Source organism: Terriglobia bacterium, from assembly GCA_020072785.1.
GTDB lineage: Bacteria > Acidobacteriota > Terriglobia > Acidiferrales > UBA7541 > Acidiferrum.
The window spans coordinates 1-57,671 of record JAIQGG010000006.1; the positions used below are offsets into that span (position 1 = coordinate 1).

The 57,671-nt window shown below is 63.9% G+C and carries 48 protein-coding genes (1 of these 48 running past the window's edge); 22 read left to right on the forward strand and 26 right to left on the reverse strand.

Annotation, left to right across the window (positions count from 1 at the left end; all coding sequences use genetic code 11):
- Window positions 1-206: 206 nt before the first annotated feature.
- A complete protein-coding gene (locus LAN61_13615; protein ID MBZ5541549.1) occupies window positions 207-620 on the reverse strand; it encodes a hypothetical protein in 414 nt (137 codons plus the stop codon).
- Between the two features lie 438 nt (window positions 621-1,058).
- Here LAN61_13615 and LAN61_13620 point away from each other — a divergent pair, with 438 nt between their 5' ends.
- The 3 genes from LAN61_13620 to LAN61_13630 are packed head-to-tail and all read left to right on the forward strand — an operon-like array spanning window position 1,059 to window position 3,995.
- A complete protein-coding gene (locus LAN61_13620) occupies window positions 1,059-2,237 on the forward strand; it encodes an NAD(P) transhydrogenase subunit alpha (GenBank protein ID MBZ5541550.1) in 1,179 nt (392 codons plus the stop codon).
- Between the two features lie 53 nt (window positions 2,238-2,290).
- A complete protein-coding gene (locus tag LAN61_13625) occupies window positions 2,291-2,587 on the forward strand; it encodes an NAD(P) transhydrogenase subunit alpha (GenBank protein ID MBZ5541551.1) in 297 nt (98 codons plus the stop codon).
- A 7-nt stretch (window positions 2,588-2,594) separates the two neighbouring features.
- On the forward strand, window positions 2,595-3,995 hold the full coding sequence (locus LAN61_13630; GenBank protein MBZ5541552.1) for an NAD(P)(+) transhydrogenase (Re/Si-specific) subunit beta: 1,401 nt from the start codon (window positions 2,595-2,597) through the stop codon (window positions 3,993-3,995).
- Window positions 3,996-4,164: 169 nt separating this feature from the next.
- Here the strand turns inward: LAN61_13630 and hypB are convergent, their stop codons facing one another.
- Genes hypB through LAN61_13675 form a run of 9 tightly spaced genes read right to left on the reverse strand, consistent with a single transcriptional unit; the run spans window position 4,165 to window position 11,892 of the window.
- The gene (gene hypB, locus LAN61_13635; protein MBZ5541553.1) at window positions 4,165-4,839 is read right to left on the reverse strand and encodes a hydrogenase nickel incorporation protein HypB; all 675 of its coding nucleotides are present in this window, start codon (window positions 4,837-4,839) and stop codon (window positions 4,165-4,167) included.
- Complete coding sequence (locus tag LAN61_13640; protein MBZ5541554.1) at window positions 4,836-5,183, reverse strand: hydrogenase maturation nickel metallochaperone HypA; 348 nt, start codon at window positions 5,181-5,183, stop codon at window positions 4,836-4,838. The genes hypB and LAN61_13640 overlap by 4 nt, the downstream gene beginning before the upstream one ends.
- Before the next feature lie 4 nt (window positions 5,184-5,187).
- Window positions 5,188-6,249: a hydrogenase expression/formation protein HypE gene (gene hypE / locus LAN61_13645; protein MBZ5541555.1), complete on the reverse strand. Its 1,062-nt coding sequence runs from the start codon at window positions 6,247-6,249 to the stop codon at window positions 5,188-5,190.
- A gap of 9 nt (window positions 6,250-6,258) precedes the next feature.
- Window positions 6,259-7,356, reverse strand: coding sequence for a hydrogenase formation protein HypD (gene hypD / locus LAN61_13650; protein ID MBZ5541556.1), 1,098 nt, complete (start codon window positions 7,354-7,356; stop codon window positions 6,259-6,261).
- Entirely contained in the window at window positions 7,353-7,622 is a 270-nt protein-coding gene (locus LAN61_13655; GenBank protein MBZ5541557.1) for a HypC/HybG/HupF family hydrogenase formation chaperone, read from the reverse strand. Before LAN61_13655 ends, hypD begins: the two co-directional genes overlap by 4 nt.
- A gap of 59 nt (window positions 7,623-7,681) precedes the next feature.
- The gene (locus LAN61_13660) at window positions 7,682-8,251 is read right to left on the reverse strand and encodes a hydrogenase maturation protease (GenBank protein MBZ5541558.1); all 570 of its coding nucleotides are present in this window, start codon (window positions 8,249-8,251) and stop codon (window positions 7,682-7,684) included.
- A gap of 11 nt (window positions 8,252-8,262) precedes the next feature.
- A complete protein-coding gene (cybH, locus tag LAN61_13665) occupies window positions 8,263-8,997 on the reverse strand; it encodes a Ni/Fe-hydrogenase, b-type cytochrome subunit (GenBank protein MBZ5541559.1) in 735 nt (244 codons plus the stop codon).
- 45 nt (window positions 8,998-9,042) lie between these two features.
- A complete protein-coding gene (locus LAN61_13670) occupies window positions 9,043-10,755 on the reverse strand; it encodes a nickel-dependent hydrogenase large subunit (protein ID MBZ5541560.1) in 1,713 nt (570 codons plus the stop codon).
- A gap of 9 nt (window positions 10,756-10,764) precedes the next feature.
- Complete coding sequence (locus LAN61_13675; protein ID MBZ5541561.1) at window positions 10,765-11,892, reverse strand: hydrogenase small subunit; 1,128 nt, start codon at window positions 11,890-11,892, stop codon at window positions 10,765-10,767.
- Between the two features lie 218 nt (window positions 11,893-12,110).
- On the opposite strand from LAN61_13675, the gene LAN61_13680 reads away from it, so the two are divergent.
- Window positions 12,111-12,821 carry a Crp/Fnr family transcriptional regulator gene (locus LAN61_13680; GenBank protein MBZ5541562.1) on the forward strand — a complete coding sequence of 237 codons (711 nt, stop codon included), beginning with the start codon at window positions 12,111-12,113 and terminating at the stop codon, window positions 12,819-12,821.
- A 245-nt stretch (window positions 12,822-13,066) separates the two neighbouring features.
- Here LAN61_13680 and glgP (LAN61_13685) read toward each other — a convergent pair whose 3' ends face one another.
- The 7 genes from glgP (LAN61_13685) to LAN61_13715 all read right to left on the reverse strand — a co-directional run bounded on the left by glgP (LAN61_13685) (window position 13,067) and on the right by LAN61_13715 (window position 22,473).
- On the reverse strand, window positions 13,067-14,812 hold the full coding sequence (gene glgP / locus LAN61_13685) for an alpha-glucan family phosphorylase (protein MBZ5541563.1): 1,746 nt from the start codon (window positions 14,810-14,812) through the stop codon (window positions 13,067-13,069).
- A gap of 43 nt (window positions 14,813-14,855) precedes the next feature.
- Window positions 14,856-15,380, reverse strand: coding sequence for a hypothetical protein (locus tag LAN61_13690; protein MBZ5541564.1), 525 nt, complete (start codon window positions 15,378-15,380; stop codon window positions 14,856-14,858).
- A 15-nt stretch (window positions 15,381-15,395) separates the two neighbouring features.
- Window positions 15,396-18,677, reverse strand: coding sequence for a CusA/CzcA family heavy metal efflux RND transporter (locus LAN61_13695; GenBank protein ID MBZ5541565.1), 3,282 nt, complete (start codon window positions 18,675-18,677; stop codon window positions 15,396-15,398).
- On the reverse strand, window positions 18,674-19,177 hold the full coding sequence (locus tag LAN61_13700; GenBank protein MBZ5541566.1) for a nitrous oxide reductase accessory protein NosL: 504 nt from the start codon (window positions 19,175-19,177) through the stop codon (window positions 18,674-18,676). Before LAN61_13700 ends, LAN61_13695 begins: the two co-directional genes overlap by 4 nt.
- 16 nt (window positions 19,178-19,193) lie before the next feature.
- On the reverse strand, window positions 19,194-20,639 hold the full coding sequence (locus LAN61_13705; protein ID MBZ5541567.1) for an efflux RND transporter periplasmic adaptor subunit: 1,446 nt from the start codon (window positions 20,637-20,639) through the stop codon (window positions 19,194-19,196).
- Between the two features lie 7 nt (window positions 20,640-20,646).
- Window positions 20,647-22,032 carry a TolC family protein gene (locus LAN61_13710; GenBank protein MBZ5541568.1) on the reverse strand — a complete coding sequence of 462 codons (1,386 nt, stop codon included), beginning with the start codon at window positions 22,030-22,032 and terminating at the stop codon, window positions 20,647-20,649.
- 72 nt (window positions 22,033-22,104) lie between these two features.
- The gene (locus LAN61_13715) at window positions 22,105-22,473 is read right to left on the reverse strand and encodes a hypothetical protein (GenBank protein MBZ5541569.1); all 369 of its coding nucleotides are present in this window, start codon (window positions 22,471-22,473) and stop codon (window positions 22,105-22,107) included.
- Between the two features lie 217 nt (window positions 22,474-22,690).
- Between LAN61_13715 and glgP (LAN61_13720) the strand changes: the two genes are divergently transcribed.
- On the forward strand, window positions 22,691-24,472 hold the full coding sequence (glgP, locus tag LAN61_13720) for an alpha-glucan family phosphorylase (protein ID MBZ5541570.1): 1,782 nt from the start codon (window positions 22,691-22,693) through the stop codon (window positions 24,470-24,472).
- Window positions 24,473-24,605: 133 nt separating this feature from the next.
- On the opposite strand, the gene LAN61_13725 is transcribed toward glgP (LAN61_13720), so the two are convergent.
- The 5 genes from LAN61_13725 to rpiB form a co-directional block, all read right to left on the reverse strand.
- On the reverse strand, window positions 24,606-25,553 hold the full coding sequence (locus LAN61_13725; protein MBZ5541571.1) for an MBL fold metallo-hydrolase: 948 nt from the start codon (window positions 25,551-25,553) through the stop codon (window positions 24,606-24,608).
- Between the two features lie 68 nt (window positions 25,554-25,621).
- Window positions 25,622-26,398 (reverse strand): response regulator transcription factor, encoded by a 777-nt coding sequence (locus LAN61_13730; protein ID MBZ5541572.1) that lies wholly within the window; start codon window positions 26,396-26,398, stop codon window positions 25,622-25,624.
- Window positions 26,399-26,782: 384 nt separating this feature from the next.
- Window positions 26,783-27,244 carry a tetratricopeptide repeat protein gene (locus LAN61_13735; protein MBZ5541573.1) on the reverse strand — a complete coding sequence of 154 codons (462 nt, stop codon included), beginning with the start codon at window positions 27,242-27,244 and terminating at the stop codon, window positions 26,783-26,785.
- Between the two features lie 262 nt (window positions 27,245-27,506).
- Window positions 27,507-28,808, reverse strand: coding sequence for a serine hydroxymethyltransferase (locus LAN61_13740; GenBank protein ID MBZ5541574.1), 1,302 nt, complete (start codon window positions 28,806-28,808; stop codon window positions 27,507-27,509).
- A 365-nt stretch (window positions 28,809-29,173) separates the two neighbouring features.
- Window positions 29,174-29,644 carry a ribose 5-phosphate isomerase B gene (rpiB, locus tag LAN61_13745; GenBank protein MBZ5541575.1) on the reverse strand — a complete coding sequence of 157 codons (471 nt, stop codon included), beginning with the start codon at window positions 29,642-29,644 and terminating at the stop codon, window positions 29,174-29,176.
- A gap of 106 nt (window positions 29,645-29,750) precedes the next feature.
- Here rpiB and mmuM point away from each other — a divergent pair, with 106 nt between their 5' ends.
- From mmuM to LAN61_13830, 17 genes are all read left to right on the forward strand, one after another.
- On the forward strand, window positions 29,751-30,701 hold the full coding sequence (mmuM, locus tag LAN61_13750) for a homocysteine S-methyltransferase (protein MBZ5541576.1): 951 nt from the start codon (window positions 29,751-29,753) through the stop codon (window positions 30,699-30,701).
- 420 nt (window positions 30,702-31,121) lie between these two features.
- Window positions 31,122-32,561 carry a proline--tRNA ligase gene (gene proS / locus LAN61_13755; protein ID MBZ5541577.1) on the forward strand — a complete coding sequence of 480 codons (1,440 nt, stop codon included), beginning with the start codon at window positions 31,122-31,124 and terminating at the stop codon, window positions 32,559-32,561.
- A 123-nt stretch (window positions 32,562-32,684) separates the two neighbouring features.
- Window positions 32,685-33,104, forward strand: a complete 420-nt coding sequence (locus tag LAN61_13760) for a DUF4845 domain-containing protein (protein ID MBZ5541578.1) — start codon at window positions 32,685-32,687, stop codon at window positions 33,102-33,104.
- A 95-nt stretch (window positions 33,105-33,199) separates the two neighbouring features.
- A complete protein-coding gene (locus LAN61_13765; protein MBZ5541579.1) occupies window positions 33,200-35,827 on the forward strand; it encodes a PBP1A family penicillin-binding protein in 2,628 nt (875 codons plus the stop codon).
- Window positions 35,824-36,630 (forward strand): tetratricopeptide repeat protein, encoded by an 807-nt coding sequence (locus LAN61_13770; protein MBZ5541580.1) that lies wholly within the window; start codon window positions 35,824-35,826, stop codon window positions 36,628-36,630. The genes LAN61_13765 and LAN61_13770 overlap by 4 nt, the downstream gene beginning before the upstream one ends.
- Before the next feature lie 130 nt (window positions 36,631-36,760).
- Entirely contained in the window at window positions 36,761-38,422 is a 1,662-nt protein-coding gene (locus LAN61_13775; protein MBZ5541581.1) for a tetratricopeptide repeat protein, read from the forward strand.
- Complete coding sequence (locus LAN61_13780; GenBank protein MBZ5541582.1) at window positions 38,419-39,819, forward strand: nodulation protein NfeD; 1,401 nt, start codon at window positions 38,419-38,421, stop codon at window positions 39,817-39,819. Before LAN61_13775 ends, LAN61_13780 begins: the two co-directional genes overlap by 4 nt.
- A gap of 177 nt (window positions 39,820-39,996) precedes the next feature.
- Complete coding sequence (locus LAN61_13785; protein ID MBZ5541583.1) at window positions 39,997-40,761, forward strand: slipin family protein; 765 nt, start codon at window positions 39,997-39,999, stop codon at window positions 40,759-40,761.
- A gap of 48 nt (window positions 40,762-40,809) precedes the next feature.
- Window positions 40,810-41,436, forward strand: coding sequence for an SPOR domain-containing protein (locus tag LAN61_13790; protein MBZ5541584.1), 627 nt, complete (start codon window positions 40,810-40,812; stop codon window positions 41,434-41,436).
- Window positions 41,436-43,019, forward strand: a complete 1,584-nt coding sequence (lnt, locus tag LAN61_13795) for an apolipoprotein N-acyltransferase (protein ID MBZ5541585.1) — start codon at window positions 41,436-41,438, stop codon at window positions 43,017-43,019. Before LAN61_13790 ends, lnt begins: the two co-directional genes overlap by 1 nt.
- Window positions 43,020-43,141: 122 nt before the next feature.
- A protein-coding gene (gene prfB, locus LAN61_13800; protein MBZ5541586.1) for a peptide chain release factor 2 occupies window positions 43,142-44,297 on the forward strand; the annotation gives its coding sequence in 2 pieces (ribosomal slippage) (window positions 43,142-43,210 and window positions 43,212-44,297; 1,155 coding nt in all).
- 194 nt (window positions 44,298-44,491) lie between these two features.
- Window positions 44,492-45,670 (forward strand): methionine adenosyltransferase, encoded by a 1,179-nt coding sequence (gene metK, locus LAN61_13805; protein MBZ5541587.1) that lies wholly within the window; start codon window positions 44,492-44,494, stop codon window positions 45,668-45,670.
- A 66-nt stretch (window positions 45,671-45,736) separates the two neighbouring features.
- Entirely contained in the window at window positions 45,737-46,996 is a 1,260-nt protein-coding gene (gene ahcY / locus LAN61_13810) for an adenosylhomocysteinase (GenBank protein MBZ5541588.1), read from the forward strand.
- 107 nt (window positions 46,997-47,103) lie between these two features.
- On the forward strand, window positions 47,104-48,564 hold the full coding sequence (locus tag LAN61_13815) for a TldD/PmbA family protein (protein MBZ5541589.1): 1,461 nt from the start codon (window positions 47,104-47,106) through the stop codon (window positions 48,562-48,564).
- Window positions 48,561-49,958 carry a TldD/PmbA family protein gene (locus LAN61_13820; protein MBZ5541590.1) on the forward strand — a complete coding sequence of 466 codons (1,398 nt, stop codon included), beginning with the start codon at window positions 48,561-48,563 and terminating at the stop codon, window positions 49,956-49,958. The genes LAN61_13815 and LAN61_13820 overlap by 4 nt, the downstream gene beginning before the upstream one ends.
- Window positions 49,959-50,075: 117 nt before the next feature.
- Complete coding sequence (gltB, locus tag LAN61_13825) at window positions 50,076-54,410, forward strand: glutamate synthase large subunit (protein ID MBZ5541591.1); 4,335 nt, start codon at window positions 50,076-50,078, stop codon at window positions 54,408-54,410.
- Between the two features lie 108 nt (window positions 54,411-54,518).
- Window positions 54,519-55,430, forward strand: a complete 912-nt coding sequence (locus tag LAN61_13830; protein ID MBZ5541592.1) for a LysR family transcriptional regulator — start codon at window positions 54,519-54,521, stop codon at window positions 55,428-55,430.
- A 94-nt stretch (window positions 55,431-55,524) separates the two neighbouring features.
- Here the strand turns inward: LAN61_13830 and LAN61_13835 are convergent, their stop codons facing one another.
- From LAN61_13835 to LAN61_13850, 4 genes are all read right to left on the reverse strand, one after another.
- Complete coding sequence (locus LAN61_13835) at window positions 55,525-56,487, reverse strand: hypothetical protein (protein ID MBZ5541593.1); 963 nt, start codon at window positions 56,485-56,487, stop codon at window positions 55,525-55,527.
- A gap of 38 nt (window positions 56,488-56,525) precedes the next feature.
- Window positions 56,526-56,834: a hypothetical protein gene (locus LAN61_13840; GenBank protein MBZ5541594.1), complete on the reverse strand. Its 309-nt coding sequence runs from the start codon at window positions 56,832-56,834 to the stop codon at window positions 56,526-56,528.
- A 248-nt stretch (window positions 56,835-57,082) separates the two neighbouring features.
- Window positions 57,083-57,508 carry a hypothetical protein gene (locus tag LAN61_13845; GenBank protein ID MBZ5541595.1) on the reverse strand — a complete coding sequence of 142 codons (426 nt, stop codon included), beginning with the start codon at window positions 57,506-57,508 and terminating at the stop codon, window positions 57,083-57,085.
- 18 nt (window positions 57,509-57,526) lie between these two features.
- A protein-coding gene (locus LAN61_13850; GenBank protein ID MBZ5541596.1) for a DNA polymerase III subunit alpha crosses the window boundary here: on the reverse strand, window positions 57,527-57,671 show its end. Its footprint extends 3,125 nt past the window's final position; the window shows 145 of its 3,270 coding nt (coding positions 3,126-3,270); the start codon falls outside the window, past its right edge; its stop codon occupies window positions 57,527-57,529.

Below are 57,671 nucleotides of genomic sequence, written 5' to 3' on the forward strand. Positions count from 1 at the left end.
TATATTCCAGCGTGTAGAACTGGCAACAATGGCGGCACAGCCAGAAGTGGATCACCCCGTGGGTGTGCTCGGCCGTGTCGGCATCGGGATGATCGTGAGCAAAGCGAAAGAATTCTCCGCCCAAGTGGTAGTCAAACGGGAGAGCGCATTTCGGATTCGCGCAATAGGAAAACATACTGGCCCCTTGCACCCACGGCGCATGCCCCTCAGATACGCCCGGAAGCTGCTTGTTTGCTGTTTTCCGGGGGAGGGAATTCCCCGGCCGTCCGCTTGGCTTCCAGATTCTGAATCGTGGCACGCAACCACTTGCCGACGGCTTCCTCGAGTTCCTGCGGCGTTGCATAGCGGTAAAACGAATCCACTGTTTCATCCTTGTCGTTGAGCGGGATAAAACGGCAGGGAAATTGCATCTGCTGCCGGTCGAGCGGCACCAACTGCATCAGCGCGCAGTCCTTGCACGGTTTCGAACGCGTGGGATCCCCGTAATTGAGACACGTCGGAGAATCTTCAAAGATAAATTGAGGTCTCCAGCGGCTGCGCGGTGTGCGGTAGCCGCCTCGTTCGAGGAAGTCCTGTTCTGCGCGCAGAACCTGCAGCAGGTCTTGAGTGTTCCCGGTCATAAACAACGCGCCGTTTTCAGCACAGTTATTCTATAGCGCAAGAATCACGTTGCGCTGTGACCGCCATCACATCACTGCCTGTTGGTGCTTCCTGCACAATGCACATTCCCTCCCGCGGGAACTCTTGACCGGTGCGCGGCTGGATTTTCCTGGGATTGTAGTTAAAATGGAGGGCGTCTGGGAGCCCATCCGGGAGAGTGGCATCCTTGTATTGTGCGACCGCAAAGCGGTCGACATTCAGAACACTGGAGTTGATGCCTCTCGAGGCTTGGGAACACCGGTAGATTCCGCCGTTACAGCTGTCGTTGCATTTGAGGCAGGCGGTCGCGCTCTGCCGTGGCAAGACCCAGGAAGTGCTTTGCCGGCGGGAGTTTCCGTGCCGGTGGCCGGTTTCAGAGCCGTGGCGCCGCCAGCACAGGCAGAAAGGAAGATAATCGAGTGATTGTCGGGGTTCCAAGAGAGAGTTATCCCGGGGAACGGCGCGTGGCGCTGGTTCCCATGGTGATCCCCGGCCTGGTCAAGGCGGGCTTTGAAGTCCTCATCGAGATGGGTGCGGGCGTGGAAGCGGGTTATCCGGACGCCCATTATGTGGAAAAGGGCGCGAAGATTGCCCCCGACCGCGCGGCTGTCTTTTCTGGAGCCGGCATTATTGTGCAGGTCCTCTGCTACGGCTCCAACGACGTCACCGGCAAGGCCGATCTGCCTCTGTTGCGCCGCGAGCACATTCTCGTCGGATTCCTGCGGCCCCTCGGCTCGCTGGACATCGTCCAGCAGATTGCCGCTACCCGCGTCACCTCTTTCTCCGTGGAGCTGATGCCACGCACCACGCGCGCGCAGAGCATGGACGCGCTCTCCTCCATGGCCACGATTTGCGGCTACAAGGCGGTGCTCCTCGCCGCCGACACTCTGCCCCGCATCTTCCCCATGCTGACCACCGCCGCGGGCACCATCACCCCCGCCCGCGTTCTGGTCATCGGCGCCGGCGTTGCCGGATTGCAGGCCATCGCCACCGCTCGCCGTCTCGGCGCCGTGGCCTCCGCCTACGATCTGCGCCCCGCCGCCAAAGAGCAGGTGCAGAGCCTCGGCGGGCGCTTCGTCGAGCTGCCCATCGAAGCCAAGGACGCCCAGGACGCGCGCGGCTATGCGCGCGCTCAGGACGAAAGCTTTTACAACCGCCAGCGCGAGCTGCTCGGCCGCGTGGTTAGCGAGAGCGACGTGGTCATCACCGCGGCGGTCATCCCCGGCAAGAAATCTCCGGTGCTGGTGACCGAAGCGATGGTCAAGGGCATGGCTCCCGGCTCGGTGATTCTCGATCTGGCCGCGGAACGCGGCGGCAACTGCGAGCTGACCGTGCCCGGCGAAATCGCCGTGCGCTACGGCGTCACTATCATTGGCCGGATCAACATGGCCAGTGGCGTCCCCTACCATGCCAGCCAGATGTACGCGCGCAACGTCAGCGCCTTCCTGCTGCACCTGGTCAAGGACGGCAAGCTGCAGCTCAACCTGCAAGACGAGATCGTCCGCGAAACGCTGCTGACTCGCGGCGGGGAAGTGGTCAACGCGCGCGTGCGCGAATCCTATGCCCTGCCCGCGCTGGCTCCGCAGGGAGCCGTGTAGCGCGGCCAGGCCCCGGGAATCGAAGTGGCGGAGCGTGCTCCGCAGGAGGATGGATGTCGTCGAATCTCATTGACGGGCTTTTCGTGTTCATGCTGGCGGGTTTCATCGGATTCGAAATTATCCGGCGCATCTCCCCGCTGCTGCACACCCCACTGATGTCGCTCACCAACGCCCTGGACGCCATCGCCGTCGTCGGCGCCATCGTCCTCGTCGGCGAGCACAAATCCACCTTTTCCACCGTGCTCGGCACCATCGCCATCGTCGCCGCCACCAGCAACATCGTCGGCGGCTTCCTGATTACCGACCGCATGCTGCGCATGTTCAAGACCAGCCGCCCGGACAAGCCCTGAACCGACCATGATCAACCTTCCCGCAACCACGCACATCATCGAAGCCATCTACCTTATCGCCAGCATCCTTTTCATCCTCTCTCTCAAGTGGATGATTTCGCCGGCCACCGCTCGCCGCGGCATCCGCGCCGGCGAAATCGGCATGCTCCTGGCCATCGGCGGCACGCTCCTGCACCACGGCATCGTGGACTACAAGTGGATCGCCATCGCTCTCGTGCTTGGCACGATCATCGGCATCCCCCTCGGCAAGGTGCACATGACCGCCGTGCCGCAGCGAACCGCCCTCAGCCACGCCTTCGGTGCCCTTTGCGTCACCTTGGTCGGAACGGCGGAGTTCTATCTTCGCTCGCCCGAAGTCCCGCGCTTCATGATGTCCGTGCTCTCCCTGGAAGTGATTCTCGGCGCGCTCACCTTCACGGGCAGCCTGATGGCCGCTGGCAAGCTGCAGGAGCTCCTGCCGCAGCGACCCATCACCTACAAGGGACAGAATCTCGTCAACCTTTCCTTTCTCGCCGTCTCCATCGGCCTTGCCGCCTATCTCGTGCTGCACCCCGGCGCGAAGCAGTTCTTCCCGTTCATGGTCGGCATTCCCCTGGTCTTCGGCGTGCTCATGATCATCCCCATCGGCGGCGCGGACATGCCCACGGTCATCTCGCTCTTGAACTCCTACGCCGGACTTTCCGCCGCGGCTATGGGCTTCGTCCTGAACAGCAAGCTGCTGATCATCGCCGGCGCGCTGGACGGCTCTTCCGGATTCATCCTCTCGGTCATCATGTCCAAGGCTATGAACCGCTCCTTCACCAACGTGCTTTTCGGAGCCTTCGGGCAGGTGCAGCCGGCCGCCGCGGTCGGGGCGGAAGAGAAGACCGTGCGCAGCGCCACCGCCGAGGAAGCAGCGCAGATTCTGGCCGCCGCCAACAAGGTCGTGATCGTGCCGGGCTACGGCATGGCCGTGGCCCAGGCGCAGCACAAAGTTCGCGAGCTTTACGACGCCCTCACCAAGCGCGGCGTGGACGTAAAGTTCGCCATCCACCCCGTGGCCGGCCGCATGCCCGGACACATGAACGTCCTGCTCGCCGAAGCGGACATCCCCTACGACAAGCTGCTGGATATGGACGAGATCAACTCCGATTTTCCGCAGACCGACGTGGCCCTGGTGATTGGCGCTAACGACGTCACCAATCCCGCGGCGCGCACCGACGCCTCCAGCCCCATCTTCGGCATGCCCATCCTGGACGTGGACAAGGCCCGCACCGTGATGGTCATCAAGCGGAGCATGAGCCCGGGCTTCGCCGGCATTGACAACCCGCTCTACTATCTCGACCGCACTCTGATGCTCTTCGGCGACGCCAAAGCCTTCGTCGGCAGCATCGTCCGCGAACTCGCCGGTGGCAGCTCCCACGGCTAGCGGAAAAACTCTTTTTTCTATCGATTTTGTAGGTGCCGGGCGGAATTCATCCCGACCTGGTCGGGAGCCCGGCTTTTTGTCTTCGATGCTTTGCCCGCCTGCGGGCAGCCGCTTCACCTGTTTTTAAGCCCTTTTTCCACAGCCTCAGCCGGCGGGCAAGAGCAGCTTCTCAGGGTGCGGCGAGGCTGCGCCGCAGCGCCGCGCGCCGCGCCTGCAGCCAGTCGCGCCAGCGCGGCAGCCCCTCCCCGGTCAGCGAGGAAACTTCCAGGATCTCCATCCCCGGATGCACGCGCTGCGCGTTCGCTCGCGCCTGGTGCAGGTCGAAGGGCACGTGGGGCAGTAGATCCACTTTGTTCAGGATCAGCAACTCCGAGCGGAAGAACATCGCCGGATACTTCAGCGGCTTGTCTTCGCCCTCGGCCACGCTCAGCACTACCACCTTGGCCGCTTCGCCCAGGTCGTAATTCGACGGACACACCAGGTTACCCACGTTTTCGATCAGCAGCAGGTCGAGATCCTCGAGATTCCACGCCGCCAGCGCCTTTTCGATCATCCGCGCATCGAGATGGCAGGTGCCGCCGGTGGTGATCTGCTGCACCGGAAATCCTGCGCGCGCCAGGCGCACCGCGTCGTTGTCTGTCTGGATATCGCCGGTCAGCACCGCCACCCGCTCGCCCGGCGCAAACGATTCCAGCGTGCGCTCCAGCAGGCTGGTCTTGCCTGCCCCCGGCGAGCTCACCAGGTTCAGGCACAGAATTCCATGCTCCTGGAAGCGCGCGCGCAGCTCCGCGGCGATGCGATCGTTCTCCTTGAGGATTTTCCCTTCCATGGGCACGAGGTTCATGCGTCCTCCATCTCCAGGTAGGCCAGCTCCAGCTCGTCGCCGCCGGCGAAGCGTGTCTCCACGGAGCCACAAGCCGGACAGGTGATTTCGAAATCGGCCACCGTGAAATTGTGCCGGCAGCGCGGGCACTCGTTGCGCTGCGGGACGCGCTCGATTTCCAGGGCGCAGCGCTCCAGGTCGGTCTCCTTCACCAGCGCTTCGTAGCAGAAGGCGAGCGAGTCGGCGTCCACCCCGGCCAGATCCCCGATGCGCACCACGATCTTGGCCAGGCGCATTCCCGGACGCTTTTCCGCCTCCGTGCGCGCGGCTTCCAGGACCGAGCTGGCAATCGCGAGTTCGTGCATGGCTTCAACAGATGCGCGGCAGTTGATCTCCCGCGAGCATATCCACGATGCGCGTGGTGCCCAGCCGCGAGCGCAGCAGCACCCGCCCGGGCGGCCCGTCCGTCACCGTGCCGATGATTTGCGCCTCGCGCCCCAGCGCGTGCCCGCGCATCGCCTCCAGAATGTTCTCCGCCGCCGCCGCGTCCACGACGGCCACCAGCTTGCCTTCGTTCGCCACGTACAGCGGGTCCAGCCCCAGCATCTCGCAGGCTCCGCGCACCGCGTCGCGCACCGCGATCGTCCGCTCCTCCAGCAGCATCCCCGCGCGCGACTGCGCCGCGATCTCGTTGCACGTGCTGGAAAGCCCGCCGCGCGTCGGGTCGCGCAGGCAGCGGATCGCCGGCGCATACGCCAGCATCGCCGCCACCAGTTTGTGCAGCGGCGCGCTGTCGCTCTCCAGCGCGCCCTCGAACTCGATCCCCTCGCGCTGCGCCAGAATGGCGATGCCGTGGTCTCCGATCGGCCCGCTCAAGATCACCCGGTCGCCCGGCCGCGCCTGGTCCGCGGAAAGCTTCACGCCCTCCGGCACCACTCCGATCCCCGAGGTGTTTACGAACATCCCGTCGCAGCTCCCTTTTTCCACCACTTTCGTGTCGCCCGTCACGATCTCCACGCCCGCGGCCCGCGCCGCTTCCCGGCAGGACCACACCACCCGCCGCAGCGTCTCCAGCGGCAGCCCTTCCTCCAGAATGAAGGCCATGCTCAGGCACAGCGGCTGCGCGCCGCCCATCGCCAGATCGTTCACCGTACCGTTCACCGCCAGCGAGCCGATGTCCCCGCCCGGGAAAAACAGCGGCTTCACCACAAACGAATCGGTGGTGAAGGCCAGGCGCGAGCCGTTCACCCGCACCACCGCCTGATCGTCCATGCGCAGCAAGGTTTCATTTCCAAAGGCGGGCAGAATCAGCTGGCGCAGCAAATCCGCGCTGAGTTTTCCGCCGCTGCCATGGCCCAGCAGGATGCGCTCGCCCGCCGGCAGTGGCAGGGGACAGGAGAATCCGTTCGCCGTGGGACTTTTCTCGGCCATGAGGTCCGCTCAGCTTGCCACCCGGTGCCGCCGGTAATGATAGTAGGCCGCGCAGGCGCCCTCCGCGGAAACCATCGGCGCGCCCAGCGGCTTTTCCGGCGTGCAACGCGTGCCAAATGCCGGGCAGTCGGTCGGCTTGCGGATGCCTTGCAACACCAGCGCGCTGATGCATTCCGCCGGCTCTTCCACGTGCACGTCGGAGATGCCAAAGCGCTTGTCCGCATCGTGCGCCGCAAACTCTGCGCGCAGCCGCAGCCCGCTCTGCGGGATAATGCCGATGCCGCGCCACTTCTGGTCGCCCACCTCGAAGACCCGCTCGACCATCTCCTGCGCCGGCACGTTCCCCGCGCGCGTGACCGACCGCGCGTACTGATTTTCGACCCGGGCCTCGCCCTGCTCCAGTTGCGTCACCAGCAGCAGCGTGGCCTCCAGCAGGTCCACCGGCTCGAACCCGCCCACCACGATGGGTACGCGGAAGTCCCGCGCCAGTTCCTCATACTGCCGGTAGCCCATCACCGTGCACACGTGCCCCGGCGCGATGAAGCCCTGCACGCGGTTACCCGGCGAATTCAGCAGCAAGCGCACCGCCGGCGGCACTAGCACGTGCGACACCAGCATGGAAAAATTCTCCAGCCCTTCGCGCTGCGCCTGCCACACCGTCATAGCGTTGGGCGGCGCCGTCGTCTCGAAACCGATCGCCAGGAACACCACCTGGCGTTCGGGGTTGCCCCGCGCGATCTTCAGCGCCTCCAGCGGTGAATAGACGATGCGCACGTCGCCGCCGGCAGCCTTCACCTGGAACAGGTCGGTCTGCGATCCCGGCACGCGCAGCATGTCTCCGTAAGACACCAGCGTCACCCCGGGCCGCGACGCCAGATCGATGGCCTTGTCGATTGTCTCCAGCGGCGTCACGCACACCGGGCAGCCCGGCCCGTGCACGTACTCCACGCCCTGCGGCAGCAGATCGTCGATGCCGTACTTCATGATCGTGTGCGTCTGCCCGCCGCAGATCTCCATCAGCACCCAGGGCTGCGTCACACGCTCGCGGATGCGCTCCGCCAGGCCCAGCGCGATGCGCTCGTCGCGGTATTCGTCGAGATATTTCATGACGCCCCGCCCGGCGATTCTTCCGGCGGCAGTTCACCTGCGAGCAGGCCCATCTCGTTCAATAGCGCGTAGGTGCGCTCGGCCTCTTCGCGGTCCACCTGGCTGATGGCGAAGCCCACGTGCACCATGACGTAATCCCCGGACTGCGCTTCGGGGACGTAGTCCAGGCACACCGCGCGCACGATGCCGCCAAATTCCACGCGGCCCGCGCGCACACCATTGTCTTCGGAAATAGCGAGGATTTTGCCAGGTATAGCGAGACACATAAGAGCGTGCCCCCTGCCCGGATTCTACACCGCAGACCGGGCCGTGGGGCAGGGAAGTCTTAAGTTATGTCGACCGCTTCGCGGTCGCAGAGTACGTCGTCCGGAGCGAGTACCGATTCGGTACCGGTTCCCCGGGTTATGGGAATCACTGTTGCCCAGCGCGCCAGTTCGTTCCCCGCCGCTTCCACCAGCAGCGGCAGCGCCCGGGCCACCACCGGGGAGAGCTCCGCGCCCAGCCTGGTCGTGGCTGGCTGGATGCCCAGCAACACCACCTCCGGCGGCTCCTCTCCCAGCATGCGCAGCGCCATCAGCAGGTCCGGCAGCGCCATCTCATGCGCGCTGCCGTTGCCCGGCAGGCTGCGCAGTTCCTCGCCAGCCACGCGGATCACCGCTCCCGCCGTGGCGCCCACATCCACGGCATCGAGCACCAGCAGCCGCCGCACACCCAGAAGATACGGCAGCAGCTCCAGCCCCTTCGTACCGCCTTCCAGAAACTCCACCTGCGCGCACCCTCCCAGCTTCGCTTCCAGCTGCTGCTGCGCGCAGACGCCTGCGCCGTCATCGGACTGGATCAGGCTGCCCAGCCCCAGCACCAGCGTGCGGTCGCTGCCTTCTCCTGGAAAACACATCGTCTCGCGCATCATTTCACTTCGTTTTGTCCGAGTTCTTCCAGCTCCGTCTCGGGCATGAATTTGTAGCCGGTGAAGATGCTCTCGATCAGCCCGTTGCGCTCCTCCCAGGAAACCAGAACGGCGCTGTACACATGGTGGATCACGAACGTGAAGAACCCGAACATAACGCAGAAATGCGTGAGGCGCAGGTATTGGATGTCAATCAGCCGCGGTAGCCACCCGATCAGCGCCGTCAGCAGAGGACTGCTCAGCGTCATGCTGTAGAGCGCCAGCCCGGTCAGAATTTCCACGAACATCAGGAAGAACATGAACATATAGGTGACCGCGGCGAGGGCATTGTGGCCGATGACGTGAACCAAGTCCCGGCGCAAGAAGCTGTAGTAGCTCACCATGTGGCCGATACCCTGCCACTGTTTCCTCTTCAGCGGCAGGAACGCGCTCCAGCGCGACCATTTGTTTCCGTGGAGAAACCAGTACATGCGCAGGAGAAACGCGCCAACGAACACAGAGGCCGTTGTCAGGTGGATGAAGCGCATCGTCCCCATCAGATACGCGTTTTCCCCCCGGCTGATGATGAACGGATTGTGCATGTAGTAGCCGGTGAAGGAGAGCACGGCTATGCAAAGCACGGCCACCCAGTGCGAGATGCGCACCGGCAGTTGCCACACATACAGACGCACCGACTTGCGGGTCGGATCCACCGTCCGGGCCTCGGCCCAGGAATGAACGGGGATGAAACTCATGGTCGGCCTCCTTCTTTGCCGGGCCTCTCCGGCCCCCGGCGGGCCTCAGCGGGCCAGAACTTCCGCATAGCGCTTCCCGCGCGCGTCGGTGACGTGCACCGCGCAGGCCAGGCACGGGTCAAAGGAATGGATCGTGCGCAGCAGCTCCACCGGCCGCTCCGGGTCGGCCACCGGCGTCTTCAGCAGCGCCGCCTCGTAGGCTCCGCGCTGCCCCTTGGCGTCGCGCGGCCCCGCGTTCCACGTGCTCGGCACCACGCACTGGTAGTTCTTGATCTTGCGGTCCTCGATCTCCACCCAGTGGCCCAGCGCCCCGCGCGGCGCTTCGTGGAAGCCCCAGCCCCGCGCGTTCTTCGGCCATATCGCCGGGTCCCAGCGCTCGCCGTTGTGCACCCGCAGGTTGCCATGCATCAGGTTGCGGTCCAGCTCATCGATCCACTTGGGCAGCTCGCGCGTTAGCAGTTGCGTCTCGATGGCCCGCGCCGCGATCCGCCCCAGTGTGGAAAAGAGCGCCGTGGCCGGCGCGTTCAGCTTGGCCAGCACCCCGTTCACCAGCTCGCGCACTTGTGCGTGCCCCGCCGCATACGCCACCAGCATCCGCGACAACGGCCCCACCTCCATCGCCTGGTCCTGGTAGCGCGGCGCCTTCAGCCAGGAATATTTCTCCGCCACGTTTAGCTGCTCATAGGGCGGCTTCGGCCCCGTGTAGTTCGGCCGGGTCTCGCCCTCGGCGGGATGCTTCGCGGCGTCGTTCCCGCCCGTGTAGTCGTACCAGGAATGCGTCACGTACTCGCTGACGTTCTTGGGGTCCATCGGATGCACCGTGGACAGGTCGCGGTTCAGGATCACCCCGCGCGGCAGGAAGAAGCTCTGGTCGTCCTTCACCCCGTGCATCGGATATTCCCCGTACGCCAGGAAATTCCCCAGTCCTTCTCCGTAGTGGAACCAGTCGCGGTAGAAACCCGCCACCGCCAGCACGTCCGGGATGTACACCTGCTCCACAAACGCCTGCGCGGCCTTGGCCGCCTCGCGCACGAACTCGATCCGCTCCGGGTTGATCGGCGCGTGCGGCTCGTTGGGATCCATGGCCGTGGACATTCCGCCCACCAGGTAGGTCTGCAGGTGCGGGTTCTTCCCGCCCAGCACCGCATGAATGCGGATGAACTCCCGCTGGAACTCCAGCGCCTCGATGTAGTGCGCCACCGCCAGCAGGTTCGCTTCCGGCGGCAGCTTGTAGGCCGGATGGCCCCAGTAGCCGCTCGAAAACAGGCTCAGCTGTTTGCTGGCCACCAGCGCCTTCACCCGGTCCTGGATCATCTTGAAGTACACCCGGCTGGATTTTGGCCATGCCGAGATCGATTCCGCAAGCTGCGACGTCTTTCCCGGGTCGGCCTTCAGCGCCAGCGTCACGTCCACCCAGTCCAGCGCGTGCAGGTGGTAGAAGTGGATGACGTGGTCCTGGATGGTCTGCGTCGAGCCGATGATGTTGCGGATCAGCCGCGCATTGTCCGGCACCTCGATCCCCAGCGCGTCCTCCACCGCGCGCACGCTGGTCAGCGCGTGCACCGTCGTGCACACTCCGCAGATGCGCTGCGTCCAGATCCACGCCTCGCGCGGGTCGCGCCCTTGCAGGATCAGCTCGATCCCGCGGAACATCGTTCCCGAGCTCCAGGCATCCGCCACGGCGCCGCCCTCGACCTGCGCCTCGATTCGCAGATGCCCCTCGATCCGCGTTACCGGGTCAATTACGATGCGTGCCATGTACGCCTCCTAAGGTTTGCCTGAGGTGGTTTTCTCGCTGGAAGGTGTTTCCGGCGGCGGAGCCGCGGAGCCCCGTCTGCGGTCGCGCACAGCGCTGGCGATCCCGTGCACGATCGTTGCCCCCGCCACGGCCCCCGTCAGCACCAGCCCGATCTCCCCGGCGGTGACGTCCACGCCGAATCCCGGCACGCTCGGCAGCCGCTCGTAGAACGGCGACTTGGTGTCCCAGAAGCGCGGCGAAGCGCACGCCAGGCAGCCGTGCCCGGCCTTTACCGGCCAGCTGGTCTGGTCGTTCCAGCGCGCGTTCGGGCAATTGAAGGTGCCCACTGGCCCCTTGCAACCCATCTTGTACAGGCACCAGCCCTTGCGATGTCCCTCGTCGCCCCACTCTTCCACGTAGCGCCCTGCGTCATAGTGCGCGCGCCGCTCGCACTGGTCGTGGATCAGGCGCCCATACGCAAACAGCGGCCGGTGATACTGATCCATCGCCGGCAGCTCCCCGAACGTCAGGTAATGCACCAGCACCGCAGCGGTGTTCGCCGGATTCTGCGGGCACCCCGGCATGTTGATCTGCGTCAGCCCCGGCACCGCCTCATGCAGCCCTACTGCGCCCGTCGGATTCGGATGCGCCGCCACTAGCCCGCCGTCCCACGCGCAGGCCCCCACGGCGATCGTCGCCGCTGCGCTCCGGCATACCTCCGTCGCGATGTCCAGCGCCGTGCGCCCGCCCACGCAGCAGTACACCCCGCCGTCGCCCTTGGGGATCGCTCCCTCCACCACCACCAGATATTTGCCCTTCTCTTCCTTCACCACGCGCTGCAACGCCGCTTCGGCCTGCTTGCCCGCTCCGGCCATGATGATTTCGTGATATTCCCAGGAGAGCAGGTCCAGCACTATTTCCAGCACCGTCGGCGCGCCCGACCGCAGGATGGACTCCGAGTTTCCCGCGCAATCCTGGAACTGCAGCCACACCAGCACCGGCTTGCGCGCCTTGCCCAGCGCATCCGCCACCTGCGCCACGTAGCGCGGCGGCAGCGCCAGCGTCGCTACCATCGCGCCGCAGAATTCCAGAAACTTCCGGCGCGACACTCCGCGCTGTTTCAGTTGCTTGGCCAGCGTTTGTCCGCTCGGCAACATAGGTCACCTCTGCAGGCTGGATCTCTTGCGGGGCCCGGTGCGGAGTGGCCGAATCGTACCCGCACTTTCCCGGGAATGGGGGAGGCATAACAGGAAGCCATTAGAAGATACTGTGACGGCTGTCACTCAGGGTGTAGAATCCTGACAGTATCTCGGGTGGGCCGCCCCCCGTACTGTAACCTTCAGCGGCCGGCGTTCAGTCGGAGGGAGTTGTTCCGGTGCCCATCCGTACCTTATCTACCGAGCATTGTGGGGCGTGCCAGCTAAAGTCCAACGCCTTCTTCTGTGACCTGCCCAAAGCCACCATGGACGATTTCGAGTCCATCAAGCGCTCCGCGGCCTATCCCGCCCATTCGCTGCTCTTCATGGAGGGTGAAGCGCCCCGCGGCATCTTCCTCCTCTGCCAGGGCCGCGCCAAGCTGTACATGACCTCCTCGCAGGGCAAGATGCTCCTGCTGCGCTTCGCCGACGGCGGCGAAGTCCTCGGCCTGCACGCTGCGCTCTCCAACCGCCCCTACGATGCCACGGCGGAAGTCCTGGAGCCCGCCCAGGTGGCCTTCGTCCCCCAGGCCGAATTCCTCCGCTTCCTCGAGCGCCACGCCGATGCCTGCCTGAAAGCCGCCCGCCAGTTGAGCGACCGCTGCCAGGACGCCTTCGACCAGATGCGCTCCATCGGCCTGGCCCATACCGCCGCGGAAAAGCTCGCCCGCCTGCTCCTGGAATGGTCCAGCGAGGGCCACGAGACCCCCCAGGGCATCCGCGTAGAAATCCACATCACCCAGGAAGAGATCGCCCAGCTCATCGGCTCCTCCCGGGAAACCGTCAATCGCCTCTTCAGCAAATTCGGCAGCGAAAGCCTCATCACCCTCCACGGTTCCACGCTGCTGGTGCACAATCCCACGGCCCTGGCCAGCCTCGTCAACACCTAGCTGGATTGCCGGTGGCGCGTAAGATCGCTCCTATTTGAAGGCCTCGCCATTGCTCCGTGCCCGAACGGTAGGAAACCTTACGCCTTTGTCTGGTGGTGGATGTTGACCGCTTCGCGGTCACGGAAGCAATTGATTTCAAAGAACCTCCGCCGGCCTACAGGAGAATCACGGCGATCGCCACCCTACCTCGAAATCGGCGTTGCATGGATGTGTTAAATACCTTGTAGTCCTGCATCAGGCGTGTCCTAGCTTGCCTTCTGGCCCGCAGAGTCCATTCTGTAGCCGCTCTGCTCCTTCTCCCGGAAGTAGGCATTCGCTACATATTGAGAAAGCATTCGCTGGGAGTTAAAGAAGGAGCCATTCAGCGCAATGGTTGAACGCATGATTTCTGCAAAATGTGAAGGACGCCCATAGAACGTCGGCAAGATCGTCTGCTCGAGTTTGTCGTAGAGCGAGGCGGCTTCCGCAGAAGAATCTTCGTAGAGCTCATCGTCCGTGCCTATCGCCCATCCCGTGGCTCCTTCTGCATGTCCCTCGATCCACCAACCGTCCAATACACTCAAGCTGGGCACGCCGTTTAGGGCGGCTTTCATGCCGCTTGTGCCGGAAGCTTCCTGTGGTTTACGAGGGGTGTTCAGCCAGAGGTCCACACCGCTCGTGATGAGCTGCGCCCATCGCATGTCGTAGTCTTGGACGTAGACAAAGCGGATGGCGTCTTTCAGATATCCGGCCATCTCCATTACATGCCGGATCATTTCTTTGCTGCTTGCATCCTGAGGATGGGCTTTCCCGCCGAACACGATCTGCAAAGGGCCATACTCCTTGGACATGCGCCGCAAACGAGCCCCATTGGCGAGCAATAGTTCCGGGCGCTTATATATTGCCGCGCGCCGGGCAAAACCGATGGTGAATGCCTTCTCCTCCATCTCGACATGCGTCTTGCTCTGTATCTCTTGCAGCAAAGCACGTTTGGCGGAAGCATGCGCCTGGCGGATTTCATCGAGAGAGATTCCCCGAACGTAGCGGAGGTACAAATTGTCCCGCCGCCACTCGGGGATGTGCCGGTCGTAGAGCTCGCGGAATGCCGGCGCCGTCCAGGTGACCGCGTGCACTCCATTGGTAATGGCGCGGATGGGATACAGGGGGAACATCTCCTGGGATATCTCCCCGTGATGCATGGCCACGCCGTTGATGTAACGCGAAAACTTGAGAGCCAGATTGGTCATGTTCAACGTGCCCTCGGGACAGCACCGCGTTACTTCCAGAACCCGCATTCTCTGCGCTCCCAAGACCTGCTGCATCAGCGCTCGCGGGAATTCGTCATGGCCCGCGGGTACGGGCGTGTGCGTGGTGAAGATGCACTGGGAGCGAATGGCTTCGAGATCCTCTTCAGTGGCCGAGCCCAGTTCGGATTTACCGAGTCGCTGCTCCAGGAGACCCAGGGCGAGCAGGGCGGCATGCCCCTCATTCATGTGGTAGCTGCCGATTTGCGTGTAACCGAGTTCGCGCAGGATTCTCACACCGCCGATGCCGAGCAATGCTTCCTGGCAGAACCGGTAATGAACATCACCGCCATAGAGGTGATCGGTAAGAGTTCTGTCCCACGGCGTGTTTTCTGCCAGGTCGGAGTCGAGCAGATAGACTGGAACCTCGTGCCCTAAAATTCCCCGAATCGAGTATTTCCACCCCCGGAGATGAACCTCTCTCCCTTCGATTTCCACCGAAGCTCGTGCGCTGCTTTCCTCGAGCACCTCCTCCGGCTGCCACTGGGCATCCTCTTCGAATTGATTGCCCCGCGCATCGAGCCGCTGGCGGAAGTAGCCCCTGCGGTGTACCAGGGTTACTCCGACCATCGGCACTCCGAGGTCGGCAGCGGAGCGCAGAGTGTCCCCGGCCAAAACGCCCAAACCTCCGCTGTAGGTCGGGATCGCAGGCTCCAGCGCGATCTCCATCGAGAAATAGGCGACTTTGGACTGATTCGTTTCCGGCATGCTTCCCTCCAGGTTCGCCACTCCCACAGGTCCGCCAATCGATCTACCACTTCTTTTCTCGGGCTCCGAGTTCCTTCAGACGTTGTTTCATCTCGTTTAGGCACCGCACCTCGCACGCGTCCACTGGACGATCAAACCCCGACCGATGTTGTATCCGAATCCGCAGCGAGACGTCCGGGCGGAACTTCCGCACCGCTTCGTATTGAATGGACTGATCGTAAGGAACGATGTCGTAGCCGGAGTCCCGCCTCTCTTTGGGAATGATCCAGTCCGCGATTGCCTGCAAGGCCATTCGGACCTTGTGGCAATGCGGGCAGCCTGGCAGTGGATGTTCGACCCCAGACTCGTGGGTGCCCGCCAGCTCGAGTGTGAATCCGATTTGGCGCTTCTCTTTTTTTACGTAATAGTAGTCCGGTAGAGCCTCCCAGCAGACGCGGAAGCGCTCGACAAATTCCCGGAGAGCCTCGGGCACTCCTTCGGACGGTCCCGTGGCGATCGTCCCGTTCTCTTGCTTGCCCTTGGCCCCTCTGCCGGGGGATTCTCCTTCCGACTCAGACTTGGAATTCATAAGTTCTCCTTCCACCTACAATTGGCCGGTTCTTTGCAGTTCGGGCTTCACCTCCCCGTTCCATTTCCAGATCGCGAAGATAGGCGGATAGACCACCAGCTCCAGGATGAAGGACGTGAAGATGCCGCCGATCATCGGCGCGGCGATGCGCTTCATGACGTCCGCTCCCGCCCCGGTGGACCACAGGATGGGCACCAGCCCGAAGAACATGCAGGCCACGGTCATCACCTTCGGCCGCAGCCGTCTCACCGCGCCATGGACGATGGATTCCCGCAAGTCGTCCCAACTGCGCATCCGTCCGTTGCGCTTTGCCTCGTGGTACGCCAGATCGAGATACAACATCATGAACACCGCCGTTTCCGCGTCCACTCCCATCAGCGCGATGAGCCCGACCCACACCGCGATGCTCATGTTGTAACCGAGCAGATAGAGGAACCACACCGCTCCCACGGCGGAGAAGGGAACCGCCAGCAGAATGATGAGGGTCTTCGCCGTCGAGCGCGTGTTGAAGTACAGCAATAGGAAGACAATGAAGAGCGTGACCGGCACAACCAGCTTCAGACGCTCTTTCGCGCGCTCCATGTACTCGTACTGCCCGCTCCACACCAGCTGATACCCCGGCGGAACTTGCACTTTGTCCAAGACCGCTTTTTTTGCATCCTCCACGTAGCCGCCTATGTCCCTTCCGGTGACGTCCACGTACACGTAGCCGCTGAGCCGCCCGTTCTCGTCGCGGATCATTCCCGGCCCGGTCCGCAATCGGATGTCGGCAAGCTCCGCCATCGGTACCTGGGCTCCCGTCGGAGTCCGCACGAGCACGCGATTGAGAGCGCCGATATCGCTCCGGTAATCGCGCAGGTAGCGGACGTTGACCGGGTAGCGCTCGCGTCCTTCCACGGTGGTGGTCACGTTCTCGCCGCCCACCGAGGAGGTCAGGACCATCTCCACTTCCTCGATCGTCAAGCCATAGCGCGCGAGCGCCTCGCGCTTGATATCGAAGTCCAGGAAATATCCTCCAGTCGTCCGCTCGGCGAACACGCTCGTGGTCCCGGGAATACCCTTGATGGCCAGTTCGATCTTCTCGCCAATCTCCTGAATCTTTCCCAGGTCGGAGCCCAGGATTTTGATCCCCAGCGGCGTGCGCACTCCGGTGGTGAGCATGTCAATGCGCGCCTTGATGGGCATGGTCCACGCATTGGCGAATCCCGGGAGCTGCAGCGCTTCATTCATGCCCCCCGGGCCGTAAATCAGCTCCTGCGTCGAGATCCGGTCCGGCCAGGCGCGCCGCAAAATGCGCTGCAGCCATTCGGGCGCCCGCTCCGAATACCAGCGCGGCTTCTTGGGCCATTGCTCGCGCGGTTTGAGGACCACCACCGTTTCGGCCATGGACAAGGGAGCGGAATCGGTGGCCGTCTCGGCGCGCCCGGCTTTGCCGAAGACGCTCTCCACCTCCGGGAAGCTTCGCAGGATCTTGTCCTGGACCTGCAGGATTTTCCCGGCCTCGGTCACGGAAATTCCCGGAAGCGTCGTGGGCATGTACAGCAGGGAGCCTTCGTCGAGCGGCGGCATGAACTCCGACCCCAGCCGGAAAAAAACGGGAACCGTCAGGGCCACCACAAGAACCGCCGCGCTCACGATGGCCCATTTGTTTTCCAGCGCGAACTCCACCACCGGAAGGTAAAGACGCATCAGCGGCCGGCTGATAGGGTGCTTCTCCTCGCTGTGAATTTTGCCCACCGCGAATGTGTTGACCAGCCAGGCCAGCCAGCGCGGCCGAAACTCGAACTTCTTCTGCCGGATGACCAGCATCGAGATGGCCGGGCCCAGGGTGATGGCCAGGATGGCCGCGATGGCCATCACGAAGTTCTTGGTGAACGCCAGGGGCTTGAACAACCGGCCTTCCTGCGCTTCCAGCGTAAAAACGGGCAGAAAGGAGACGGCGATCACCAGCAGGGCGAAGAAGCTCGGGCCGCCTACTTCCTTGATCGCCATGATGATGACGCTGCGATAGTCCGTCGGCCGCCCTTCCGCTTCCCAGTGCTCCAGTTTCTTGTGGATTTGCTCGACGGAGACGACCGCCGCGTCCACCATCGCTCCGATCGCCACCGCGATCCCCCCGAGGGACATGATGTTCGCCGTGAGCCCCAGCGATTGCATGGGGATGAAGGAGAGAAGAATCGCGATGGGAATGGTCGCGATGGGAATCAGCGCGCTCGGAATGTGCCAGAGGAAAATGATGATCACGATGCTGACGATGATCAGTTCTTCCTTGAGCGTGCCCTTGAGGTTCTCAATGGACCGGTCGATCAAGTCCGACCGGTCATAGGTCGCCACGATCTTCACGCCGGGCGGAAGCGTCGGTTCCAACTCCGTTATTTTGTCGCGGACTCGCCCGATCACTTTCTCCGCGTTTTCTCCGAAACGCATGATGACCACGCCGCCCACGACCTCGCCCCGGCCGTTGTATTCGGCGATGCCCCGGCGCAGGTCCGGTCCCAGCGTGGCCGTCCCGAGATCACGAACTAGAATCGGCGTTCCCGTGGCCGGATTGCTGCCCACGACGATCTGTTCGAGGTCCGCCAGCGAGTGCACGTACCCGCGCCCGCGGACCATGTATTCGCGGCCGGAAAATTCCACCAGCCGTCCTCCCACGTCGTTGTTCCCCTTGCGCACCGCCTCCACCACGCTATCTACGGGAATCTTGTAGGCCAGCAGCTTCGTGGGATCGATGTTGATCTGGTATTGCCGGACAAAGCCCCCGATCGGCGCTACCTCCGCCACTCCCGGGACGGACTGCAGCGCATAGCGCAGATACCAGTCCTGGTAGGTCTTCATCTGGTCCAGGCTGTAGCGGCCCGTCGTATCCACCAGGGCGTACTCGTAGACCCAGCCGACCGCCGTCGCGTCTTTCGCCAGTTCCGTCTGCACTCCCTGCGGCAGCCGTGGAAGAATGCTGCTGAGGTATTCCAGCGTGCGCGAGCGCGCCCAGTAAATGTCCGTGCCCTCTTCGAACACCACGTACACATAGGAATAGCCGAAATCGGAAAATCCCCGGATGTCCTTGACCTTGGGCATGCCCAGCAGGGAGGTGATGATCGGATAGGTGACCTGATCCTCGATGATGTCCGGGCTGCGGTCCCAGCGGCTGTAAATAATCACCTGCGTGTCTGACAGATCCGGGATGGCGTCCACCTTCGTGTTCTGGAGCGCGTACCAGCCCAGCAGGACCGCGACCGCGGTGAAGAGAAAAATCAGGAATCGGTTGTTCGCGGAGAACTCGATGATCCGGTTGATCATGGCTTAAGCACGGCTTCCTTCCTCAGTTCTTCCCAGGTCAGCAGCTTTCCGCCGTTTTTCCGCACGAACGCCTGCGCATCATCGCGTTTCGCGAACGCGTAGGTGCTCGGCTCGCAGCGGTCGAAAACCAGGCTGAAGGGGCGTTTCGTCTGGTCCATCATCGTTCCCTCATGCGCATCGCAGAGGGAAACCCGGCTCCCCTCGACGTAGACCGCGGCCTCGGGCTTCATGGGCTTATCGGAAAGGTACTCTGTGACTTCCACCAGTTCTCCTGGCTTGCCAACTTGCACGTTATGCGTGATTCCGCAGCGCACGCAGCACACCGCCACGCGCTCCTTCCCCAGCAGCAGTACGGCCCGTGAATGCTCGTGAATGTGCCGCTGGCAAATTACGCAGATCTGCGGCTTGGTTTCCTGCAGCAGCCAGTAGCCTCCCGCCGCGATTGCGGCAAGAATGAGGCTGCTCAGAATCAGCGTCGCGGTCTTGGCTTTCTTGCTCATGGCGTCCTCCGCGGACTCAGTGCTGCATGCCGCCCATGGCGCTCTTGAGACGGCTTTCGGAATCAATCAGGAAGTTGCCGGAGGTCACGATCGTCTCTCCCGGTTTGAGTCCCGACAAAATGACGATCTGGTCCCCCAGGCGCGGGCCGATCCTCACCTTCCGTGGCTCGAAATATCCGTCAGCCATGGCCACGAACACCACCTGCTCCGTGCCTGAATCCAGCACTGCCTCCTGCGGCACGACCGTCTGGGTTCCGTACGCCAGGTTGAGCTGCACCTCGGCGAACATCTCCGGCTTCAATTCAAAATTGCGGTTGGGAAATGCCATGCGCACTTTCACCGTGCGCGTCACGGGGTCGACGGTCGGGTAGATGTAAACAATTTTTCCCGCATATGTTTTCCCGGGAAAATAGCTCAGCTGCATGGTGGCCGGCTGGCCCAGCTTCACATACGGCACTTCATACTCATAGATTTCCGCGTTGACCCACACCGTCGAAAAATTCGCGATCTCATAGAGCTCCGTTTCCGGCGTCACGTACGTCCGTTCATAGACTTCGCGCTTGAGCACGAAGCCGCTGGCCGGCGAGTAGATCGTCATCGTGCGCGTCACCTGCCCGCTCTCCTCCAGTCTCTTGATCTGTTCTTCGCTGATGTCCCACAGGCGCAGCCGCTCGCGCGCCGCCTGCAGCAGAGTCTCCGAGCCCTTGGAGACCTCGGTGAACGGAGAGGAACTCAGGTCTTTTTCGGCCCCGCGCGCAATCAGGTATTCCTGCTGTGTCGCCACCAGATCCGGGCTGTAGAGACTGAAGAGCGGCTCCCCTTTCCGGACCAGTTTCCCGAGGAAGTCCGCGTTGACGTGTTCCACCCAACCCGCGGTTTTCACGTGAATCCTGGCGATTTTCGTCTCATCCACCTGCACTTGCGCCACCGCGCGAATCGTGCGCGTCAGCGGCTGGCGCTGCACCACGCCCGTCCGCACGCCGGTGAGCTGTTGTTTTGTGGCCGTAATCTTCACCGTCCCGGCAGGCATGTTTTCCATCGCTTCGCCGCTGTCGGTATACATCGGAACCAGGTCCATGCCATCGGGCGCCTTCCCGGGGTGGTCGGAATGCATCGCCGGGTTCATGGCGTCGTACCAGTAAAGGATCTTCTTTTCCTGGGGTTTGCTTTGCTCTTCGGCATACATCGGAACCAGCTCCATGCCGTCCGGCGCGGTACCCGGTTTGTCCGAGCGATGAGCGGGATTCATCGAATCATACCAGTAGAGAACCTTCCGCTCGCCAGGTTTGGCGGCGGCCTCCTGGCCATGGCCGGCATGGGAGCTATGGGTTTGTGCACTCCGTTCGCCGGAGCTCGCTGCGAACCACGCGGCGAAAGTGCTGCGATACCCGTAGGCGCCGGCGGCCAGGAACGTCACGGCCGTGACGGCCATCGTGATCTTTACGAGTTGTGGTTTCATCATTCCCCTCTTACTTTGCGAGATCCAATCCGGTAATTTGTTCCAGGTTCACGAGCGCCTTTTCGTAGCTGGCCAGCTCTTCGTAATAACTGACTTCGTATTCGAGCACGGATGTGAAATTGTTGATGAGGCTCTCAAAATCGAGAGCGCCGGTCTGGTAGGCCGCCAGTGAGGACTCCAAAGCCAGCGCCGATTGGGGTACGAGCCCCCTGGTGTACAAGGTCAGCAACTCGTCGGACGCCTTTGCCTGCAGGTATTGTTCCTTCACCTGGAAGAGCAGGGCCGTGCGGATGGACTCCCGGCTTTGCTTGGAGCTTTCCAGCGCAAAGCCTGCTTCGCGAACCCCTTCCCGCTGTTTTTTTCTGTAGAAGATGGGAATGTTGATGCCCACATTGAAGCCTTGCATGTCCGGCATGCCGGGCCGCTGTTGGTAGTCGTAGCCGGCGCGGAAATCAGGGTAGTAAGCCTTTTGTGCCAGGTTCACGGCGTACTGGTCTTGTTCGATCAGCTGTTCCTGGCGGCGCATCTCGGGAGAGTTTGCGACACCCTTCTCAATCAATTCGTCCAGCGAATAGGTGAGCGCGGACTTTTCGACCGGTGCGAGCTGTCCCACCGGAGTCTCAGGAGAACGCAACAGCAGGGTGTTGAGTTGCGCGGCCAGAGTGCGGCGCCGTTGATTTAGAAGAGTGAGCGTGCGGAGAATCCGGCTCACTTCCAGTTGCGCGCGAATCACGTCCTGCTGCAGCCCCTTGCCGACCTTGTATTTTTCCACCGCGACGCGGGCCAGCTTGTCCAACAGGTCCTTGTTCTTCTGCGTGATCGCCAGCGCTTGATCGACCGCCCAAAGTTCGTAATAGGCGGACTTCACTTCCGCGCGAATTTGGCGGCGCGTCGCCTCCAGATTCCAGCGCTCCGCCTCGACGTCCTTTTCAGCGATTTGTCCCCGCAGCTGGAGCTTCCCGGGATAGGGGAATTCCTGCATCGCGCTGATCCCGCGGTAACTCGAAGGATCCATGCGCTGCACGCTGAACGGGCGGATGTTTCCCATCCAGCCGACACTCACCGTCGGATCGGGCAGAGATTTGACCTGCGGAACACGCGCGCGTTTCGCTTCGATCGTCTGCTCTTCCGCTTTGATGGCGGGATGCACACGCTCGGCCTCGTTGATGAGGTCCGCGAGTTGAATGGGATCGGCAGTGGCGAGTGTCGCCGCTGCGGCGTTTCGTTCCTCCCGGGCTTCCGGCGGAGCCGTCTTCGCGCCTTCCCCGGGGGGCGCCTGGGCCGCCTGGGGCGCGGCCCGCAACCCGCCGGGCGCCACCGCCAAGAACAACAGCCACACCCCCGGCCACATTTTTTTCCGCCAGGCCTCCGGCCGGTACCTCAATCGAGAATTCATGCGCACTCCTCCGTTTCCATGAAAGTTCATGCGCGCACACCTGTGCGCACGCGGAAAAACGGGGGAGCCGAATCAGATTCTTAGAACGGAGATGCTTCCCGGAGGACTACTTCGAGGTAAGAACAGTTCGGCACGCTGCGCCATCACCGCCGCGCCTGCCGCATGGAAATCGGCTGCCACCGGCACTGCCGCCGGGCTCGTTTGCTCGGGCTCCGTCTGCGTTTTCGCGTTGTCCGCTAAATAAGGATGCTCGTCCGCGGAGACCGTGCAGCAGGATGCAGAGAAAAACGATACCGCCGGCCCGCTGTTGTCCTCCATCTCCTGCATGCAGGACTTCTTCGCTTCCGCAGGGGATGGCTGCGCCAGGCAGCAGGAGAGCAGCGGCCCTGTTACCAGGGCCAGCAGGATGACCAACGCCGTAAATCGCGCGCTACTTCTCATCTGCGTTCAGCCTACTCCTCTCTCCCATGGGACGCAAGGGAGTGTGACTTGTCGCGCTACACCGCCGGCCGCTGGGCCCACCCTGCGGCCGCGGAATGCCGGCCCCAAGATAGTCCCTTGCTACTCTGCGAGTATTCTTCCAAAATAAAGAATTATAGTTCGCGTTTTCGATGCGTCGCGCAATCGCCGCTCCACTCGGGGGGAACTGCACGGAACGATGAAAGATCTGACCGAAATCGAAACCTCTTTGCGCTCCATCGCTTACTTCTCCATGGAGATCGCCCTGGAGAACTCCATGCCCAGCTACAGCGGCGGCCTGGGCGTTCTCGCCGGCGACACTATCCGCGCTGCCGCGGACATGAAAGTCCCCATGGTCGCGGTCTCTCTCCTCTATCGCAAAGGCTATTTCGCCCAGCGCCTGGAAGCCGACGGGACCCAGGTGGAAGAGCCCGTGGAGTGGCGCGTCGAGGACTTTTTGCACGAGCAAGGGGCCCGCACCAAGGTCATCATCGAAGGCCGGCCCGTCCACCTCCGCTCCTGGCGTTATCCCGTCTGCGGCGTCACCGGTTACGAGATCCCCGTCTATTTCCTCGACGCCGATCTCCCCGAAAACGACCCCTCCGACCGCATGCTCACCGGTTCGCTCTACGGCGGCGACCGCTACTACCGCCTGTGCCAGGAGGTCCTCCTGGGCATCGGCGGCGTGCGCATGCTCCACGCACTCGGCTATACCGGCCTCACCCGCTACCACATGAACGAAGGCCACGCCGCACTGCTTTCCATCCAGCTCCTTAACGAGGAGGCCCGCAAAGCCGGCCGCCGTACCATCCGCGGCGAGGATATCGCCAAGGTCCGCCGCAAGTGTCTCTTCACCACCCACACTCCGGTTCCCGCCGGCCACGACAGATTCCCCATGGAGATGGTCAGCCGCGTCTTCGGCCACCGCCTCGATCTCCTGGACCTCCAGGACGTCTTCTGTGCGGAGCTCCTCAACAACGTCCTCCAGGAAGAGCGCAAATTCTCCAACATGGACCAGGCCGTCCTCGCCGGCACCTCTCTCAACATGACCTATTTGGCCCTGCACCTCAGCGCCTACGTCAACGGCGTCGCCAAGCTCCACGGCGAAACCTCCCGCAAGATGTTCTCCGACCTGCGCATTGAAGCCATCACCAACGGCATCCACGCCGCCACCTGGGCTGCTCCTTCCTTCCAGCGCCTCTTCGACCAGCACATCCCCGGCTGGCGCGAGGACAATTTCAACCTCCGCGCCGCTCTCGGCCTCCCGCCCGCGGAAGTCTGGCTTGCCCACCTCGCCGCTAAGCAGCGCCTCTTCAAGGTGGTCCACCAGCGCTCCGGTTTGACCCTCGATCCCGAGATCTTCACCATCGGTTTTGCCCGCCGCGCCACGGGCTACAAGCGTGCCGACCTGATCCTCTCCGACCTCGAGCGCCTCAAGGACATTGCCGTCAAGGCTGGCCCCTTTCAGCTCGTCTTCGCCGGCAAGGCCCATCCCCACGACGCTGGCGGCAAGGAGATCATCCGCCGCATCTTCCGCGCCAAAAAGGCTCTGGGCCGTCAAGTGCGCACCGTCTATCTCGACGAATACAACATGGACCTCGGCGGCAAGATCACTTCCGGCGTCGACCTCTGGCTCAACACCCCGCAGTATCCCCTCGAGGCTTCCGGCACCTCCGGCATGAAGGCCGCGCTGAACGGCGTGCCCAGCCTCAGCGTTCTGGACGGCTGGTGGGTCGAAGGGCACATCGAGGGCGTGACCGGCTGGTCCGTCGGTGACGCTTCCTACACCGGGGCGAAGTCCGAGCGCAAGTGTGAAGCCGAATCCATCTATCAGAAATTGGAGCAGGGAATCCTTCCGCTCTACTATCTCCAGCGGGACCGCTATCTCTCCATCATGCAGCACGCCATCGCCCTCAACGGTTCCTTCTTTCACACCCAGCGCATGCTCCAGCAGTACGTCACCCACGGCTATTTCCGCTGAGATGCTGCACCCAGGGGTGACGATCGGAGCTTCCGGCCCTGCCGGAAAGGATCTCAACTGTTGGTGTCTGTAATACCTAGCGGGGAGGCTCCCACGCCACGGAATGCAACGTTCGGCTTTTGCGGCATTCCGCTCAGGGAGCGTCCGCCGGCTGCGGGATCTTCTTTTCCCCGCGTAATTCCGCTTCCATGTCCACGATGTTGCTCTTCGCGAAGTCCTCGAAATATCCCCACGCCCCGTAGCGCTCTTTCAGCTGCGGAAGGACCGCATCCACGACGGCCGCGCCTTTCTTTTCCTGCCGCAGCTCGGCAGCCACCATCTGCCGCAGCCCTTCGATGTATTGCGCGAAGCCCGCCACATCTCCCGCGTTGCCCACGTCCCCGTGGCCCGGCACAAACGTCGCCGAAGGGTGGGCGCTGCCCAGCTTCGCCAGCGTCTCCAGCCACTTGCCGGCCGATGCGTCGATCAGGTTCGGCAGCATCTTGCGCCAGAAGAGATCTCCGCAGAAGACCACCTGCGCGTCCGGAATTTCCACCACCGAATCGCCGCCCGTGTGCCCCGGGTAATAGCGCACGACAATCCGCCGCGCCCCGAGATACAGTTCCACGCTGCCGCCGTCGTACACCGCCTCCGGCGCTGTCAGCCCTTCCACCAGCGCCTTCTGCTCGGGCTTGATCTCCTTGCCGAAAAACTTCCGGTTCTCCGTGTGGATCCACGTGCGCACGTTGCGCTGCGCGAAGATCACCGCCCCGGCCTCCGCGAAGACGCCGTTCCCCGCCACGTGATCCAGATGGTAGTGCGTATTGATGACGAACTTGACCGGCAGCTTCGTCAGCTTGCGGATTTCTGCGAGCATCTGCCGCGCTGCTGCTGCGTTCTCGAACGTGTCGATCACCGCCACGCCGTCGTCGCCGATCACGAATCCGGCGTTGGCTCCCGCATCGCCTTTGGCGTCATCAATCGCTGCCCACACGTTTTGCCCCAGCGGTTTCAGGAGGAAGGGAGAGCCGGTGGGTGCCTGGGCGCGCGCGCCGCAAGCCAGCAGGAAGAACGCGATGGTTGCAAGTTTGAGGATGCGCATGGCCGCACATGCTACTACGGCCACGCCGCCCGCGCCACTGTCACCCCGCGCGCCTCGTTTGCCCGCCGCTACACGAAGAAACCCTGCGTCCGGCACTGCCGCACGATGCCCATGCGGCCGTCCGCGCCCGATTTCTGTTTCATCCGGTAAAGATGATTTTTCACCGTCTGTTCGGAGAGGCAAAATTGGCTGGCGATCTCCTTATTCGATAGCCCCTGCGCCAGCAGCGCGATGATCTGCTGCTCGCGCCGCGTGAATCCCAGCCGCTCGTGGATGCTCGCCGAGGGCAGCGTCACCGCCTCGCGCTCGAAGTAGCGGAACAGCAGCAGGCACAACTCGTGCGAACAGGCCGCGCCCCCGTCCCGTACCCTGCGCAGACCCTCCAGCACTTCCTCGGACGAGGCATCCCGGGGCAGATACCCGTTCACTCCCGCGCGCACGCACTGCAGAAACTCCATGTCTCCTCCGCGCATGCCGATCAGCAGGATGCGCACCTCGGGAGCCCGCACCCGGATCGCGCGAATCAGCGTCAGGTCCGCCGTCAGATCCCCCCGCGAGCTCAGCACCAGAATTTCCGCCCGGGCTGCCAGCAGTTCTCCCGCCAAGTCCGCGTTCCCCGCTCCCAGTCCCACGATTTCGAATTCTTTGCGGTTGGCCAGCTTGCGCGCCAGCACTTCGCGCATCAGGCGGTTCTCCGCGGCCAGAAACAGCCGCGCGGCTTGCAGCGCTCGTAGTGTCGCAATCACCCTTCGCGCCGGGGCTTCGCGCGAGACCTTGCCTCCAAGCCGCTGTTCCTCCCGCGGAGAAGCGGATGGGATCAGCCCCGGTCGTGCGCCTGTACTCATTCGCGATAACCTCCCCTCACTGGGCCTTTCCGCCAATCGCTCCCTGCGCCCAGGGCCAAAAATTAGACCCCCAGTGCAATCTCGAACCTGCAAGTCGCGCGCCGTCTCGTCACTCGTTTCTCGCTCCAGCAGCCCTGCTAACTCGTTGAAACGCAATGCTTCATGGCTGCCCTTCTACCTGGACCCCTGGCCATAAGTCCCGATTCGGTACCCATCCCGCGCTTCTCTGTCGCTTTGGTACTGCTCACCCCGAATTAGGACTTGGCATTTGGAACTCCCTGCGCCGGCTAAACTCCGGGTAGAAACAAAAAGGGCGGATGGCTTTTGACCATCCGCCCTTCCTGTGTTTGGGGGGTTGGAGGAGATCGTTGGGCTTCCGCCCGTTTACGACTGGCCGAAGATCCGCAGCGTCCGGTGCCGCAGGATGCCCAGTTGCCGGTTAATCGGATGCTTCCGGTTCAGGAACGTCAGGACCGGCGGGCGCCTTTCCGCCAGCCGGGTCAGGGCCATGTTCAGCCGCACGTCCCGCTGCGCGTACTTCAAGCCCGACTGCAGCGTTTCCACGGCGTCTTCGCGGCGCCCGGCGTTGGCGTACACCTCCGCCAGGTTCAGATACAGCTGCGCCTGATTCCGCTTCAGGCGCACCGCCGAATCGCACAGCTCTTCGGCCTCGGCCCATTTTTCTTCCGAGCGCGCCAGGATCACTCCCAGATAGGACATGTAATAAGGATTGTTCTTTTCCAGTTCCAGCGCTCGCTGCATGTGCGGCAGTGCCTTCACCGGATAGTTGTCGCGCAGTAACGTCAGACCCTGCTTGAATTCACGGAAGGCTTCCGTGTCCATCATCCATGCACCTCAAGGAGTTCGCAATTTTGTGGAAACCCGCTGTCCGCCGCAACTCGGGGACGCGTTGCCGCCGCTAATTTCCAGCGAACTGTTGACCGCTTCGCGGTCACCAAAACTGCCGACCGCTTCGCGGTCACGCATACTGCTGTAGTGAAATTAAACTCGGAAGCGCCGGAAATCTACTGACCGGACGGACAGTCCTGGGACAGCGGACCTGGCGTACGGGCGGGTAGAAGAGTCGCGGGGCCGCGCGAGTTGCGGCTTAGCCGCGCTGCGCCGCCGCCGCTGGAACACGGCTGGGGTAGATCGGGAAGCGCAGCGCCAGCTCCGCCACCTGCGCGCGTAGCTTCTTTTCGATCTCCGCGTCGCCCAGATGCGAGAGCAGCTCGGTGATCCATGCGCCGATCGTCTCCATCTCCGGGGCGCGCATCCCCCGCGTGGTCACCGACGGGCTGCCCAGGCGGATGCCCCCCGCCTTCATCGGTGGCAGCGGATCGAAGGGAATCGAATTCTTGTTCACGGTGATCCCGGCGCGGTCCAGCGCCTTTTCGGCGTCCGTGCCGGTAATCCCCCGCGGGTGCAGTTCCACCAGGAAAAGATGATTGTCCGTGCCCCCGGTGACGATGCGGAAGCCGCCGCGCGCCACCGACTCCGCCAGCGCCTTGGCATTGACCACCACCTGCTTCTGGTACTCCACGAACGCCGGCTCCCTCGCCTCTTTCAGGCACACCGCTTTGGCCGCGATGGTGTGCACCAGCGGCCCGCCCTGGGTGCCGGGGAAGGTGAGCTTGTCCAGCTCCTTGGCGAACGCCGCTTTGCACAGCACCAGCCCGCCGCGCGGCCCGCGCAGCGTCTTGTGCGTCGTCGTCGAAACGAAGTCCGCGTGCGGCACCGGACTCGGATGCACTCCGGCGGCCACCAGCCCCGCGATGTGCGCCATGTCCACGAAGAACAGCGCCCCCACGGCCTTGGCGATCTTGCTCATGCGCTCGAACTCGATGATTCGCGAATAGGCGCTGGCCCCCGCGACGATCATCTTTGGCTTGTGCTCCTGCGCCAGCCGCTCCACTTCATCGTAATCGATCGTTTCCGTGTCCTGCTTCACTCCGTAGGCGATGAACTTGTACATCTTTCCCGAAAAATTCAGCGGGTGCCCGTGCGTCAGGTGCCCCCCGTGCGCCAGGTTCATCCCCAACACCGTGTCCCCCGGCTGCAGCACCGACATGTACACGGAAATGTTGGCCTGCGTCCCGGAGTGCGCCTGCACGTTGGCGTGCTCCGCGCCGAAAAGCTCTTTCGCGCGGTCGATCGCCAGTTGCTCCACCTTGTCCGCGTATTCGCAGCCCCCGTAGTAGCGCTTCCCGGGATAGCCCTCGGCGTACTTGTTGGTGAAGATCGAGCCCATGGCCTCCAGCACCGCTTCGGACACCAGGTTTTCCGAGGGGATCAGCTCCAGCCCCGTGGCCTGCCGCTTGGCCTCATCCCGCAGCAGCTCCGCAATCTCCGGGTCCACCGTGTTCAGCGGCCGCTGCATCCGTTCATTCGCTGCTGTCGTCTGGCTCATGTCCCGTTGGCTCCTGGGTGGGACAGGCATTCTTGCCTGTCCTTCTTACTTAGCCCGCATTTCTCGCAACAATCACGCTGTAGGGGCGGGGCCCCGACTGCTGTCCGGGGCAAGCAAGCCCCGCCCGCCGAAGCATGAGCACGCTTGCCTGTTCCGGCGCTCCCGGCGCTATGCCCTCTTCTATTCTTCCCTCTGCGTTCTCTGCGTCTCTGCGTTATCTTTCTCTTCCCCCGCCCGCCGCAGCATGAGCACGCTTGCCTGTTCCGGCGCTATCCCGGTTTACAACCCACCGGAAAAAATCTCTCCAACCCCTCTCCGTAACGGGCATGGCAACATCTTGCGTCCGTCCTCGTGAGAAATCCGGGTTAGCCGCGCTCGTTCTTTTCAATCAGCGTAATCTCATCAATGCGCCGCTGGTGCCGCCCGCCCGCATACGCCGTGCTCAGGAACACCTGCACCATCTCCAGCGCCAGATCCTCCGTGATGATCCGCCCACCCAGCGCCAGCACGTTGGCGTCGTTGTGTTCCCGCGAAAGCCGCGCCGTGAGCACGTCGTGCGCCACCGCCGCGCGGATCCCCGTCACCTTGTTCGCCGCGATGGACATCCCGATCCCCGTGCCGCACACCAGGATCCCCATGTCGCTCGTCCGCGCCATTACCCGCTCGCCCACCGCCAGCGCATAATCCGGATAGTCCACCGACTCCTCGGACCACGTCCCGGTGTCGTCCACGAAATAACCGCTCTCCTCCAGAAATTTGCGAATGAACTCTTTGACTGGATACCCGGCGTGGTCCGCGCCCAGCGCAATCCGCGGCTTCGATGTAGGCTCTGCCATGGGGTGGCTCACTGCGAATTCTATCGGACTGCGCCGGGACGCGCAATCCACCCCTCGGCTCTCCCGCTGCGCTTCAAGACTGATATCATCGTCGGCCCGCTCCTATATGATTGTCGGCGGCGGAAAGAAAGGCGGTTGGATGGGGTTGCGCATTCTCGATGGCGGGCTGGGGACGGAGCTGGCCAGCCGCGGTTGCGACATCAGCGACTCGTTGTGGTCGGCGCGGGTGCTCTTGGAACAACCGGAAGTGATCGAGGGCGTGCACTTCGACTATCTGCGCGCGGGGGCGGAGTGCATCACAACCGCCAGCTACCAGGTTTCGTTCCAGGGCTTTGCCAGGGCAGGCCTCGGCCGGGAGGAGACGATTCGGGCCTTGCGGGAGTCGGTTGCTGTGGCGCGGAGGGCTCGCGGCAGGTTTCAGGCGGCGCAGCCGCACGGGCGCGTGCCGCTGATCGCCGCATCCGTGGGGCCGTATGGAGCCTCGCTGGGCGACGGCTCGGAGTACCACGGAAATTACAACTGCAGCGCGGCGGAATTGCTGGCGTTTCATGAAGAGCGCCTGAACGTGCTCATCGAAACGCGGCCGGATATCCTGGCCTGCGAAACGATTCCGTCTTGGGAAGAAGCCGAAGTGATCCTCCGCGTCCTGCGGCGGCATCCCGGCGTCCCGGCGTGGTTTTCGTTCACCTGCCGCGACGCGCTGCACACCGCGCATGGCGAACCCTTGCGCGAGTGCGCGCAACGCCTCGATCCGGAGAGCGTGGTCGCGGCCATCGGCGTCAATTGCATCGCCCCGCACCTGGCGGCGCCGCTCATCTCCGAAATTCGCGCCGTATCGGCAAAGCCCGTTGTCGTCTATCCCAACTCCGGCCAGAAATGGGACGCGGTCCAGCGTTGCTGGCGGGGCGATAAAGCGCAAACCGGCATCGCCGCGCTGGCCTCGCAGTGGTACGCCGCCGGCGCGCGCTGGATCGGCGGCTGCTGCGGAACCCGCCCCGAGGATATCGCCGGCATCCGCGCCGCTCTCCCGCGCAAACTCCCCCAGCAAGCTTCCTAGTGTCGTGTCCCGGAAGATCTTGATTGAGGGCGCGTCATTTCCACAATCCATTCGAACGCCACTCAGGTTTTCCTCGAAAATAACTTCACAATCTGTTATCCTTTTCCGTGTTGCGGCAATGCACCGTTCGAAACTCTCTCCCCGATTCGTTTCCCCCTCCTGCCCTGGCCCTGAATCCCGAAAAGTCTTTTAGAATCTGCACTTACAGAAAATCAGCCCCTAACCCCTTCAGAATCCGCAGTTCCAAATCACTGGGTTTAAACTCCTTTGTAATCCGCACTTACACAAAAGGGGTGGGGGAGGGGGTCTGTTATGTTTACTTCCTCCTCCGCCCCGCGTTGACACTATTCCACGCCTCCATTACGCTCTGGAGTTTACACTGCACGCCTTTTTGCGATAGGAGAACGGGCTAACCGCCGCATGGCTGACGAGAAACTACCGACACGCGCACAAGATTTTTCCGAGTGGTACAACCAGCTGGTCCTCAAGGCCCAGCTCGCCGATTACGCCCCGGTGCGCGGCTGCATGGTCGTCCGCCCCTACGGCTGGGCGCTGTGGGAGAACATCCAGCAGGCCCTGGACCGCCGCTTCAAGGCCACCGGGCACCAGAACGTGGCCTTCCCCATGCTCATTCCCAAGAGCTTCATCGAGAAGGAGAAGAGCCACGTCGAAGGCTTCTCTCCGGAGCTGGCCGTGGTCACCATCGGCGGCGGGGAAGAACTGGCCGAGCCCCTGGTCATCCGTCCCACCTCGGAAACCATCATCGGCCACATGTGGTCGAAGTGGATTCAGTCCTACCGCGACCTCCCGGTGCTCATGAACCAGTGGAACAGCGTCATCCGCTGGGAGCTGCGCACCAAGCTCTTCTTGCGCACCCTGGAGTTCTACTGGCAGGAGGGCCACACGGCTCACGCCACGCGCGAGGAGGCCGAAGCGGAAACCCGCCAGATGCTGGACATCTATACCGACTTTGCGGTGAACGACGCGGCCATCCCCGTCATCCCCGGCAGGAAATCGGACGCCGAGAAATTCGCCGGCGCCCAGACCACCTACTCCATCGAAGCCATGATGGGCGACGGCAAGGCGCTGCAGGCCGGCACGTCACACTTCCTGGGACAGAACTTTGCGCAGGCCTTCGAGGTCCGCTATCTCGATCAGAACGGCCAGTTGCAGCATTGCTGGACCACCTCCTGGGGCCTCTCCACGCGCTTCATCGGCGCCATCATCATGGTGCACGGCGACGACCAGGGGCTGGTCCTGCCCCCGAAGCTGGCGCCCTACCAGGCGGTCATCGTGCCCATCTACAAGACCGAGGAAGAGAAGGCTGCGGTGCTGGGCGTGGCGCGCAAGATGAAGGCCGGCCTGGTGCAGGCGGAGATCCGCACCGTGCTGGATGAGCGTGAAGGCTTCAGCCCGGGCTGGAAGTTCAACGACTGGGAGATGCGCGGCGTGCCGCTGCGCATTGAACTCGGCCCCAAGGATGTGGCCAAGCAGGCCGCGGTCCTGGCGCGGCGCGACCGTCCCGGCAGGGAAGGCAAGACCAGCGTGGCGATCGCGGAACTCGTGCCCGCGGTGGCGCGTTTGCTCGACGAAATCCAGAAGGCGCTGCACGAGCGCGCCCTGGCCTTCCGCCAGGCCCACACGCGCCAGGCCCAGAACTACGACGAACTGAAGGGTGCGGTCGAGAACGGCTTTGCTTCCGCCTTCTGGTGCGGCCGCGGCGACTGCGAGGCCGCCATCAAGGAAGAAACCCGGGCCACCATGCGCTGCATCCCACTGGAAGGGCAGACGGAGCAGGGGAACTGCGTGAAGTGTGGCCAGCCCGCCGCCGCGCGCGCCATTTTTGCCCGCGCGTACTGAGATCCGCCGGGGCGGGCAGGAATGCCTCTCCCGCTTTTGCGCGACGCCCCGTTCCTTTCAGGAAACAGCGCCCGCGCTGCGGCTCGACGTCATCCCGCGCGCGGTGGTAGCTTGAAGAGGAACATGCTAAACCTTCTTCCCATCTTCGGCGGCAAGCCCGGACGCGCCACGGCGCGCAAATCCTCCTCCCAGCGCGGCGATGGCCGCCTCAAGGCCATCGTCGTGACCGTGCTTCTGGTTGCGGGGGCCTACACCTGCTTCAAAGTCATCCCCATCTACATGAATGAATACCAGCTCCAGGACAAGATGCAGGAAGTGGCGCGCTTCGCCACGGTGAGCCACAGGACCGACGACGAGCTGCGCGATACCATCTGGCAGGAGATTCAGGACCTGGGCATCCCCGCGCGCAAGGAAGACATCAAAATCGAGAACACCGGGCGCTACGCCAAGATTACCGTGGATTACTCGGTGCCGCTGGATCTGATTTTCTACCACGGCGAATTGCATTTCTCTCCTTCCAGCGATAATAAATCGCTGACCTGAGGCGGCCTGGCGGGGGCCATCCTCAGCAGGCAGCTTGTCTTTCCTAGAGCGTTCACTTGCGAGACAATAAAGATTCTGTCTCCGGGAGATAGGCGTTGCGCATCCGCTTGCAGAAAAGTTTCTGGACCTCCGCGTTCGGCCTGACCTTTCTGGGCCTGTTCTTCGCTGCATTTCTTACCGGCGCGGGCGTCTTTACCTACTACTCGATCAGGTATTCCCGGATGATCGACGAACGCCTCGCCGGCGGCGTGCTGCAGAACACCACGCAGATCTTTTCCTCCCCGGTGCGCCTCGCCCCGGGCCAGCAGATAGGTCCCGACGAGCTGGCCACCTACCTGCAACGCGTGGGCTACCGAAGCGTAGCGAGCGATGGTTCTCTCGGCCAGTACACCGTGCAGGGCGCCTCCATCGACATCCGCCCCTCGCGGCTTTCCTACTTCGGCGCGGGAAATGCCCTGCGGGTCACCTTTGTGGGCAACACCATCCGCTCGATCCGGCCGCTGGCGGGGGGCGGGGAGCTGCCCAGCGCGGAGATCGAGCCCGAGCTGATCACCAATCTGTTTGACAGCGCGCGCGAGAAACGCCGCATGGTGCGCTACGACGATCTGCCCCCGGTGCTGGTGAACGCCATCCTTTCCGCGGAGGACAAGCGCTTCTTCGAGCACCCCGGCTTCGATCCGGTGCGCATCATGGGCGCGGCTTGGGCCGACCTGCGCCACAAATCGCACCTGCAGGGCGCGAGCACGCTGACCATGCAGGTGGCGCGCAGTTTTTTCTTCACCACCGAGCGCACCTGGCGGCGCAAGCTCGCCGAGACGATGGTGGCGCTCAAGCTCGAACAGCGCTTTTCCAAGAAGGAAATCTTCGAGCTGTACACCAACGAGGTCTATCTCGGCAATCGTGGCAGCTTCGCCATCCATGGCTTCGGCGAGGCCAGCCTGGCCTATTTCGGCAAGGATATCCGCCAGCTTACTGCCGGCGAAGCCGCCTATCTCGCGGGCATCATCCGCGCCCCGAACTATTATTCCTCCGCCGACCGCCGCCCGGAGCGCGGGGTGCAGGCGCGCGACCGCGTGCTTACGCAGATGGCGGAGAACAATTACCTGAGCGCAGAAGAAATGCAGGCGGCGCGGCAGGCGCCGCTGAAGATCCTGCGCGGGGCGGCCACGGGGAGCGAGGCCGCGTATTTCGTGGACATGGTGAAGGACCACTTGCTCGAGAAATTCTCCGAGACCGAACTGCTTGCGCAGAATTTCCGCGTCTATACCACGCTGGATCCGGCGCTGCAGCGCGCCGCGGGCGCCGCCGTGGATGCGGGCATGAAAAACGTGGATGAACTGCTGGCCAAGCGCTATGCGGCCTGGAAGAAGGAGCAGAAGAAGAAGGGCAGCCACGAACCGGTGCCGCAGGCGCAAGTGGCGCTAGTGGCGCTGGACCCGCGCACCGGGGAGATCAAGGCGCTCATCGGAGGGCGCGACTACGGGCAGAGCCAGCTGAACCACGCGCTGGCGCACCGCCAGCCGGGCTCGGCGTTCAAACCCTTTGTCTACGCGGCGGCGTTCGACAACGCGGTGGACGGGGTGAGCCCCATCGTTACCCCGGCGACGACCATCGTGGACGAGCCGACGACGTTTGAATTCGACGGGAAAGAGTACACTCCCAACAATTTCGGGGAGAAATTCATGGGCACGGTCACGGTGCGCGACGCGCTGACCAATTCGCTGAACGTGGCCACCATCAAGGTAGCCGAACTGATCGGCTACGGGCGGGTGGTGCAGGTGGCGCGGCAGATGGGCCTGGGCACGAACATCCAGGCGACCCCCGCGGTGGCCCTCGGCGCTTACGAGATGACGCCTATCGATGTCGCGGCCGGTTACACGGCGTTCGCCACCGGGGGCGTGCGCGCGGAGCCGGAATTTCTGCGCAGCGTGGTACGGGCCGATGGCGCGATGGTCGAGAAATTCACGCCGCAGACGCACGCCGTGCTGGACCCGCGCGTCGCCTATCTCGTCACCAGCGTCCTGCAGGACGTGCTGAACAAAGGCACGGGCGCCGGTGTGCGCGCCCGCGGATTTACGCTGCCTGCGGCGGGGAAGACCGGGACGTCGCGCGACGGCTGGTTCGCCGGCTTCACTTCCAACCTCCTGTGCATCGTGTGGATCGGCTTCGACGACAACCGCGACCTGGGGCTTCCCGGCGGCAACACCGCCGCGCCCATCTGGGCGGACTTCATGATTCGCGCCACGGCCATGCCCGCGTATCGCGATGTCAAGGAATTCACCCCGCCCGAGGGGGTCGCCAGCGTGGCCATCGACCCGGACACGCTGCAGATGGCCACCCCGCAGTGCCCGGTGACGCGTACCGAAGTCTATCTCGCGGGCACTGCGCCCACCGAGTTCTGCGAGCGCCACGGCGGCGCGCATCTCTTCAACACGCTGCCCCCGGCCTCTTCGCTCTCGCATGTGTTTGGCGGCGCGCCTGACACGCAACAGAATCCGGCGGGGGCTGCGCCGCCCGTTGCCGCCGTGCCCCACGCGCCAGGCAGCACTGGGGGAGCCCTGCCGCCCGCAGCCGCCGTGCCGGTTACTTCGCATCCCGCGAGCACCGACCCGGCCGCGAAGGACGAGAAGAAAAAAGGGCCACTGCAGAAGCTTTTTGGTATCTTTGGGGGTGGGAAGAAGTCTCCCGATAAGCCCAAGCGGGAGAAAGGAGATTCGCCATGATTCACCGCACGCTGGCGATTCCGCTGCCTGCGGTCATCCTGGTCCTCGGTCTTTGCCAGGCAGGGCAAGCGCAGACCGCTCCGCAAGAAACGCCCACACCTCCTTCCGCAGCGCAAACTACCCTCGCGCCAGCCCTTTCTGCAGAACAGCTTGCCGATCTCCACATGGCCCGCAAGGAATTCCGGGAAGCGGCCGCGGCCTTCCAGCAGCTCGTGGACCAATCTCCGCACAACGCCGTGTATCTGAACAAGCTGGGGATCGCCTATCACCAGATGGGGCAGGTGGGCCTGGCCCTGAAGTGCTATAAGAGTGCGGTGAAGGCCAACCCTTCCTATGCCGATGCGCACAACAACATCGGCACCGTCTGGTATCAGCGCAAGAAATATGGCAAAGCCATCAAGGCTTACCAGAAGGCCATCGCGGTGCGCCCGGAGATGGCCGTGCTGCACAGCAATCTTGGGTACGCCTATTTCTCGGAAAAGAAATACGAAGAGGCGATCCGGGCGTTCCGCGACGCGCTGGCCCTGGATCCGCAGTTCTTCGAGCAAATGTCCTCGCGCAACGCCTCGGTCCTGCAGGACCGTTCGGTAGAGGATCGCGGGCGTTTTTATTTCCTGCTGGCGAAGTCGTTTGCGCAGAGCGGCAACGTGGAACGCTGCCTGCACTACCTGCGCAAAGCGCGTGACGAGGGTTACACCTCGTTCGCGACCGTGAAGACGGACCCGGCCTTTGCGGCGGTCCGCGCCACTCCCGAGGTGCAGGATCTGCTCGCGCCGCGACCGCCGGAAACCGCGCAACCCTAAGTGTTCCAGGGACAGCTCGGCCCGCGTATCCGTTTCCTTTGCGGCATCTGTTACAATCCGAGGCAACATGCTGCGAAGAGTACGCGCAAGCCATTTGGTTCGCGCCGCGGGGGCCGCTCTGGCAATTACCTTGCTCCCTGTTCTGTGCTGCGCGCAGGCCGCCCCGGAGCACCGGCGCGCCGCGGCAGAGGCCGGGCCGCGCGGAGTCTTTCTCGTTTTTCCGTTTGAAAATGCGGGTGCGGATGCGCGCCTGGACTGGCTGAGCGAAGGGCTGGAGGAACTGACCATCCAACGGCTGTCCGCGGCGGGCCAGCAGGTGTTTACGCACGAGGTGCGCGCGGCGGAGCTGGAGCGCTATGGACTGCCGTCTTCGGCGCGGCTGAGCCGGGCCAGCATGCTGCGGCTGGCGGAAGACCTGGATGCCGATTACATTTTCTTCGGGAGTTTCGCCGTGGAGGGAAAAAATCTGACCGTGGAGGGCCGGCTGCTGCGCGTCAGTCCGGCGGCGCTTTTCCCGGCGGTGCGCGAATCCGGCACACTGGATTCGCTGATGGAGCTGCACACGCGCGCGGTGTGGCGGCTGCTCTCCTCCAGCGATCCGGATTTTCCGCTCCAGTTCGAAGAGTTTTCGCGGCTGCAGCGGCCCCTGCGACTGGACGCCTTTGAGCACTACATCCGCGGGCGCCTGGCCGCCGAGGACGAGGGGCGCGTGCGCGAACTGCGCGAGGCCGTGCGCCTGGAGCCCGACTGGCCCGACCCGGCCTTCGCGCTCGGCCAGGCGTCGTTCGCGCGGCGCGATTGCACCACGGCCATCAGCTGGTTCAGCCGGGTGCCGAAGACGCATGACCGGTACCTCGAAGCGGTTTTTTCCTCCGGGGTGTGCCAGCTGTGGCTCAATCAGCCGGAGCGCGCCGAAGGGCAGTTCCTTTTGTTGCAAGATCTGCTGAAGAATAGCGCGAGCGGCGAGCTGCCGGAGATTCTGAACAATCTCGCCGTGGCCCGCCTGCGCAGCGGGAAAGCGGATGCGGCGCAGGCCGATCTGGTGCGCGCGGCGGAGCTCGATCCTGACGACGACGATTACCCCTACAATCTCGGATTGCTGGCGTTGCGCGCGAATGATTTTCCGGGCGCGGCGGAGCGTTTCCGCGAGGCGGCGGGACGCGAACCCGACGACGACGAAGCGCGGGCGCTCCTGATCTACGCGCTGGAACGCGGCGGACAGAAGGCCGAGGCCGACGTGGAGCGCGCCGCCAGCCTTTCCGGCGGGGAGCCCCTGCCGGCGGTGCGCCCCGAATTGCTGCCGCGGCTCGACCGCGTCAAGACGGAACTGGACACCACGGAGCTGCGCCAGGAGATTGAGACGGCGGAAGCCGCCGCTCCGGCGGCGCCTGCGTCCGTGCCTGCAGCGGGGCCAGGGAAGGCCAGCGGGCCAGCGGGGCGCCTCCGCGCCGGGCGCCAGCAGCTTGCCGCCGGGCGTCTGCCGGAGGCCGAGGGGGAATTTCGCGCGGCGCTGGCCGCGGATCCGCACGATGCGGGGGCGCACCGCGGCCTCGCGGAGATCGCCCGCCGGCAGGGACGGCTGGAAGATGCCGCGGAGGAGTACCGGGCCGCGCTGAAGTCCCGCGATTCGGCGACCGTGCGCACGGCGCTGGCGCGGATCTATCTGGAACAGAAGAAGACGGAACAGGCCCGCCAGGAGCTGGAGAAGGCGCTGAAGCTCGCGCCGAATTACACCGAAGCCAAGCAACTGCTGCAGCGGCTGGATGCGGGCAAGCCGGGAGCCGGACGATGAGAAAATTTCTGCAAAGAAGCAGCGCACGGGCGTGCGGCAGTTTTTGCGCCGCGGCGCTGGCGGTTTTCGTTCTCGCGCTGGCGCTGCTGCCGGCCGCGCCGGGGATAAATCCGCTGCGCGCGCAAGCCGCGCCGGGCGGGGCCACGGTGCTGGAGATGCAGATCGACCGCGAGATCGAGCCGGTTCTGGCGACGTATGTGAAGGAAGGGTTGCAGGACGCGGCGCAGCGGCACGCGGCGCTGGTGCTGATCACCATGGATACGCCGGGAGGGCTGAGCGACGCGATGCGCGAGATCAATACGCAGATTTTTTCTTCGCCGGTGCCGGTGGCGGTGTATGTCTCCCCGGCGGGCGCGCGCGGAGCCTCCGCCGGGTTCTTCGTTCTGCTCGCGGCGGACGTCGCGGCCATGGCGCCGGGCACGCATGCGGGTTCCGCGTCGCCGCTGCTGGCCATCGGGGCGCTTCCGGTGCAGATCGACGATACGCTCAAGCGCAAAATCATGAGCGACGCCACGGCGTATTTGCGCAGCTACGCCGGGCAGCGCGGGCGCAACACCGTGCTGGCCGAGACGGCCATTACCGAGGCCAAAGCGTTCACCGAGAAAGAGGCGCTGGAGGGCAAGCTGATCGATCTAATCGCCAGCTCGCCCGAGGATCTGCTGCGCCAGCTGAACGGGCGGGAGATCACGCGCTTCGATGGGACGAAGGTCCGGCTGGAGCTGGCGCAGCCGGTGATCACGCGCTTCGAGCTTTCGGCGCGGCAGCGCTTTCTGGCGCGCATCGTCGAACCGGACGTGTTCTTTATCCTGCTGATCTTCGGCGTGCTCGGGCTGTATGCGGAGTTTACGCACCCGGGGCTGATTGCGCCGGGGGTGATCGGGGGGATCTGCCTGGTGCTGGCGCTGTACGCCATGCACCTTCTGCCGGTGAACGCCGCGGGAGTATTTCTGATTCTGCTGGCGCTGGCGCTGTTCATTCTGGAAGCGAAATTCACGAGCCACGGGATTCTGGCGGCGGGCGGCATCGTGGCTATGCTGCTGGGCGCCGTTTTTCTGATCCGCTCGCCGCTCACCGGCGGCGGGGTGAGCCTGGCGATCGCGCTGGCGGTGACCCTGCCATTCGCGGTACTGACGATCGTGCTGATGCGGCTGGTGCTGCGCTCGCGGGGGTGGAAGCAATCGGTCGGCCGGGAAGAAATGATCGGGCTCACCGGAAGCGTGGTGACGGCCATCCCCGGGGGCGGTGCAGGAGCCGCGCGCGAGGGCATGGTGCGGGTGCACGGCGAGCTGTGGCGCGCGGCAGCGCCGCAGGCGGTGGCCAAGGGCGCAAGCGTGCGCATCGTAAGCGTGGACGGGTTGACCGTGCATGTTGAGCCGGCAGAAACCAAACCGGCGTAGTTGCGGCGTTTCCTCGCGGGAGATGGTGGATTTGTCGTAAGCTGTGGCGGAGCAGGCGCGGAACGATCCTGAGCCAGCAGGAAAAAGAGTTTAGCGGGGCAAGCATTGGCAGTGGAAATCCTGAGGCTCCGACAAAATCACCGGGGCCTCAGGGTGACGAGCCGTCAGGAGGAGCGCATGGAAATCGGATTTCTCTTCACCGTGGTGATCGTGGTGTTCGTGCTGGCGTGGTTCTGGAACTCGATCTATATCATCAAGGAGTGGGAACGCGGCGCGGTTCTGCGCCTCGGGCGCATGATCCCGGAGGCGAAGGGCGCGGGCCTGCGCATCGTCTTCTGGCCGATCGAGACGCTCTACCGCATTCCCCTGCGCGTGGTAACCCTGGACGTGCCGCCGCAGGACATCATCACGCGCGACAACGTGTCCGTGAAGGTCAACGCGGTTTGCTACTTCCGCGTGGTGGACGCGAATCTTGCGCTCTCGCAGGTCGAGAGCTATCAATATGCGACTTCGCAGCTGGCGCAGACGACGCTGCGCAGCGTGGTCGGCCAGTTCGAGCTGGATGAGATTCTTTCGCAGCGCGAAAAAGTGAATGCGAAACTCCAGGTGATTCTGGACCAGGACACCGAGGCTTGGGGCATCAAGGTCAGCAAGGTCGAGGTGAAGCAGGTGGATATCCCGGAGAGCATGCAGCGGGCCATCGCGCGGCAGGCGGAAGCCGAGCGCGAGCGCCGCGCCAAGATCATCCACGCCGAGGGCGAATTCGAAGCCTCGCAAAAGCTCGCCGACGCGGCACGCGTTCTGGAAACACAGGCCACGGCGATCCAGTTGCGGTATCTGCAGACGCTGACGGAGATTGGTGTCGAAAAGAACACAACGATTGTATTTCCGCTGCCCATCGATATTATTAACAAGTGGGTACAGACTTTAGGGGGGAAGTAACCGCAGGGCATGGCATCCGGGGGGAAACGGCGGAGCGGGGGAGAACGCGTGCTGGAAGGGCGGCACGTCATCGGGCTGTTTGTGCTGATGCTGCTGTTCTCCGGTGTGTTCTTCACGCTGGGTTACGTCATGGGGCGCAACCAGTACGACGGGCAGGTGCGCGCCGCGGCAAACCCTCACGGCTCGGCAGAAGCCGCCGTGGAAGGCAAGGGTGATGCCAAGTCCAAGAACGCCGCGAGCGGCGAACATTCCTCCGCGCCTCCGGATGCAACCGCGGCGCCCTATCCGGAGTGGGAGTTCTATCACGCGGGGGAAGCCGGAAAGTCCAATGACCGGCTGAAGCCCGCGGAGAGCGCGCCGAAGAGCATTGCCGCTGCCGCGAAGAACAGCGCGCCCCCGAAGCCGGCGCCCGCGGCGCTGAAGAAGAGTTCGATGAACGCGCCGCTGATTCCCGGAGGCGCAACCGTGCTGCAGGTGGCGGCGCTGACCAAGGAGTCCGACGCGCTGGAGCTGGCGCAGACTCTGCAGAAAAAGAAGTTTCCGGCGTTTGTGCTCACGCCCGGCGCCGATAAATTCTATCGCGTGCAAGTCGGCCCGTTTGCCGACCAGAAAGCCGCCGGCGCGGCAAAGAAGGGACTGGAGAGCGCCGGCTTCAAGGCCATCGTGAAGCGCTGATGGCGCCGCGGCGCGGGCTCTTCCGGTTTCCTCCCCCAACGAACGAAAAGACGATTGTCTGTCTGCGGCTTATTGCCGGCGCGGCTTGCGGCGCCCTGTTGTCCCTCTCCTGCACCGGGTGGTATCTCGGCATCTTTGCGTGGATGGCGCTGGCGCTGCTGCTGCTGACGCTGCGGGGCGCGCGGGGAGGCGTGGCTTTCGCGAGCGGCTTTCTCTACAGCTTCGTGTTCGTAGTGGCTTCGATTCCGTGGATCGCCACGGTGCTGGTGGCGCATGGCGGGATGTCGCGGGTGGCGGGAATCGGCGTGCTGCTGCTCATCGCCGCGGTGTTCGGCACCCTGACGGGCGGCTTTGCCTGGTGCGTGCAACGCATAGCGCGGCGGAGTTGGACGCTGGCCTGCGCGGCCGCGCCGTTCCTGTGGGTGGCCATGGAATTCGGGCAGGCGCGCATGCCGGACATCGGCTTTCCGTGGAATCTGCTCGGTTATGCGGCGGCGGAGAATCTCGCGCTCGCGCAATTGACCACGCTGACGGGGATCTACGGGCTGTCGTTTGTGGTGGCGGCGTTTAACGCGCTGCTGGCCTGGACCATTGCGGGAGGAGGGCGGAAGCACGCCGGGTATCTGCTGGGCGCGAGTGCGATGATCGTTGTGGTGATGTGGATCGGGCCGGGTCTTGTGCCGGAACAACGGCCCGCGCATTATGCGCGCGCGGTGCAGCTCAATTTCCCAGAGCTGGAGCAGTATCCGCAGGACTGGTTCGGAGCCAACGCCGCGGCACTCGCGGAGATCGAGAGTTTGAGCCTCGCGCCGTCGCCGCATTCGCCGGATCTGCTGATCTGGCCGGAAGCGCCGGCGCCGTTTTCGTTTCAGGATGCGCAGTTTGCCAGGCGGGCTTCGAGCCTGGCCATCCGCTTCGGGCATCCGTTTCTGGCGGGGGCGATCGAGTGGAAGGCGACGGGCGGGGAAGCGCGCGGCGGGTTCGCGCCGTACAACAGCGCGATCCTGGTGGACGCGCAGGGCCAGCGGGTTTTTTCCTACGACAAGATGCATCTCGTGCCCTTCGGGGAATACGAACCGTTTCCGCTGATTCACCAGGTGGTGCGCGCGGTTTCGGAGGAGGTCGGCGGATTCCGTGCCGGCAGGAGGGTGGCGGTGGGGCGGCTTCCCGGCGGCGAGCGCTTCGGCGTGTTTATCTGCTACGAGGCGATCTTCCCGGGAGAGATCCGGCGCTTCGCGGCGAATGGCGCGCAGCTTTTCGTGAATATTTCGAATGACGGCTGGTTCGGGCGCTCCGCAGCGCCGAAACAGCATCTGCGGATGGCGCGGATACGCGCGGTGGAGAACCGCCGCTGGCTGCTACGCGTGACCAATAACGGCTACACGGTGTCGGTGGATCCCTATGGACGCGTGATCGCCGGGCCGCCGGCGGATGTACGCCAGGCCGCCGATCTGCCGTACGATTTTCGCACGGGGATGACCGTGTATGCGCGGTTCGGCGACTGGTTCGCCTGGCTCTGCGTGCTCATTTCGGCTATTCTGCTAGCAAAGGTGTTCCGCGCCGGTAAGGCAGGCTCGGCGTAAAGAGAAGGATGAAATTCGAAATGCGAAATTCGAAACCCGGCAGCAAAGATAAAGCGAGGGCAGCTGTCGAATTTCCATTTTCGGATTTCGAGTTTCGAATATCGTATCTTGGATAATAGATGATTCTGGAAGACCTCGAATACCGATTTGGACCTCTGCAGGAGCGCATCCAGCTCGTCCGGAGCTATCTTTGACCCCGCGCAGCATCGCGAGCGCCTGAAGACGCTGGAAGCGCGCATGAGCAAACCGGACTTCTGGGACGATCAGGAAGCGGCGCAAGGCGTGCTGCGCGAGCGCAAGCGCTCGGAAGACCAGGTCGCGGCGGATGAAAAGCTGACGCGATTCACCGGCGACGTCGAAACGTATATCCATCTGGCCAAAGAGGAGATGAATGCGGCGCAGCGCGAGGAGCTGCTGAAAGAGCTGGCGCGCGAGCTAGACGCCGCGGAGAGCTACGTGGCCGAACTGGAAACGCGCACGCTGCTCTCCGGGGAGAACGACCACCTCAACGCCATTATGACCATCAAACCCGGCGCGGGCGGCACGGAATCACAGGACTGGGCGGAAATCCTGCTGCGCATGTATCTGCGCTGGACGGAGCGCAAGGGCTTCCGCGCCGCCGTTCTCGACGAGTCACCGGGCGAAGAAGCGGGGATCAAATCGGCCACGGTGCGCATCGAAGGGGAAAACGCCTACGGACTGCTGATCGGGGAGAGCGGGGTGCACCGGTTGGTGCGCATTTCGCCGTTCGACCAGGCGGCGCGGCGGCATACCTCGTTTGCCTCGGTCTTCGTGATCCCGGAGATTGACGACCGCATCGAAGTGAACATCCGCCCCGAGGATCTGCGCGTGGACACCTATCGCGCCGGGGGCAAGGGCGGGCAGAACGTGAACAAGGTGGAGACGGCCATCCGCATCACGCATCTGCCGACCAACGTGGTGGTGCAGTGCCAGGCGGAGCGCAGCCAGCACAAGAACCGTGAACTGGCGATGAAGATGCTGCGCTCGCGGCTCTACGAACTGGAGCTGGAAAAGCGCCAGGCGGCGACCGACAAGCTGGACGAGACGAAGCTGGAGATCAGCTTCGGCAGCCAGATCCGCTCTTACGTCCTGCAGCCCTACCGCCTGATCAAGGACAATCGCACGAAGTTCGAAATGGGCGACGTGGACCGCGTGCTGGATGGCGACCTGGATCCCTTCATCCGCAGCTACCTGCTGGCCAAGAAGAAGAAGGGCAAGCTGGAGGTTCAGGTCGAAGACGACAGTGACGCGGCGTGAGCGGGCCCTTTCAACCTACATTTTTTGCCGTTCGACCCCGCCAGGCCGCCGTTCGCTGATTTTCTAACACATGTGAATTCAACGCGTTGACAGCGGTAAGAGCGGGTGCTAGCCTGCATAAGTTATTAAGAAGAGGAAATTTGCGTCTGGCGCAAGGTTTTTTGGCTCCTCCATTATCCTAAGGAGAGATCAGTTTGAGTCAGCAAGGGAAAAATTTTCTGTTTACCTCGGAGTCCGTGACGGAAGGTCACCCGGACAAGATCGCCGATCAGATTTCGGACGCCGTTCTCGACGAAGTGATGAAGCAGGATCCGCGGGGCCGCGTGGCCTGCGAGACTCTGGTCACCACAGGCCTGGCCGTGGTGGCCGGCGAAATCACCACCAGCGCGCACATCGATTACGACACGCTGGTCCGCGAAGTAATCCGCGGGGTGGGCTACGATCGCGCCAAATACGGCTACGACGCCGACACCTGCGCGGTCATGTGCACAGTCAAGCGCCAGTCGCCCGACATCGCCATGGGCGTGGACACCGGCGGAGCAGGGGACCAGGGCCTGATGTTCGGCTTTGCCTGCGACGAAACGGATGAGCTGATGCCCATGCCCATCCAGCTGGCGCACCGCCTCACGCAGCGTCTCGCGGAAGTGCGCAAGTCGCATGTGGTGGATTTCCTGCGGCCGGACGGCAAGTCCCAGGTCACCATCGAGTACCGCAACGGGCGGCCGGCGCGCGTGGATTGCGTGGTCATCTCGACGCAGCACAGCGAGAAGGTTTCGAACATCGATCTGCGCGAAGCGGTCCTGGAGTTCGTGATTCGCCCGATCGTACCCGCGGCGATGCTGGACAGCGGGACCAAGTATCACATCAACCCCACGGGGCGCTTCGTCATCGGCGGGCCGATGGGCGACGCCGGGCTCACCGGGCGCAAGATCATCGTGGATACCTACGGAGGCTACAGCCGGCACGGGGGCGGGGCGTTCTCCGGGAAGGATCCCTCGAAGGTGGACCGCTCGGCCTGCTACATGGCGCGGTACATCGCGAAGAACATCGTGGCCGCGGGCCTGGCGCGCAAGGTGGAAGTGCAACTGGCCTACGCCATCGGGGTGGCCGAGCCTGTTTCCGTAATGGTGGAATCGTTCGGCACGGCGGTCATTCCCGAGGAGCGCATCACCGAGCTGGTGCGCGAGAACTTTTCGCTCACGCCGAAGGGCATCATCGAGGCGCTGAACCTGCGCCGGCCCATCTACCGGGCCACCGCCGCCTACGGCCATTTCGGCCGCAGCGGCCCGGGCTTTACCTGGGAACGCAGCGACCGCGCCGATGCGCTGCGCAAGGCCGCGGGTCTGCCCGCGGCAGCGGGCGCGAGCCGCTGACGCGCAGCATCCGGGAACAGAACGAAATTCTGAAAACTGAGGAGCACGCGTGTGGCTATAGCAGACCTGAAAAAAGGCGACGTGAAGGACATAGCGCTGGCCGATGCCGGCAAGCGCAAGATCGAATGGGCGCAGCAGCAGATGCCCGTGCTGGAGATCATCCGCAAGCGCTTCCTCAAGGAGCGGCCGCTCAAAGGCATCCGCGTGTCGGCGTGCCTGCACGTGACGAGCGAGACCGCGAACCTGATGACCACGCTGCGCGACGGCGGCGCCGAAGTGGTGCTGTGCGCCTCCAATCCGCTCTCCACGCAGGATGAGGTGGCCGCGGCGCTCAACCGTCACTACGACATCCCCACCTTTGCCATCAAGGGCGAAGACAACGAGACCTATTACGCGCACCTGCGCGCGGCCCTGGAGCACAAGCCGCAGATGACCATGGACGACGGCGCGGACCTGGTAACCATGCTGCTGACCAAGCGCACCGACCTGGTGCCCCACGTCATCGCCAGCACCGAGGAGACCACCACGGGCGTGATTCGTTTGCGGGCCATGGCCAAGGACGGCACGCTGAAGTTTCCGGTGATCGCGGTGAACGACGCGCAGACCAAGCATTTCTTCGACAACCGCTACGGCACCGGGCAATCCACGCTGGACGGGGTGATTCGCGCGACGAATATTCTGCTCGCCGGGCTCAAAGTGGTCATCGCCGGCTACGGCTGGTGCGGGCGCGGCGTGGCGATGCGCGCCAAGGGCTTGGGCGCGGACGTGATTGTCACCGAGATCGACCCGGTGAAGGGCATCGAAGCGGTGATGGACGGCTACCGGGTGATGCCCATGGCCGAAGCCGCCAAGGAAGGCGACATCTTTATTACCGTGACCGGCAACAAGAGCGTCATCCGCGGCGAACACTTCAAGGCGATGAAGAGCGGCGCGGTGATCTGCAACTCCGGCCACTTCAACGTGGAGATCGACATCCCGGCTCTGGAAGCGCTGAGCTCCGGCAAGCGTGAAGTGCGCCCGCTGGTGGACGAGTTCCTGACCAAGGATGGCCGCAAGATCTATTTGATCGCCGAAGGCCGCCTGGTCAACCTGGCCACCGCCGAAGGGCATCCCGCTTCGGTGATGGACATGAGCTTCGCCAACCAGGCGCTCTCCGCGGAATATCTGGTGAAGAACGCGAAGAGCATGAAGGCGCAGGTCTACGTGGTGCCCGAGCATCTGGACAAGGAGATCGCGCGGCTGAAGCTGGAGTCCCTGGGCCACAAGCTGGACAAGCTGACGCCCGAGCAGGAGCGCTACCTGGCGTCCTGGCAGGAAGGCACGTAGTTCGAGCCGTCCAAGCCAGGCTGAAAATCGTGGTATCTTCCCAGGGGCACGGTATAGCGTGCCCCTGCTTTCGTTAGGGCCGGGTTTTCTCCGTACACAAAACTGTTATGTGGGACCTCGCCACTCACGCTCTCGACACAGCCCGCCTGCGCGGGGCAACCTACGCCGACGTGCGCACCATGCATCTGCGGCAGCGCGACCTGACCACCAAGAACGGGCAAGTGGGGACGCTGGCGCAGTCGGAATCGATCGGCATGGGAGTGCGCGTGATCGCCAACGGCGCGTGGGGGTTTGCGTCCACGGACAAGCTGACGCGCGAGGGCGTGGCGGCGTGCGCGGCGCAGGCCGTGGCGATTGGGAAGGCTTCGGCGCTGGCCAAGCGCGGCGAGCTTGTGCTCGTGCCGGAAGACGCGTACGTGGACAGCTGGCAGAGCCCGTTCCGCAAGGACCCGTTCGAGATTCCTCTGGAAACGCAGATTGCGCTGCTCCTGGCTGCGGACGCGGAGATGCGCCGGGTGAAGGGCGTGACGCTGACCGAGACGGGCATGCAGTTCCGCAAGATCGATTCCTGGTTCGCCTCCAGCATCGGTTCGCGCATCCACCAGCGGAAAGTGCAAACCGGCTGCGGCATTGCCGCCACGTCGTTTCAGGGCGAGGAGATCCAGAAGCGTTCCTATCCCAGCAGCTTTGGCGGGCAGCATGCCCTGGAAGGCTACGAACTGGTCGAAGCGCTGGAGCTGCTGAAGCATGCGCCGCGCGTGGCGGAAGAGTGCGTGGCGCTGCACTCCGCAGCGCAGTGTCCGGAAAAGACCGGCACGCTGATTCTCGAGGGCAGCCAGCTCGGACTGCAGATTCACGAGTCGGTCGGGCATCCCATCGAGCTGGACCGCGTGCTCGGCCAGGAAGCCAACTTTGCCGGGACGAGCTTCCTGACGCTGGACCAGCTCAATCAACTCAAATACGCCTCGGGGATCGTGAACGTGGTCGCCGACGCGCGCCTGGAGCACGGTCCCGGGCTGGGCACGTTCGCCTACGACGACGAAGGGGTTCCCGCGCAGTGCACGGAGATCATCAAGGACGGATGGTTCCGCGGCTATCTCTCGAACCGGGAGACGGCGCATCTTATCGGGCTGCAGCGCTCCTCGGGCACCATGCGCACGGAAAGCTGGAACCGCCTGCCGATCATCCGCATGACCAACATCAGCCTGTTGCCCGGCGCGTGGCCCTACCGCGATCTCCTCGCCGACACCGACGACGCCATCCTCATGGAGACCAACCGCTCCTGGTCCATTGACGACCGCCGCTACCAGTTTCAGTTTTCCACGGAGATCGGCTGGGAGATCAAGGGCGGGAAGAAGGGCCGGATGCTGAAGAATCCGAGCTACAGCGGGATCACCACGGAATTCTGGAACGGCTGCGACGCCATCTGTACGCGCGAGCACTGGACGCTGTGGGGCACGCCCAACTGCGGCAAGGGCCAGCCCATGCAGACCATGGGCACGGGCCACGGCGCCGCGCCGGCGCGCTTCCGCAATGTGCGCATCGGCTCGGCCTTCGCAAAGATATGAGCGCTGCACGCAAAACACGAGACCAGGCGGGGAAGGGCGCCGCGCCGCAACTGCGCTCCGCGCGCGAACTTCGGGGCATCGCCGAAAGCGTCCTGCGCCTGGCCAAAGCCGCGGGCGCACCGGAAGCGGAAGTGCAGCTCGACGAAGTGTCCGACGCGCTGACGCGCTTCGCCAACAATGCCATCCATCAGAACGTCGCGGAACACGGCCTGACCGTCTCCATCCGCACCGTCGTGGACGGGCGCACGGCGCGGGCCACCACCAACCGCGTAGACGAAGACGCGCTGCGCGCCGCGATCGAGGCTTCCCTGTCACTGGCGCACAGCCAGCCGAAAGACCCGCGTCTGCTGCCACTCCTCAGGCGGCAGCGCTACGCGCGCGTAAACCGCTTTGTGCCGGCCACGGCCGCGCTGCGCCCGGAAGAACGCGCCCGGGCTGTGCGCGGCGTCTGCGACCTGGCGGTGAAGCGGGGGCAGAACGCCGCCGGAATCTTTTCCAGCGGGCAGATGCAGATGGCCATCGCCAATTCCCGGGGGCTTTTCGCCACCTACCGCCAGACACGCGCCGAATTTTCCGTCACCATGCAGGAGGCGCCGGCGGCGAGCTGGGCCAAGGCCAACTCGCCGCGGGTTGCGGATATTCATCCGCCGGAGCTGGCGCAGCGCGCCAGCGACAAAGCGCACCGCGGGGTGGACGCGCGCGAGCTGCCTCCCGGGCGGTACACCGTGATTCTGGAACCCGCGGCGGTACTCGACCTCGTCGGGTTCCTTTTCTACGACTTCGCGGCCACGGCGCTGGAGGACAAACGCTCCTGCCTGAACGAGCGCATGGGCACGCAGCTTTTTGGCAAAAACATCACCATCGCCGACGACGTCTGCCACCCTTTGCAGATGGGGGCCCCGTTCGACGGCGAGGGTTTGCCGCGGCAGCGCATGCTGCTGGTGGACCGCGGAGTGCCCAAGAACCTGGTCTATTCGCGGTATGCGGCAAAGCAGGCGCGGAAGCAGCCGACCGGGCACGGATTTGCGCTGCCCAACGAGTATGGGGAAGCGCCGATGAATCTGGTGTTTACCGGGGGCCAGTCCTCGCTCGAGGAGATGGTCGCGGGGACGGAACGCGGGCTGCTGGCCACGCGGCTGTGGTACATCCGCGAGGTGGATCCCTACGAAAAAGTGCTCACGGGGATGACCCGCGACGGTCTATTCCTGGTGGAAAAGGGCCGGGTCACCACCGCAGTGCGCAATTTTCGCTTCAATCAATCGGTCCTGGAGATGCTGCGCAACGTGGAGCTGCTGGGCCCTGCCGTGCGCGCCACAGGTGAAGAAGCGTTCGAAATGGTCGTTCCGGCCATGAAAGTGCGGGACTTCCACTTCAGCGAAGTCACCAAGTTTTAGCCTTTCCCGCGGGTCCAAGAACCCCCGGGAGGACTCCCCGGGCCCCCCACAAATTCCGATTTAGCGAATCGAAATTCTGCGTTGTACATTCCGGCGCCACCCCGGTAAAAAACTAGTATGTATCGTCAGCCACACTGGGGCCATCCGGATCATGACGCTTGCGGAACGGGCTTTGTCGCCCGGCTCGGCGGCCCGCCCACGCACGAAATTGTGGAACTGGCGCTGCAAGCGCTCGAGCGGCTCTCGCACCGCGGCGGGGTGGATGCCGACGGGGCGAGCGGAGACGGCGCCGGATTGCTGACGGCCATCCCCGATGAGTTTTTTCGGGCGCGTGCCGCGGAAGAGGGTGTTGTTCTGCCGGCGCAGTACGGTCTGGGTGTGCTCTTTGTGCCGCCGGCACGCGAGAAATGGGCGCGGGAATCGGTGGAGATGGCCGCGGCCGAGGAGCGGCTGCGCTTTCTGGGCTGGCGGGTGGTACCCACGCAGGGAGACGCGGTCGGCAGCAAAGCGCTGGCCACGATGCCGCGCATTCTGCAGTTTTTCATCGGCGCGCCGGAGGGGGCCGCGGGGACGCGGCCGTTTGAGTCGCGCCTCGCTGTGCTGCGCAAACGCGCGGAGACGCTGGTGCCGGAAGGCGCCTACTTCTGCTCGCTCTCTTCGCGGAGCGTAGTGTACAAGGGCTTGCTCACGCCGGGGCAGTTCCCGCGGTTCTACAGCGATCTGCGCGATACCTCGTTTGAGACGACGTTCGCGATTTTCCACCAGCGCTACTCGACGAATACGCAGCCGTCGTGGCACTTGGCACAGCCCTTCCGGCACATCGCGCACAACGGGGAGATCAATACCATCGTGGCCAACCGGCGCTGGCTGCGCGCCCAGGAGCCGGACATCCGGGCGCAGTTGGGCGTGGAGAGCTGGTTCCGCGTGCTGGAGCCGAACGTCAGCGATTCGGCCAGCCTGGACAACGGGTTCGAACTGGAGCTGCTGCTGGGGCAGTCGCCGGAAAAGGCGCTGCTGCGCATGGTGCCGCCAGCCTTTGCGAACGATCCGGAGCTCCCTGCGGCGGAGCGTGCCGCGCTGGAATCGCTGTGCGAAGCGGAAGCGCCGTGGGACGGTCCGGCCGCGCTGATCTTCAGCGACGGCGAGTATGTGGGCGCGAAGCTGGACCGCAACGGGCTGCGCCCGCTGCGCTACCTGCGCACGCGCGACGGCCTGGTGATTGCGGGCTCGGAGGCGGGGCTTCTGGACGTGCCGGAAGCGCGCATCGCCGAGCGCGGGCGGCTGGGCCCGGGCGAAATGCTGCTGGTGCAGCCGGTGGCGGGCGAAATCTTCCGCTGGGCGGAGGTGCTCGAGCGCGTGGCCGCATCCGTGCCGGAAAGCAACGCCGCGCCGCTGCGACGTCTGCAGTCCGCGGATGCCGCGGTGGAGGCGCCGGAAGAGCCGCAACGTCTGGCTGCCGCGCTGGGCTGGACCGAAGATCAATTCCGGATTCTGTTTTCCGCGCTGCCCAAGGGCAAGGAAGCCGACTGGAGCATGGGCGACGACGCGCCGCCGGCGTTTCTCTCTGCGCTGCCGCGGCCGCTGTGGGACTACTGCAAGCAGCGCTTTGCGCAGGTGACCAATCCTCCCATCGATCCGTTGCGCGAAGCGCACGTTATGTCGCTGGACCTCAACTTGGGGGGCAAAGTGGTGCTGCCTTCGCCGCTGCTCGGCTCCAGCCAGATGGCGGAGCTCGCGGCCCTCCTGGGGCCGGTACAGCGCATCGATTTTACTTTTCCTGTAGTAGACGGTGTCTCTGGTGCGCGCCGCGCCCTTCTTACCCTCGCCGCTACCCCGGCCGGGGCCGGTGCGCGCCCGGGGCTCATCCTGCTGTCGGATCGCGGCGCGAGCCGGGAGCGCGGGGCGTTGCCGGCGTTGCTGGCCACCGCGGCGGTGTGGAAGGCGATGGTCGCGGCGGAACTGTGGGATGTGCCTCTGGTGGTGGAAACCGGGCAGGCGTTCGACACGCATCACGTGGCGCTGCTGGTGGCTGGGGGGGCGTGCGCGGTGCATCCGTATCTGGCGCTGCACTTCGCGGAATCGGCCGTACCGGGCGGCGTGACCGCGATGCGCCGGGCCGTGGATGCGGGCTTGCGCAAGGTCCTCTCGCGCATGGGGATTTCCACGCTGGCCAGCTACCGCAACAGCCATCTCTTTGAAATCATCGGCCTGGAAGAGGCGGCCTGCGCGGAATACTTCGAAGATGCGGCCTCCTATCTCGGCCGCAAGCGACTCGACGACGTGCTGGGCGACTACCTGCGGATGCATTCCGCGGCGTACACCGGGGAAACCGCCGGGCTGCCCGACGCCGGCTTGTACCGCTTCCGCAAAGTGGGCGAACGCCACGCCACGTCTCCGGACGTTGTGCGCCGGATGCATGCCTTCATCAATTCCCCGGACGCCGCGAATTACGAAGCCTATGAAAAGCTGGGCATTCGCGCCGAGCCGGTGTCGGTGCGCGACATGCTCGGCCTGGTACCGGGGCAGGCGGTGCCGCTCGAAGAGGTGGAGTCCGAACATTCCATCCTGCGGCGTTTCAGCACCCAGGCGATGTCGCTCGGCTCGCTCAGCCCGGAAGCGCACCGCACCCTGGCGCTGGCCATGAATCAGCTCGGCGCGCGCAGCAATACGGGCGAGGGCGGGGAAGATCCCGCGCTCTACAGCCGCGAGCCGGCGGCCACGAACAAGATCAAGCAGGTGGCTTCGGGACGTTTTGGGGTGACGGCGGAGTATCTGGTGAACGCCGAAGAGCTGGAAATCAAGATGGCGCAGGGCTCCAAGCCCGGCGAGGGCGGGCAGCTGCCGGCGCACAAAGTGACCGCGTACATCGCGCGCATCCGCCACGCGGTGCCGGGCACGCCGCTGATTTCGCCGCCGCCGCACCACGATATTTACAGCATCGAAGACCTGGCGCAGCTGATCTACGACTTGCGGGCCATCAATCCGCGGGCGCGGATTGGAGTGAAGCTGGTGTCGGGCACGGGCGTGGGGATCATCGCCGCGGGCGTGGCCAAGGCGGGCGCCAACGTGGTCACCATCAGCGGGCACGATGGCGGCACGGGCTCTTCGCCGCTCACCTCGATCAAGAACACCGGGCTGCCGTGGGAACTGGGCCTGCGCAACGCCCACGAGGCGCTGACGCGGACCGGGCTGCGCTCGCGCGTAACCCTGCGCGTGGACGGCGGGCTGAAATTCGCGCGCGACGTGGTGCTCGCGGCCATTCTCGGCGCGGACGAGTTCGGCTTCGGCACCGCCGCGCTGCTGGCCGTCGGCTGCGTGATGGCCCGGCAGTGCCACCTGAATACGTGTCCGGTGGGCATCGCCACGCAGGACGAAACGCTGCGCGCGCGCTTTGAAGGCAAGCCGGAGATGATCGTCTCCTACTTCCAGGCCCTGGCGCACGAGGTGCGCGAATGGCTGGCGCGGCTCGGCGTGCGCTCGCTCAACGACCTGGTGGGCGACGAAACCAAGCTCCGCGCCCGGGTCGCCGAGGACGCCGCCTGGCTCAAGCCCTTCCTGACGGCGCCGCCACGCTCCACGAGCGGCCGCGTGGAATGCGCGCCGCGGATGGTACCCGACGGTTACGACATCGTCTGGCATCCCGGCACGGCGGCCAGCGGGCGCAACAGCGTGCTCACGCTGCGCAACGCGCACCGCACCATCGGCGCGCGCTGGACCGGCGAGTTCGTGAAGCGGCACAGCGCGGGGCAGGCTGCGGACGAGAAGCACGAAGCGGCGTTTCGCGGCACGGCCGGACAGAGTTTCGGCGCGTTCCTGGTTTCCGGCATCACGCTGCGGCTGACCGGGGAAGCCAACGACTACGTGGGCAAGGGGCTGTGCGGCGGCACCATCGCGGTGACCGCGGGGACCCGCGCATCGCGGCGCGGCGACGTGCTGATCGGCAATACCGTGCTCTACGGCGCGACCTCCGGACGGCTCTTCGTCGCCGGGCGCGCCGGGGAGCGCTTTGCGGTGCGCAACAGCGGCGCGCTGGCCGTGGTCGAAGGCACGGGACAGCACGCGTGCGAATATATGACCGCGGGCGTCGCCGTGATCCTGGGTTCCACGGGCTTCAATTTCGGCGCGGGCATGACCGGAGGGCTGGCGTATCTGGCGTCGGAAGCGGAGCACGGATTGAACCGCGAGTTTGTCTCCATTGTGCCGCCCAGCAGCGAGGAAGAGGAGTGGCTGCGCCTGGTGCTGCAGGAGCACGTGCGGCTGACGGGAAGCCCGCGCGCCGCGAAGCTCCTGGCGCAGAAAGGGCCGCTGCCGCTGTGGCGGGTGCAGCCGGTGCAGCTGCCGTGCGCGGTGGAGGCCACCTGGAAGCCCATCCTCGCGCAATTGCGCAGCGAGGCGCCAGCGCCAGCGCCGGAAGGCGTTTCCACAATTTCCCAAACAGTGGTTGGTGCTTGAGCGGTGGTACGTGAAAAGCGGTGGCGGAAGGGTGGATCGGCCTGGGGAGCCGTAAAGAACGGTAAAGTCGCGCAAGATCGGCTATAATTTATTCTTACCGTTCGAATCATGGATTTCGACCAGCTCACCACGTTCGTGCAAGTTTCCAAGCTCGGGAGCTTCTCCCGGGCGGGGCAGAAGGTTTTTCGTTCGCAGTCCGCGGTAAGCGCGCAGATCCGCCAGCTGGAGCAGAGCTACGGCGCGAAACTCCTCGACCGCACGGCACGCTCCGTGCATCTCACCCCCGCGGGAGAAGTGCTGCTGGACTACGCCGTGCGCCTGCTGCGCCTGCGCGATGAATCCCTGCAGGCCGTCGCCGACCACAGCGATTCGGTGCAGGGCCCGGTGGTCTTCGGGGCCAACGAGGCCACCTGCCTGTATCTTCTGCCGGACATCTTCGCGGAGTACCAGAAGCGCTACCCGCTGGTGCAGATCAGCATCTACCGCAATTTCAGCCACAAGATCCTGCAGCGGCTGGAGGAAGGCGCGATTGACGTGGGCATCGTCACCCTGCCGGTGCGCTCGCCGAATTTGAAAGTCCATCCGGTCTTTCGCGACCGCCTGATGCTGATGGTCAGCCCGCGCAATCCGCTGGCGCACCATAACAAGGTCACGCTGGAGGAAGTCGCCCAGCAGCCTTTGATCTTTCCCAAAACCGGCTACACGCGACAGGTGCTGGACAAGCTCTTGCGGCCATACCGCTCGCGCTTGCATGTGGCCATGGAGCTGCCGAGCATCGGCATGATCAAGAAGTTCGTGGCCGCCAATGCCGGCGTTTCCTTCATCAGCGAAAGCTTTGCGCGCGACCAGGTCAAGACCGGCGAGGTGAAACTGCTCTCGCTGGAGGGCGTGGAGCTCTGGCGCGAGCTGGGGCTGGTGTACCGGCGCGACCGCAGCATCCCGCGCGCCGCGCAGGCCCTCATCGCCCTCATCCGCGAGCACCGCAAGACCCACGGCGCCACCGAAGCCGCCTCCCGCTGAGTTCCTCGAAACTCGAAACGCGAAACTCGAAACGCGTGTTCCCCTTGGCAGACGATCTTTGACGAATTTCGGTTTTCGTATTTCGTCTTTCGAATCAGTGTGCGGTGAAATCCAGGCTGGCGATGGCTCGGGAGATGACGTTTTCCTGGATCTGGATGAGATCGCTGTCCGCGTAAGTCATTCCCAGGATGGTGAAGTAGTCCTTGCCGCGCGCGATCACCACCAGCCGGCCCGACCAGTCGTGCTCGCCTTCCGTGCCGCGATAGCGGTATTCCACCGCCGGTAAGCCGCCCACCTGGGTCTTTTTCTGCTCCAAGCGGCGGAAGTTGGTGTAGGCGTCCTGCAGGCGGCGCTCGATGGAGGCCGCGGCGGCGTCCAGGGGGGCATTCGATTTCTCGATGCCGATGACCATCAGCGTGGATTCGTTGGAAGTGCCCAGGGCGGCGATGGCGTTGGGCAGGGCGCGGCGCGCTTCTTCCTGCAGGTTCCAGCTTGGCGCTTTGAACATCCGGAAGCCATAGGTGTAGTTGATGTAGGTGTTGCCCTGGACCTCTTCCCGGTTCGGCGGCGGCGCAGACTCCTGGGGAGGCGCTGCGGGCGGTTCGGCAGGTTTCGCTGCGGGCGGTGTCGCGACGGCGGTTGTCGACGCGACGGGCTTTTCCGCCGCTGTATCGCTCTTGGCGGGAGGCGGTGGTGTCTTCGCCGGAGATGCGGTCTTGCTGGCGGTCTTTTCCGGTTGCGGCGCGGGCTTTGGTGGTTCCGGAACCTCTTCTTTCTTGGCCGCTGGCTTTTCGGCGGGTTTGGGCGGCGCGGGGGTCGAAGGAATGATCGCGGAAATCTTATTTTTTTCGACGAGGACAAATCCAAAGTCGGTCTTGACCTTGAACATGTTGTCTTCGTAGGCGACGATCACCCCGTAGAGTTTTTTGCCGTCCTTGAGGCGGATCTCATCGGCCGCGGCAGGCAGGGCCAGCGCGCAAGCCACGAAGAGCAAGAGGCCGCGCGTTACGCGCAGCGGGCCCATCGGAGGCCTGGGGTGCTTCGGAGGGACAGCCATGCAAAAAGTATGGTCCTGCGCTTTTCGCGCGGCAAGGCTTACGCGCGCGGGGGTGTCCGGCGCGCCACCTCCGCCAGCAGCGCGCCGACGCGCGCCGCCACGCGCTCCAGTTCTTCCACTGCCGTGCTCAGCCGCACGCGCAGCGGTTCCGGCAACTGCCCGTGCGTCTGCTGCAGGGCCAGCGCTTCCGCCAGCAGGCGCAGTTGCTTGCGGTTCCGCGGGTTGAGGCGCTCCCAGAGGCGGCGGCCGGTGCTGCGGTTGCGCCCCAGCCACTCCTCGGCGGTAGTTTCTGGCTGCCCCGCCTCCGGTTCTGGCAGTTGCGGCCCTTGGACTCTTGTCTTAATCATGATGGATAGAACATTTGCTTCTAGCTGTGGCAGCCCGTCAGTTTCCGAAGCCGGTCACGAAGTTCTCGTTGCGCTGTGTATGTCCTTCGACTGTCGCTACGATGACATTCCCTACAGTGGCAATGCCGGAAACCTTGGGATGCCTTCTTCGTACGGTCAGGTGGGAATTCCGCGAGTGGTTTCCATTTGCCGCAACCTGGGCACAATTTGCCTTCGATGTCATTTCTGACGATTATTGCCATCGAGAGTTACCTCCCTTCACTTGCCTGTCTTGCCGTCTTCCTCAGCAATCCCAGTTTTCGTTCTTTGCCATCTTCATCAATGAGAAACGCCGTATTGTTCTTCTCAATCGCAAACTTAACGGGGCCATTCACGGTGAGATTTATCGGTTTGGCTGATTTCCAGTGGAGCTCATAGATCGTAGTTTCTGTTTCGATCGTATAGAGCCATGATTTGATTCTTCCGGCGACAATCGCCCCATTAATAGGCATGGCAACCGCGCCTCCCTCTTTTTCCTCTGCGAATACGAGCTTTCCTGTTTGCCACGCGCGCTGTTTTTCTTTGGCAAGTAGTGGCGTAAGGATAAGGAAGATACAGACCATAGTTAACGGGATTCTTTTTTGCATTTTGGTGAGCCTCACAATTCTCTGGGCAATTGGTAGAACAATGGGCATTCGTAAGAAAGATACTCCTCATTTATTCAGCGGGGCTAGGGTCTCGCAGTGAATCTGCCCGGCGGGCTCGACGCGCCCGGTGACGCGCAGCGCGCGCGTCTCATAGACCAGGCCGGCGAAGCGCTCGTAGACGCCGGGGAAGAGCACCGCTTCGAACAGGCCG

Bases quoted from the DNA above. Each gene is read 5' to 3' on its own strand.
- glgP (MBZ5541563.1), bottom strand. From the start codon at position 14,812: ATGCCGGAAACGAATCAGTCCAAAGTCGCCTATTTCTCGATGGAGATC.
- LAN61_13835 (MBZ5541593.1), bottom strand. From the start codon at position 56,487: ATGGCTGTCCCTCCGAAGCACCCCAGGCCTCCGATGGGCCCGCTGCGC.
- gltB (MBZ5541591.1), top strand. From the start codon at position 50,076: ATGTATCGTCAGCCACACTGGGGCCATCCGGATCATGACGCTTGCGGA.
- LAN61_13630 (MBZ5541552.1), top strand. From the start codon at position 2,595: ATGATCAACCTTCCCGCAACCACGCACATCATCGAAGCCATCTACCTT.
- LAN61_13845 (MBZ5541595.1), bottom strand. From the start codon at position 57,508: ATGCCCATTGTTCTACCAATTGCCCAGAGAATTGTGAGGCTCACCAAA.
- LAN61_13785 (MBZ5541583.1), top strand. From the start codon at position 39,997: ATGGAAATCGGATTTCTCTTCACCGTGGTGATCGTGGTGTTCGTGCTG.
- LAN61_13830 (MBZ5541592.1), top strand. From the start codon at position 54,519: ATGGATTTCGACCAGCTCACCACGTTCGTGCAAGTTTCCAAGCTCGGG.
- LAN61_13615 (MBZ5541549.1), bottom strand. From the start codon at position 620: ATGACCGGGAACACTCAAGACCTGCTGCAGGTTCTGCGCGCAGAACAG.
- hypB (MBZ5541553.1), bottom strand. From the start codon at position 4,839: ATGAACCTCGTGCCCATGGAAGGGAAAATCCTCAAGGAGAACGATCGC.
- LAN61_13700 (MBZ5541566.1), bottom strand. From the start codon at position 19,177: ATGAGCAAGAAAGCCAAGACCGCGACGCTGATTCTGAGCAGCCTCATT.
- LAN61_13760 (MBZ5541578.1), top strand. From the start codon at position 32,685: ATGCTAAACCTTCTTCCCATCTTCGGCGGCAAGCCCGGACGCGCCACG.
- LAN61_13640 (MBZ5541554.1), bottom strand. From the start codon at position 5,183: ATGCACGAACTCGCGATTGCCAGCTCGGTCCTGGAAGCCGCGCGCACG.
- LAN61_13660 (MBZ5541558.1), bottom strand. From the start codon at position 8,251: ATGTGTTTTCCAGGAGAAGGCAGCGACCGCACGCTGGTGCTGGGGCTG.
- LAN61_13670 (MBZ5541560.1), bottom strand. From the start codon at position 10,755: ATGGCACGCATCGTAATTGACCCGGTAACGCGGATCGAGGGGCATCTG.
- LAN61_13740 (MBZ5541574.1), bottom strand. From the start codon at position 28,808: ATGAGCCAGACGACAGCAGCGAATGAACGGATGCAGCGGCCGCTGAAC.
- LAN61_13625 (MBZ5541551.1), top strand. From the start codon at position 2,291: ATGTCGTCGAATCTCATTGACGGGCTTTTCGTGTTCATGCTGGCGGGT.
- LAN61_13725 (MBZ5541571.1), bottom strand. From the start codon at position 25,553: ATGCGCATCCTCAAACTTGCAACCATCGCGTTCTTCCTGCTGGCTTGC.
- LAN61_13840 (MBZ5541594.1), bottom strand. From the start codon at position 56,834: ATGATTAAGACAAGAGTCCAAGGGCCGCAACTGCCAGAACCGGAGGCG.
- LAN61_13710 (MBZ5541568.1), bottom strand. From the start codon at position 22,032: ATGAATTCTCGATTGAGGTACCGGCCGGAGGCCTGGCGGAAAAAAATG.
- lnt (MBZ5541585.1), top strand. From the start codon at position 41,436: ATGGCGCCGCGGCGCGGGCTCTTCCGGTTTCCTCCCCCAACGAACGAA.
- LAN61_13695 (MBZ5541565.1), bottom strand. From the start codon at position 18,677: ATGATCAACCGGATCATCGAGTTCTCCGCGAACAACCGATTCCTGATT.
- LAN61_13705 (MBZ5541567.1), bottom strand. From the start codon at position 20,639: ATGATGAAACCACAACTCGTAAAGATCACGATGGCCGTCACGGCCGTG.
- LAN61_13735 (MBZ5541573.1), bottom strand. From the start codon at position 27,244: ATGATGGACACGGAAGCCTTCCGTGAATTCAAGCAGGGTCTGACGTTA.
- glgP (MBZ5541570.1), top strand. From the start codon at position 22,691: ATGAAAGATCTGACCGAAATCGAAACCTCTTTGCGCTCCATCGCTTAC.
- rpiB (MBZ5541575.1), bottom strand. From the start codon at position 29,644: ATGGCAGAGCCTACATCGAAGCCGCGGATTGCGCTGGGCGCGGACCAC.
- LAN61_13690 (MBZ5541564.1), bottom strand. From the start codon at position 15,380: ATGAATTCCAAGTCTGAGTCGGAAGGAGAATCCCCCGGCAGAGGGGCC.
- hypE (MBZ5541555.1), bottom strand. From the start codon at position 6,249: ATGGCCGAGAAAAGTCCCACGGCGAACGGATTCTCCTGTCCCCTGCCA.
- mmuM (MBZ5541576.1), top strand. From the start codon at position 29,751: ATGATTGTCGGCGGCGGAAAGAAAGGCGGTTGGATGGGGTTGCGCATT.
- LAN61_13730 (MBZ5541572.1), bottom strand. From the start codon at position 26,398: ATGAGTACAGGCGCACGACCGGGGCTGATCCCATCCGCTTCTCCGCGG.
- LAN61_13675 (MBZ5541561.1), bottom strand. From the start codon at position 11,892: ATGTTGCCGAGCGGACAAACGCTGGCCAAGCAACTGAAACAGCGCGGA.
- cybH (MBZ5541559.1), bottom strand. From the start codon at position 8,997: ATGAGTTTCATCCCCGTTCATTCCTGGGCCGAGGCCCGGACGGTGGAT.
- LAN61_13770 (MBZ5541580.1), top strand. From the start codon at position 35,824: ATGATTCACCGCACGCTGGCGATTCCGCTGCCTGCGGTCATCCTGGTC.
- proS (MBZ5541577.1), top strand. From the start codon at position 31,122: ATGGCTGACGAGAAACTACCGACACGCGCACAAGATTTTTCCGAGTGG.
- LAN61_13655 (MBZ5541557.1), bottom strand. From the start codon at position 7,622: ATGTGTCTCGCTATACCTGGCAAAATCCTCGCTATTTCCGAAGACAAT.
- LAN61_13715 (MBZ5541569.1), bottom strand. From the start codon at position 22,473: ATGAGAAGTAGCGCGCGATTTACGGCGTTGGTCATCCTGCTGGCCCTG.
- LAN61_13780 (MBZ5541582.1), top strand. From the start codon at position 38,419: ATGAGAAAATTTCTGCAAAGAAGCAGCGCACGGGCGTGCGGCAGTTTT.
- LAN61_13815 (MBZ5541589.1), top strand. From the start codon at position 47,104: ATGTGGGACCTCGCCACTCACGCTCTCGACACAGCCCGCCTGCGCGGG.
- LAN61_13820 (MBZ5541590.1), top strand. From the start codon at position 48,561: ATGAGCGCTGCACGCAAAACACGAGACCAGGCGGGGAAGGGCGCCGCG.
- hypD (MBZ5541556.1), bottom strand. From the start codon at position 7,356: ATGAAATATCTCGACGAATACCGCGACGAGCGCATCGCGCTGGGCCTG.